The sequence below is a fragment of the Methylobacterium sp. 10 genome, assembly GCF_000519085.1.
GTDB lineage: Bacteria > Pseudomonadota > Alphaproteobacteria > Rhizobiales > Beijerinckiaceae > Methylobacterium.
Genome location: NZ_KI912577.1, coordinates 2,712,632 through 2,770,302, shown reverse-complemented (window position 1 = coordinate 2,770,302; position 57,671 = coordinate 2,712,632). Strand labels below are relative to the sequence as shown.

Sequence of the window (57,671 nt, the reverse complement as noted above, 5' to 3'; positions counted from 1 at the left end):
TCCGGTGAACATCGCGCAGAGCGGCCGACGCCTCGGGATCATCACCGATGCGCGCTACCGCTTCGAGCGCGGCGTCGATCCGCTCTTCGCCCTGCCGGGGCTCGATCTCGCCACCCGCCTGGTCGTCGACCTCTGCGGCGGTACGCCGAGCGAGGCGGTGATCGCCGGTGAGGTGCCCGAGACCGAGCGGGTGATCGATTTTCCCTGGACCGAGACGCGGCGCCTTGCCGGGATCGAGCTGTCCCGCGCCGAGATGAAGGTGACGCTGGAGACCCTCGGGTTCCACGTGGCCGGCTCAGGCGAGCGGGTGAAGGTCCTCACCCCGTCCTGGCGGCCGGATGTTGAAGGCAAGGCCGACCTCGTGGAGGAGATCATCCGCATCGCCGGCCTCGACCGGATCGAGCCGAAGCCGCTGTCGCGCGGCGATGCCTCCATCGGCAAGGCGAGGCTGACGCCCCTGCAGAAGCGCACGCGTCTCGCCAAGCGCGCACTGGCGACGCGCGGCCTCGTGGAGGCGGTGACGTGGTCGTTCATCCCGCATGACGATGCCGTCCTCTTCGGCGGCGGCAAGGCGGATCTGGCGCTCGCCAACCCCATCGCCGCCGATCTCTCCGACATGCGTCCGAGCCTGGTGCCGGGCCTGCTCCGGGCGGCCCAGCGCAACGCCGACCGCGGCTATGGCGACGTCGCCCTGTTCGAGGTGGGCCAGTGTTTCGAGACCGACCAGCCTGAGGGCCAGTCGATCCGCGCCACGGCCGTACGGCGGGGCACCGCACGCCACGAGGGCGCCGGCCGCCATTGGGCGGGTGCCGCCGCCACCGTCGATGCGTTCGAGGCCAAGGCCGACGCCCTGGCGCTCCTCTCCGCCCTCGGCGTGCCGACCGGTGGCCTCCAGATCGTTGCGGGCGGTCCCGGCTGGCTGCATCCCGGACGCTCCGGCACGATGCAGTTCGGGCCGAAGAACCAGGTCGGCTATTTCGGCGAGATCCACCCCCGCGTGATGAAGGCCCTGGACCTCAAGGGCACGCTCGTGGCCTTCGAGATCACCCTGGATGCGATCCCCCTGCCGAAATATCGCCCCACCAAGGTGAAGCCCGCGCTGGCCCTCTCCGATTTCCAGCCGATCTCGCGTGATTTCGCCTTCGTGGTGGGGCGCGACGTGGCGGCGGGCGACGTGGTGAAGGCGGCGCAAGGTGCCGAGCGCAAGCTCATCGCCGGGATCGACGTCTTCGACATCTACGAGGGGACGGGCATTCCCGAGGGCGCGAAATCCGTCGCCATCGCCGTGAGGCTCCAGCCGGTGGAACGCACCCTCACCGATGCGGAGATCGAGGCCGTGACGGCGAAGATCGTCGCGGAGGTCGCCCGCAAGACCGGCGCGACCCTGAGGGGTTGAGATCGGGTCACAGCACTTCAGGCAAGGAAGCCGATCACATGGCGAACCAGGAACTGATCGACGTCTTGTCGGCCGCCAAGCATCTGCCGAAGGAGGCGATGCTCCAGGCCCTGGCGACGCCCTCCGAGGTCGCCGAGCCCGTCCTGTCGGTCCTTGCCCTGGCGGCGGAGGGCAAGGACCTCGACGAGGCACAGGGCAACCTGCTGTTCTGGGGGCTGCACATCCTGGCGGCGGCCGGCGAGACGCGGGCCTTCGCTCCGCTCCTGGGCATCCTGCGGCGCCAGGATTCCGACGGCCTCGACGCGCTCCTCGGTGATGCGCTCACCACCACCATGGCCAAGGTGCTCACCAGCCTCTTCGATGGCGACGTCGCGCCGATGCACGCGTTGCTGCTCGATTCGACGGTGGATGGCTTTGCCCGCACCGAGGTCTTCGCAGCCCTCGCCTTCTTGACCCAGACCGGACGCATCGACCGGACCCGGACCCATGACCTCCTCGTCCGCTTCGACGACAAGCGCGCCGCCGTGGAGGGCGACGTCGCCTGGGTCGGTTGGGAGGAGACCATCGCTCTCCTCGGCTTCGCCGATCTCGCCCTGCGGAGCACGGCCGCCCGGGCCGATGGCCGCCTGACCAACGAGTTCAGCGACGCCCAATGGTTCCAAACCACCCTGCGTCGGGCGACCGCGAAGCCGGACGACATGCAGCTGTTCGACGGACAGAACTACGGCACGTTCGACGACCCGATCGGGGCCCTGGCCTGGACCGCCGAGGGGGCGGGCCTGCCGGTCCGCAATCCGGTGAAGATCGGCCGCAACGATCCCTGCCCGTGCGGAAGCGGGAAGAAGTACAAGAAGTGCTGCCTCAGCGCGGCCTGACGATGGGGCCGGGCGACCGATAGCGCGACCCGCCCGCCACCCGCGACAGCATCCGTCTCCGGCGATACGATGGACCGACAGTGTTCAACTCCGCCGGAGCAGCGCCATGTCCCTCGTGATCCCCGTCATCCTCGGTTCCGTCCGCAGCGAGCGGCAAGGCCTGCGCGGTGCGCGCTTCGTCATTCGGCTGCTGGAGGAACGCGGTATCGAGGCGCCGCTGGTGGACCCGGCGGAGTTGAAGCTGCCGCTCCTCGACAAGATGTACAAGGAATACCCCAGGGATGAGGCGCCCCCCGTGCTGGAAGAGCTCGCCACGCTCTACCGCCGGTCGGACGCCTTCGTGGTGGTATCGGCCGAGTACAACCATTCGATCCCGCCGGCCCTCTCGAACACCCTCGACCATTTCCTCGAAGAGTATTTCTGGCGGCCCTCGGCCATCGTCTGCTACTCGGCGGGGCAATATGGCGGCGTCCGCGCGGCGATGCAGTTGAGGGCGATGATGGCTGAGCTTGGCGCGCCGAGCATCGCCTCGCTCCTGCCGATTCCGCGCATCCACAAGGCGCTCGACGCGGAGGGCGTGCCGCAGGAGGAGTGGCTGTCGAAGGCCGCAAAGCGCTTCCTCGACGAACTCGTCTGGCATGCCGAGGCGCTGAAGGCGCAGCGCGCGAAGGGCACCCCCTACTGAGCACAAGCCCTCTGCGACGGGAGCCCGCCGATGCGCGGCCCGGCGCAGGTCTTGCGCGTTGACCCTCCATGATGCCGGAGGCCGCAACACCGATGACGATTCTTCAAACTCTTCTCGCCAGCCTCGTGAAGGCGGCTTTGATCTCGGACGATACGGAGAGCCTGCACTGGCGCGAGGAGGCGCGGCGCGCCCATGCCGCCCTGGTCGCCGACGCCGAGGCGGCCAGATCCCTCAAGATCGATGGCATCTGGATTCTGGCCGTGGGCGAGGCCGAGTCGCCCGAATTCCAGGATTCGGAGGGCCGGGTGTCGTTCGGCCTGCCCGTCGCCTGCCCGTTTACCTTCGCCGACCTGCTCGACCCCGGTTTCGACGTCGATCTCGCGGTGGAGCGGATCGCCGGATCGGCCTCCACCGGTTGATGACACGGGATCGTCCGCCGAACGGCGTTGCCGCGAGGCCCCGGCGGTCCCATGTTTGCAGGCAACGGAGAGTTCTCCCCCGAGACCTGTCCAATCCCGCGCCGGCCTTGGGGTTTCGGCGCGCCACACGACCCCGAGCCCAGAGACCTTTGGCCAGACGCATCAATCCGAACCCCGGGCAAAGCGCCCTGCCCTCCCGCGAGCAGATCGTCGCCTTCATCGAGCAGGCGACGGAGAAGGTGGGCAAGCGCGAGATCGCGGCGGCCTTCGACATCAAGGGCGCCGACCGCATCGGCCTGAAGCGTATCCTCAAGGAGATCGAGGTGGACGGCGAGATCGAGCGCGGCCGTGGTGGACTGGCCCAGGCCGGCCGGCTCCCGCCGGTGACGCTCGCTGACATCAAGTCGCGGGATCGCGACGGCGACTTCTTCGCCGTTCCCGTGGAATGGGACCACGCCAAGGGGCCGCCGCCGAAGATCCTGGTCTCCTCGCCGCGCAGCGGCAAGAAGCCGGGCCGTGCCGCGCCCGGCATCGGCGATCGCGCTTTGCTGCGGGTCGAACCGATCCCCGGCGAGAGCGGGCGCTATTCCGGCCGTGTCATCAAGGTCATCGGCAAGAACAAGGCGGAGATCATCGGCGTCTACCGCTCAGGCCCCGACGGCGGCCGCATCGTGCCCGTGGAGAAGCGGGCGCAGGGCCGCGAGATCGCGATTCCCGCCGGCGAGGAAGGTGAGGCGCGGGACGGCGACCTCGTCAGCGTCAGCCTTGTGAGCGAGAGCCGGTTCGGCCTGCCGCGCGGGCGCGTGACCGAGCGCCTCGGCTCGCTCGGCTCCGAGCGCGCCGTGAGCCTCATCGCCCTGCATCTCCATCACATCCCCCATGTCTTCGCCGCCGACACCCTGGCGGAGGCCGACGCGGTGGAGCCCGTGGGGATGAAGGGCCGCGAGGATTGGCGGGCCGAGCCGCTGCTGACCATCGACCCGCCCGACGCCAAGGACCATGACGACGCCGTCATGGCGGTGCCGGACCCGGACGAGGCCAATGCGGGTGGCTTCGTCGTCACCGTCGCCATCGCCGATGTGGCCGCCTATGTCCGCCCCGGCTCGGCCCTCGACCGCGAGGCGCTGTTGCGCGGCAACTCGGTCTACTTCCCCGACCGGGTCGTGCCGATGCTGCCGGAGCGCATCTCCAACGACCTCTGCTCGCTGAGGGAGAAGGAGGATCGCCCCGCCATCGCCGTGCGCATGGTGATCGGCGCCGATGGGGTGAAGAAGCGCCACAGCTTCCACCGGGTGATGATGCGCTCGCGGGCCAAGCTGTCCTACGCACAGGCACAGGCGGCCATCGACGGATTCGCCGACGAGACCACGGCGCCGCTATTGGAGCCGGTCCTGCGCCCGCTCTGGGTCGCCTACGCGGCCCTGACGGAGGCTCGCGAGGCGCGCGGCCCCCTCGCCCTCGACCTGCCCGAGCGGAAGGTGCTGCTGACGCCCGACGGCGCCGTCGACCGGGTGGTGGTGCCCGCCCGCCTCGATGCGCACCGCCTCATAGAAGAGTTCATGATCCAGGCCAACGTGGCCGCCGCCGAGACCCTGGAACAGGCCAAGCAGCCGCTGATCTACCGGGTCCACGACGAGCCGGCCCTGGAGAAGATGCGGGCGCTCGGCGAGGTACTGGCCTCCATCGGTATCAAGATCCCCAAGGAAGGGGCACTCCGCCCCGCTCTGTTCAACCGCATCCTCAGTTCCGTGGCCGAGACCGAGCACGCGATCTTCATCAACGAGGTCGTGCTGCGATCGCAGGCGCAGGCCGTCTATGCCGCGCAGAATCTCGGGCATTTCGGCCTGAATCTCAGGCGCTACGCCCATTTCACCTCGCCGATCCGGCGCTATGCCGATCTCATCGTCCACCGGGCGCTGATCGCCGCGTGCCGGCTCGGTCCGGACGGCCTGTCATCCGACGTGACGGTGGGGGCCCTCGATCAGATCGGGGAGCAGATCTCGGCCGCCGAGCGTCGCGCCATGGCGGCCGAGCGCGAGACCATCGACCGGCTCATCGCGCACCACCTCGCCGACAGGGTCGGAGCGAACTTCACCGGCCAGATCTCGGGCGTCACCCGCGCCGGGCTCTTCATCAAGCTGGACGAGACCGGTGCCGACGGCTTCGTGCCGATCTCCACCATCGGCAACGATTTCTACCATCACGACGAGGCGCGCCATGCCCTGGTGGGCTCGCGCAGCGGCGAGACCCATCGCCTCGGCGACCGGGTGGAGGTGAGGCTGGTGGAGGCGGCGGCCGTGGCCGGCGCCCTGCGTTTCGAACTGCTCTCCGAAGGCCAGACCAAGCCGCAGGCGGGCGGGGCGAGATCCCCGCGCTCGCCGAGCTTCCACAAGGCCGGGCCGCCCGGCCGGCCCGCGGGCATCCGCAACTCCGGGTCGCGCCATCGCGGGTCGCGCCGCTAGGGCGGCTGGTGTAGGATCTCGCCTCGTCGGAACGGTTCTTCCCAGCCGCCGACCTCATCCCGAGGTGCCGCGCCAGCGGCACGTCGGGACGAGGTCGCGGTGTTGAACATCCGAAACGGAAAATGGGATCGCCATGACAGCGAGCGTCGAGACCCTGCCCGGTGAGCGCGTCGGCCTCATCAAATCCATGGCTCGCGGCTTCGTGTGCCGCTGCCCGCATTGCGGCGAGGGCAAGCTCTTCGGCAAGTTCCTGAAGGTCCGCCCGATCTGCGAAGAGTGCGGGCTCGAATTCCATCACCACCGGGCCGACGACTTGCCGCCCTACGTGGTGATCTTCATCATCGGCCATATCGTCGGGTATTTCATCCTCGAACTCGAGACGAACTACGACGTGCCGTTGTGGTTTCAGCTGTCGTTCTGGCCGATCGTCACCCTCGGATCGGCCCTCGCCCTGCTCCAGCCGGTGAAGGGCGCGGTGGTCGGATTGCAGTACGCCCTTGGCATGGGGGGCTTTGCCACGCTACCGACGGGACCAAGCGTGGCAATTGCGCGCTCCGAGGAGGTTCAGCTTGGACCAAGCGACAATCCTACCCCCGGCCTCGGCCACGCCTGAATCCCCCAGGCGCCCCGCCACTCTGCGGCCCCGCAACGCGGCGACCCTCATCATCATCGACCGCACGGCGCGGCGTCCCAAGTTCCTGATGGGCAAGCGGCACGAGGGCCTCGCCTTCATGCCCGGCAAGTTCGTGTTTCCCGGCGGGCGGATCGAGCCCGGAGACCGCCGCATGAGCGTGGCGGGAGCGCTCTCGTCGCGGGCCGAGGATGCCTTGGCCAAGCGGGTGCCCCGCGCCTCGGACTCCCTGGGGCGGGCGCTCGCCCTCGCGGCGATCCGCGAGACCCACGAGGAGACCGGTCTCTTCCTCGGCACCACCGAATACGGCCCGCCCGAGACCGTGCCGGAGGGAAGCTGGCAGGCGTTCAAGCAGTTCGGCGTGATGCCCGACCTCGAAGCGCTCCACTTGGTGGCGCGGGCGATCACGCCGCCGGGCCGGCCGCGCCGGTTCGACACGCGCTTCTTCACCATCGACCGCAAGGCCGTGGCCGCCGAACAGCCGGGGATCGTCACGCCCACATCAGAACTGGTGGAACTCGCCTGGGTGAGCTTCGCCGAGGCGCGGGAGCTCGACCTGCCGCGAATCACCCGCGTGGTGCTCGACGAGCTGGAGCTGCAGATCGCCGGAGGGTTCGCGCCGTATCTGCCGATTCCGTTCTTCTACGAGCGCAGTGGCAGGAACGTCCGCGAGGTTCTGTAGACGTCATCAGGAACCGGACCCGCTCACATTCCGTTGAACAAACGAGGATAGAGTTGGAGTACGACCATGATGAAGGGCGGTTTGCTGTGGTTGATCGGTATCCCCTTGCCGATCATTCTGCTGATCTACTTCTTCACGTCCTGGCTGCACTGAGCTGCACTGGGACGGAATCATCCGCTGGCGCGGTGGCGTTGTAGCGGATGTGAAATAGAAAAGCCCTCTCTCCCTTGCCGGGAGAGAGGGCTTTTCTCATGTGCGTCGGTCCGACGTTACTCGGCGGCGTCGAGGCGCGGGCGGACGATCTCGGCGCGCTCGCGCTTGACCAGTTCCGCCGTGAGGAACGCGACTTCCAGGGCCTGCTCGGCATTGAGCCGGGGATCGCAATAGGTGTGGTAACGATCCTGCAGGTCGTCGGCCGTCAGCGCGCGGGCGCCTCCGGTGCATTCCGTCACGTTCTTGCCGGTCATCTCGAGATGGATGCCGCCGGCGATGGTCCCCTCCGCCCGGTGCACGCCGAAGAAGCCTTCGATCTCCGTCATCACCCGCTCGAACGGCCGGGTCTTGTAGCGGCCGGCCGAGATGGTGTTGCCGTGCATCGGATCGCAGACCCACACGACCTTGCGGCCTTCGCGCTCGACGGTGCGAATCAGCCCGGGCAGATGCTCGCCGACCTTGTCCGCGCCGAAGCGGCAGATCAGGGTCAGCCGGCCGGCCTCGTTCGCCGGGTTGAGCTGGTCGATCAGCGTGATCAGCCCCTCGGAGGTCATCGACGGCCCGCATTTCAGCCCGATCGGGTTCTTGATGCCGCGCGCATACTCGATATGCGCGTGGTCGGCCTGACGGGTGCGGTCGCCGACCCACAGCATGTGGCCGGATGTGGCGTACCAGTCGCCGCTGGTGGAATCGACGCGGGTGAGCGCTTCCTCGTAGCCCAGCAGCAGGGCCTCGTGGCTGGTGAAGAAATCCGTCGTGCGGACTTCCTGATGCGTCTCCGGATTGATGCCGATGGCGCGCATGAAATCGAGGGCGTCGCTCATCCGCTCCGCCACGTCCTGGTAGCGCGAGGATTGAGGGCTGTCCTTGACGAAGCCGAGCATCCAGCGATGCGCGTTCTCGAGGTTGGCATAGCCGCCCGAGGCGAAGGCGCGCAGCAGGTTGAGCGTCGCCGCCGACTGGCGGTACGCCTCCAGCTGCCGGCGCGGATCGGGGATGCGCGCCTCCTCGGTGAAGGTGATGCCGTTGACGATGTCGCCCCGGTAGCTCGGCAGGCTCACCCCGTCCATCGTCTCGGTGGGCGAGGAGCGCGGCTTGGCGAACTGCCCGGCGATGCGGCCCACCTTCACCACAGGCGACCCACCCGCGAAGGTGAGCACCAGGGCCATCTGCAGGAAGACGCGGAAGAAATCGCGGATGTTGTCGGCCGAATGCTCGTCGAAGCTCTCGGCGCAATCGCCGCCCTGGAGCAGGAAGGCTTCCCCGGTGGAGACGCGGGCCAGCGCGGATTTCAGCTTGCGCGCCTCACCTGCAAAAACCAGGGGCGGAAAGCTCGCGAGCTGGGTCTCGACCGTCTGGAGCGCAGCGGCATCCGGATAGGCCGGTACCTGCTGGATCGGCAGGTTGCGCCAAGATGTCGGCGTCCAACCGGTCTTCGATGTCCAACGCTCGCCCATGATGATCTCCCGTCCACCTCTCGGCCGGCTTCGCGACAAGGGAGAATCCCTTGCGAAGAGCGCGGCTTATAGAGCGGTTCTCGAAGAGAAGCGAGGGATACGCGCCGGCTGCGAGGTGGTCCCGCGCGATAAGGCCAAGGTTTATCCCGGAGATGGAGAGGGGCTTGCGTCCACTCGAGGCGATGCCGGATCTGTGCGCCGTCCGCGATAGTGGAGACGAGATACTATTCCCCCTCGCCGTCCTCCACGGCGATGCCGTGCTCCGACAAGATCCAGAAGATCGCTTCGAGATCCTCGGCCGTCACGTCGCGCGGAGGCAGGGCTTCCTCCAGATCCTCGTAGGTCAGGCGACGCGCCCGCTGCGCTTCGGCCTTGGCGAGGAGGCGATCCACCGTGTCGCGCATGTCCTCCGGCAGGGCGTCGTGGCTCGGCAGGCGACGATCGGCCTCCGGAAACAGAGACTGCTCCAGCATTCGGTCGATGATCGCCTGGCGCCGGTCATGCGCTTCGTCGTTCTTTGCCATACCCATGTTATGGGGCGCGAAAGCCGCTCGAAACAAGAGAGCCCCGCGTGGCTCGCACCAAAGATCCGGGCCCGGCTATGGGCCTCATCCGTGTAGCGGCAGGGTGGAACGCGCGATCCGCACCGGGATCGCCTTGGCGGCCGGAGTCTTGGATTGCTCGTCATGGTGCCAGAGCGGGATCAGGGGATTGAGCTCGGGGTAGTAGCCCGCGCAATTTCCCGCCGGGATGTTGTAGGCGACGATGCGGAGCCCTTTCACCGAACGGATCCTGTCCTCCGCTTCCGTCGTCACATCGACGATCTCGGCATCGGCGAAGCCCAGGCGGGCGATGTCCTCGGCATTCATGAACAGGATCGTCCGCGTACCCTTCACGCCGCGAAAGCGGTCGTCGTAGCCGTAGACCGTGGTGTTGAACTGGTCGTTCGAGCGCAGGGTGATGAGGTCGAGGGCGTCGGCGCTGCGCAGGGGCATGTCGGGATCGGCTTCGATGCCTTCCGGCACGGTGAAATTGGCCCGGCCCGTCTCCGTCTCCCAGCGGCGGTCGCGGGCGGCCAGGGGCTTGTGGATGCCGCCGGGCTCGAACATCCGACGGTCGAGGTCCTGGAACACCGCGGGGTAGGTCGCCTCCATGGCCCCGCGAATGCGGGAATAGTCGCCGACCCATGCGTCCCAGGGCACGTTCGGGTTCGGCGCGACGGTGGCCTTGGCGATCTCGGCGACGATCCAAGGCTCCGAGCGGACCTGGTCGCTCACCGGCTTCGTCTTGCCCCGCGAGCCGTGGAAGCACGAGGTCGAGCTCTCCATCGAGACCGCTTGCGGCCCGCTCGCCTGGGTGTCGATCTCGATCCGGCCGAGGCAGGGCAGGATATACGCGACCTCGCCGTTGACGAGGTGGGAGCGGTTGAGCTTGGTCGAGATCTGCACGGTGAGGCGCAGGGTCCGCCACGCTTCCTCCATCCGCACCGTCTCGGGAATGGCGCGGACGAAGTTGCCGCCGAGGCTGATGAAGGCCTTTACGTCGCCGGATACGATGCCCTCGCAGGCTTCCACCGTGTTGAGGCCCTTCTCGCGGGGCGGCTCGAAACCGTACTGCTCCTTCAGGACGTCGAGGGGGGCGAGTTCGGGCTTTTCGGTGATCCCCACCGTGCGCTGGCCCTGCACGTTGGAATGGCCGCGAACCGGACAAGGACCTGCGCCCTTCCGCCCGATATTCCCGCGCAGGAGCAGGAGGTTCACCAGCATCTGCACGGATTCCGTGCCCTTGCGATGCTGGGTCAATCCCATGCCGTAGACGCCGATGACGGCACGCGCGCGGGCGTAGACGGTGGCCGCCGCCTCGATGGCGGCGCGGCTCAGGCCCGACCGGCCTTCGAGGGCGGGCCAATCCTGGCTGTCGCAATAGGCGGCGAAGGCGTCGAATCCATGGGTGTGTTCGTCGATGAAGCTCCGGTCGAGGATGCCGGGACGCCCGACGCTCAGCGCCTCCCGGTGGGCGGCGATGAGCGCCTTGCACATCCCGGTGATCGCCGCGAGATCGCCGCCCGCCTTGACCTGATGATACTGGGTCGAGATCTCGGTGGCGTGGCGGGTCGCCATCTCCACCACGGATTGCGGGTTGGTGAAGCGCTCCAATCCGCGCTCGCGCAGGGGGTTGAAGGTGACGATCGGAACCCGGCGTTTACGCGCCTCCTGCAGCTGGTGGAGCATCCGGGGGGCGTTCGAGCCGACATTCTGGCCGAAGAACAGGATCAGGTCGGTGGTGTCGAAATCGTCCAGGACCACCGTTCCCACGGGGACGCCGATCGACGCCTTGAGGCCGACGGAGGTCGGCTCGTGGCACATGTTGGACGAGTCGGGCAGGTTGTTGTTGCCGTACATCCGGGCGAAGAGCCCATACATGTAGGACGTCTCCAGGGACGCACGACCCGACGCGTAGAACACCGCCGATTTCGGATCGAGGGCGCGCAATTCCCGGCCGATCGCCGCCGTCGCCTCGTCCCACGACACCGGGACGTAACGATCGCTGTCCGCGTCGTAGCGCATGGGATGCGTGAGCCGGCCCTGCTCCTCGAGGGCGTAATCGGTCCAGCCGCGGAGTTCCGTCACCGTGTGCCTGGCGAAGAAATCGGGCCCGCAGCGCTTGGCGGTCTGCTCCCAGGCCGTCGCCTTGGCGCCGTTCTCGCAATATTCGAAGGTGAGCGGCTTGGCTGGCTTGGCCCAGGCGCAGGACACGCACATGAAGCCGTCCGGCTTGTTCTGCTTCATCAGCAGCGCCGCACCGGTGACGGGGATCTCCTCGCGAAGCAGGATCTCGGTGAGGGATTGCGCCGAGCCCCAGCCGCCGGCCGGCCCGTCATAGGCCTCGATCTTCGGCTCCGCCATCTTGTCGGTCATTCACAGGGCCTCTGACGCTGGGTCGGTCCTCATGCCAACGGCAGCGCCGAGCCCCTGTTCCGGGGTGCGGCTCTAACCCACTCCCTCCGGCCGCTTGGTCACGGCGGGCACCCGCATGGTGACGAGTTCCTCGCCGGCGGTGGGATGCACCGCGATGGTCCGGTCGAAATCGGCCTTCGTCGCGCCCATCGTCACGGCGATGGCCACCGCCTGGATGATCTCGCCGGCATCGTGGCCGACCATGTGGACGCCGAGCACCCTGTCGCTGGCGCAATCCACGATGAGCTTCATCAGGACACGCTCGGCGCTGTTGGACAGCGTCGCCTTCATCGAGCGGAAGCTCGACTTGTAGATGTCGATGGCCTCGAACCGCTCGCGTGCCTGATCCTCGGTGAGCCCGATCGTGCCGATCTCCGGCGTCGAGAAGACCGCCGTGGCGATGAGTTCGTGGTTCACTGCCCAGGGTTTGCCGCCGAATACGGTATCGGCGAAGGCATGGCCCTCGCGGATGGCGATGGGCGTCAGGGCGGCGCGGTTGGTGACGTCGCCCACCGCGTAGATCGAGGGCACGCTGGTCTGCGAAAAGGCGTCCACCGGGATCGCGCCGCTCGCGTCGGTCTCGATGCCCACATTCTCCAGGCCGAGGCCGCTCACCGCCGGCTTGCGCCCCGTGGCGACGAGGACCTGATCGACCTCGATGACGCTGCCATCGCCCAGGGTGGCGGCGATGCCGCTCTCCCGCCGTTCCAGGCGCTCCACCGTCTGGTTGAGCCGGAGATCCAGGCGCTTGTCGAAGGCGAGGCCGAGGGCGTCGCGCACCTCGTCGTCGAACCCGCGCAGCAGGCGGTCGCCCCGGTGCAGCAGGGTCGTGCGCGATCCGAGATGCGCGAAGACGCTGGCGAACTCCACCGCGATGTAGCCACCCCCGATGACCAGGATACGCTCCGGCAAGGTCTCCAGCTCGAAGACCTCGTTGGAGGTGATGCCGAGATCGCCGCCGGGAATGACCGGGACCTTTACCGGATGCGCGCCCACCGCCACGAGGATGTGTTTCGCCCGAACGCGGCGCCCCGAGCCGGTGAGACGGACCGTATGGGCATCCTCGATGACGGCCCGCTCGGGAATGACGGTGACGCCCGCCCGTTCGAGATTGGTGTCGTAGATCGATTCGAGGCGCGAGACCTCGGCGTCGCGGCGGGTCTTGAGGACGCTCCAATCGAAACGCGGCTCGCCCACGGACCAGCCGAAGCCGGCGGCATCCTCGAACTCGTCGGCGAAGCGCCCGGCATAGACCATCAGCTTCTTCGGCACGCAGCCGCGAATCACGCAGGTGCCGCCGATCCGGTACTCTTCGGCAAGGCTGACCATCGCCCCGTAGCCGGCTGCGATGCGTGCCGCGCGCACGCCCCCCGAGCCGCCACCGATGACGAACAGATCGACGTCGAATTCGTCGGTCATGGCAGGCTCCTTCGCAGCGACAGGCTTGTGGGCGACGATCTTGGGGGACGGCAGAACCGACGCCGTCCGCTCTATCGCAGATCGGCGGCCTCCGTCATCGCCGCGACGCGAAAATCCGGAGGACCGATGTGGTTCCGCGATTGGAAGACGAAACGTCGTCATTGCGCGCGCAACGAGAGTCGGGAAGCGTGATCCGGCCCGCTCGATGGCGCTATCATGGGTTATTCGGCGAAGCTTGAAAATAAAGCCACGCTTTGAGGGCGCGCATTTACGGAACGCTTTGGCTCCCCTCCGAATTGAATGGGTCCGATAAGGGAGATTATTATGCGACATCAGCTGGCTACACTCGCCTTTGTGGCGATTCTTGGCTCGAGCGCGGCCTACGCGCAGACCACCGTGACCGGCAAGCCCGCCACCGACGCCGAGACGAGCGCCAAGTCAGGCGGTCAGGAATCCGTGACGCGTCCGAACACCGACAAGCCCGACGCCAACCGCCCCGCCACCACACAGGCGACAGCGGCCAACGCCAAGCTCGAGGAAGGCGCCAACAGCTTCACCGAAGGCCAGACCCGCAGCCGGCTGGAGCAGGCTGGCTACAAGGACGTCAAGGAACTCAAGAAGGACGACAAGGGCATCTGGCGCGGGGCGGCGACGCTCAACGGCAAGCCGGTCACCGTCGGCGTCGACTTCAAGGGCAACGTCGCGGCCAACTAGCCGCGTCCCTGAAGCCGCCGGCCTGTCGATACAGTGAGAGGAACGATCCCATGGCAAACCAGACCATTACCGCACTTTACGATTCGTATGACGACGCCGGCAAGGCCGTCGCCAAGCTCGAAGCGTCGGGCATCAGCCACAGCGACATCAGCATCGTCAGCAGCAACGAGAACGACCGGCATGCCGGACGCGTGACGACGGGCGATCATACCCGCACCGACACCGCCGAGACGGCGTCGACGGGTGCTGGCACCGGAGCCGGCGTCGGCACGCTGCTCGGCGGTGCGGCCGGCCTCCTGACCGGGCTCGGACTTCTTGCGATCCCCGGTGTCGGCCCCGTCGTCGCCGCCGGCTGGCTCGTGACCACCCTTGCGGGCGCCGGCATCGGTGCCGCGGCAGGCGGCCTTGTCGGCGGCCTGACCGGCGCGGGATTGAGCGAAGCCGATGCCCATACCTACAGCGAGGGCGTGCGCCGTGGCGGCACGCTCGTGACCGTCAAGGCCGACGATGTCCGCGCATCGCAGGTGATGGACGTTCTGGAAGAGCACGGTTCGGTGAACGTCACCGAGCGTGCCGAGGGCTGGAAGGCCGATGGCTGGACCGCGCCTACCACGACGCCCTCCGATGCCACGACGGTTCCCGGCGCCCGCCCGGGCGTGCGCTCCTACCCCACGGCATCGCTGTAACTCCGACGCCTGGCCTCAACGGAAAAAGCCGCCCGAAAGGGCGGCTTTTTTGTGCCGTCTCGACGAGGAGACGAGGCTTACTTGATCTTGGTTTCCTTGAAGTCGACATGCTTGCGCACGACGGGGTCGTACTTCTTCATGGACAGCTTCTCGGTCTGCGTCCGGGAGTTCTTCTTCGTGACGTAGAAGTAGCCGGTGTCGGCGGTCGAGATCAGCTTGACTTTAACGGTGACGGCCTTGGCCATGGCGCGGTGCTCCTGAAAGTGGCGGCATTCCGCCTGAGCGAAACGCAAAATGGCCGGCGCGGACCGGCTGAATTCCGCGCGGTCATTGCCTCATCGGGCTCACTTCGTCAAGGCCGACCCGGTTGTCCGAAGTCGCCAGAGGACGAGACAGGCATAGGCGACGAGCACGCCGCACATGGCATGGGCGAAGCCCTGGGGGGGCATCAGGTCCATGCCGCCGCCGATGATCGGAGGCCCGACCATCAGGCCGATATTGTAGAAGATCAGGAAGGCGGCATTCGCTCCGGCGAGTTCTGCCCCGCGCACGCTGGCCCCCAGATGGGCCAGCCCGACGGTGTAGAGCGTGCCGGTCAAGCCGCCCCAGATCAGCAGAAGGACGGCGAGCCATACCGGGGAGGCCGAGGCCGCCGGGATCAGCGCCGCGCCGATCGCACCGCCGAGGGCCGAGACGAGGAGGAGGTGGCGGCGGTCGAACCGGTCGGCCAGGAGTCCGAACGGGATCTGGAACAGGACGTGGCCGAGGGCGAGCATGCTGACGAGACCGGCGGCACCCTCGGCATCGAACCCGATCCGGAGGCCGTAGAGCGGCAGGATGGCGAATCCTCCGGTCTCGACGGCGCCGTAGACCAGGGCCGCGAAAATGGCGGCCGGTGCGAGGCGGACATAACCGAGGAAGCCGCGGCTGCTCTTGCCCTCGATCGACGGCGCCAGGCCGCGCGCCAGGGCGATGGGTACGGTGCCGAGCAGGAACAGGGCGGCGCCGGCGCAATACGGCGCATAGCCCTGGGTGCCGATGACGACGAGGAGCGTCGGTCCCACCGCGAAGCCCAGCGCCAGCACCGTGGCGTAGATGCCCATGACGAGGCCGCGCCGCGCCGGTGGCGCGACCTCGTTGATCCAGAACTCGGACAGCACGAAGAGCACGCCCAGCGTCGCCGAGAAGACGAAGCGGAGGGGGAACCACCAGCGGATATCGTGGAGCAGCTTGAACCCGACGAGGGAGGCCGCGCCGGTGCAGATCGCCAGGATGAGGACGCGCACGACGCCGATCCGGGCAGCGAGGCGTGGCACGAACGGTACGGTGATGATGCTGGCCAGACCCGCCAGCGCCGTGTTGACGCCGATGAGCGTGCTCGACACGCCCATGCGCTCCATCTCGAGGGAGAGGAGCGGGATCGACAGGCTGAGGCCGATGCCGACCACCGCCACGCAGGTGATCGCGGCACTCATCGCCACCACCTGGGCGCGATCGAGAATGTCCGAGGCGGGGCGGTCGAGCATGCGCGGAGGCGTTCCTGAAGTCGCGCCCTAATCCTGCGCGGGAACGCGTGTCTCTACCTCATCCACCGGCACGGATGGAACCGGCCGAACGGCTTGGCCGGGCTGCGCCCTCGTCCAGCCCGTATCATCGCGCGGCGGATTTCAGCGCCTTGCCGTCCTGCTTCGGCGGCTGGCGCTCCATCGTCTGCCCATCATGCAGGTCCACGGGCGGGCTCAGCACGATCTGCTCCCCGCCGTCCAATCCCTGATCGATCTCGATCGTGGTGCCGAGGTCGCGCTGGATGTGGACGCCGCGCCATTCCACCGTGCCGTCGTCGCGGGAAATCGCGACCTGCGTGCCGCGCTGGTTGAAGACCAGGGCCTCGGCCGGGATGACCGTGTTCCGTCCCGTCCGCGGCACCTTGAGCGTCACGTAGACGTAGAGGCCGGGCCGCAGGCTGCCGTCGCGGTTGGGGACGTCCACCTGGGTGGTCAGGGTGCGGGAGGAGGTCAGCAGGGCGACCGAGCTGCGCTCGACCTTGCCGGAGAAGGTACGGTCCGGGATCTGCGGCACCTTGATCGTGGCGGCGACGCCCGGATTCACCCCGACGGCGAGATTTTGGGGCACGTTGACGACCACGCGCAGGACGTCGTCCCGGTCCATGGACAGCAGGGCGGTGCCGGTGCCGTCGGCCTGGACGAGATCGCCGATATCGACGCTGCGGGCGGTCACGACGCCGTCGAAAGGGGCGATCACGTCCTTGAAGCCGGTCAGCGCCTTCAGCCGGTCCACGGTGGCGCGCTGCGCCTTGATGTTGGCCTCGGCCACCTTCACCCCCGCCTCCGCCGACGCGAGGCTCGCGCCCTGGCTCAGGACGCTGGCCTGGGAATTGTCGGCGTTCTGCTTCGAGGCCCAGCCCTGCACGGCGAGGGTCGAGGTGCGGCTGTTGGTGGCGGTGGCGAGATTCACGTTGGCCTTCGCCTGGTCGACCATGGCCCTGGCCTGGAGGAGCTGGGCTTCGAGCTGGCCCACCTGCGCCTGGGCCTGCGCCAGCTGCTGGTCGAGATCGGGGGCGGCGATGCGGATCAGGATGTCGCCCTGCTTGACCCTTGTGCCGATGTCGACCCGACGCTCGGCGATGTAGCCCGTGGCACGGGCGAACAGGGACGCCCTGGCGAAGGCATCGGTCTGTCCGGGCAGGGTGATGTCGATGGGCTGGTCGGCCCGCTCCACCGCGATGGTCCGCAGCTTCGGCACGAAATCCCTGGCCTTGCGCTGTGTCTCCTCGGCGGCGGCGCCCTTCTGCCAATGGCCGTAGCCGCCCCAGCCGAGCAGGCCGACGGCAATGAGCCCGGCGACGAGGAACGGTCCCTTCCCCGGCGGCGGCGGGATCTCCACGGGGCCTCGCCCGGATTCATGAGCCGTCACCGTGCCGGTCTCGCCATCGGTCGCGTCACCAGGGCTGTTCCCGCTCATGCGTAATCCTGAAGCGGCTTGACCTCGCCCCGCCGGAGGAGGGTGTAGAGGAAGGGCACGAAGAGCAAGGTCGATGGCGTACCGATGGCGATGCCGCCCATCACGGCGCGGGCGAGGGCCGCGTTCTGCTCCCCGCCCTCCCCGGTACCCAGCGCCATCGGGATCAGCCCCAGGAACATCGCGCCCGCCGTCATCAGTACGGGCCGCAGCCGCGTCTCGCCCGCGAGCAAGGCGGCCTCTGCCGCGCTGCAGCCCGTCGCCTCCCGGTGTTCCTTGGCGAAGGTGACGAGGAGGATCGAGTTCGCGGAGGCGATGCCCACGGACATGATCGCCCCGAACAGCGACGGAATCGAGAAGGTCGTACCCGTGATGAACAGGCTCGCCACGATCCCGCAGAAAGCGAGCGGGAGCGCCGCCAGCACCACGAGCGGGTCGCCCCAACTCTGGAAGTTCACCGCCATGAGCAGGTAGACCGCTACAAGGGCTATGGAGAGGCCGATTCCCATGCGGAAGAAGGCCGATTGCATGTTCTCGATCTGCCCGCGCACGGTGATCTTGTCCGGCGCCGGCAGGGCCTTCTGCTCTTCCTCGACGATCCGGCGGATGTCTTTCGCCACCGAACCGAGATCGGAATCCTGCACCGCCGCGTAGATGTTGAAAGTCGGCTGGGTGTTGACGTGGTTGATGACCGTCTGCGACCCCTCGCGGCGCATGGTCGAGACGCTGGAGAGCAGCGTCAGCACGCCCGGCGCGTCGGAATTGCCGCTGACGAGGAGCGGCGTGTTCTGGATCGCCGTGAGGCTGTCGTTGCGGTATTCCGGCGTCTGCACCCAGAGCTGGTAGGGAATGCCGGTCTTCGGGTCGGTCCAGAAGTTCGGCGTCACCTGGAAGGATCCCGACAGGGAGACGTTGAGCCCCTGCGCGATCTGCTGCTCGGTGAGGCCGAGTTCGGAGGCGAGGCGCCGATCCACGTCCACGAAGAATTGCGGCGTGCCGACGATCTGGTGGAGATGGACGTCCACCGCCCCGCGCGTCTCCTTGAGACGACGGACGATGTTCTGCGCGGCGGCGAGGTCCTTGGCGGTGTTGCGGCCGGAGACCTGGATGTCGATCTGCGCCAGCGTCCCGAAGTTCAGGATCTGCGTGATGATGTCGGAGGGCTGGAAATAGACGATCAGGTCGGGGAAACGCTCGCGCAGCACCTCGCGCAGGCGTTTGGTGTAGCCGGCGACCGAGCCATGGCCTTCCTTCAGGTTGATGAGCATCTGCCCGTCGTTGTTGGCGACGAACGACCCGTCCGAGAAGGCGAAATTGTAGTTGTTCGCGGGCAGGCCGAGATTGTCGAGGACCTGATCGATCTCTCCCTCGGGGATGACCTCGCGGATCACCGACTGGACGTCTGCGAAGGTCTGCAAGGCGGTCTCGATGCGCATGCCCGGCCGGGTGCGCAGGTGCAGCGTCATCTGGCTCGATTCGACCTGCGGGAAGTAATCCTGGCCCACGAAACCGAACAGGCCCGCCGTGCCCGCGAAGATCACCGCGACGGTGGCCAGCGTGACGACCCGGCGGCGCAGCACCACGTGCAGCAACCCGAGATAGCCGCGATGGAAGCGCGCGAAGCGCGACTCGAACCCCTGGCGGAACCGTCCGGCGAGGCGGAGGAGCGGCCCGAACAGCCACCCCAGCGCGCGGGCGATGCGGCCCCGTCTCGGAGCCTGCCCGCCCGTGCCATGATGCTCCTCGTATTCCCGCGCCACCAGCACGTCGATCAGCACCGGCACCAGGGTGCGCGACAGGACGTAGGAAGTCAGCATCGCGAAGACGACGGCGAGAGCCTGGGGGGTGAACAGGTATTTCGGCGTGTCCGTGAGCGCGAAGACCGAGACGAAGGCGGCGCAGATCGAGAGCGTCGAGATCAAGGCCGGCTTGGCGATGCCCGCCGCCCCCTCCACCACGGATTTGCGGAACGGCTCGCCCTGCTCGAACAGGCGATAGGTGTTCTCGATGGCCACCGTGGCGTCGTCCACGAGGATGCCCACCGCCAGGGCGAGACCGCCCAGCGTCATGACGTTGATGGTCTCGCCGAGCGCCGTGAGGATCGCGAGCGAAGTCAGGATCGAGAGCGGGATCGAGACGAGCACCACGATGGTGGAGCGCCATGAGCCGAGGAACAGCAGGATCGTGAGGCCGGTGAGCGCGGCGGCGATGACCGCCTCGTGGATCACGCCCTCGATGGCGGCGGAGACGAAGACCGACTGGTCGAACAATTCGCGCAGGGCCATGCCCTCGGGGGCGGCGGCACGGATGTCCGGCAGGGCCTTCTTCACGTTGTTGACGACGTCGAGGGTCGAGGCGGTGCCGTTCTTGAAGATCCGCATCAGCACCGAGTTCAGGCCGTCGGCCCGCACGATGTTCACCTGCGGCGGCCCGCCGTCGCGGACATTGGCGACGTCGCGCATCAGCACCGGCTGTCCGCCGACCACCCGGATCGGCACCTGGTTGAGCGCCTCGATGGCGTCCGGCGTGGCGTTCAACTGGATCGGGTATTGCTGCTCGCCGATCTTGGCGAGGCCGGAGGGCACGGTGAGGTTCTGCGCCGTCATGGCGTTGGTGACGTCCAGCGCCGTCAGGCCCAGAGCCCGCAGGGCCTGCAGGTCGAGATCGACCATGATCTGGCGCGGCGTGCCGCCGAAGGGCGAGGGCAGCGTCGAGCCCGGCACCTGGGTCAGGCGCTGGCGGATGCGGTACTGGGCGTAATCGTAGACCTTGGTCAGGCTCTCGCTGGTGGAGGAGAGGGAGAGCTGGATCACCGGGACGGAGGAAGCCGAGAACCGCAGGACGATGGGCGGCTGCACGCCCGGCGGCATGGTCGAACGGATCGAGTTCATCGCCGAGACGGTCTGGGCGATGGCGAGGTCGATGCTCACCGACTGATCGAAATACACCTTCTGGATCGCCGTGCCCTGCAGCGTCGTCGATTCCATCCGGGCGATGTTGTTGACGTTGTTGGAGAGCGAGAACTCGGCATAGGTCGTGATGCGCCGCTCCATCTCGGAGGTGGAGAGGCCGGTATAGGTCCACACCACCACGACCACCGGGATGTCCACGGTCGGGAGCACGTCCTTGGGCGCCACGATCACCGAGGCCGCGCCGCCGAGCATCATCAGCACGGCGAGGACGTAGATCGTGATGCGAAACTTCAAAGCATACTGGACGAGGCCCATACGGTATCCGCGCAAACCTGTTCGGGCTGGTGTACCACATTCGTCGCATGCCACGAGGTGATCTGTAGCCGTGACCCCGCGACGCAAGCGGCGGACCGGGACGGGATATTTGTTTCCGCCTGTAACCGGTGCACGAATACGCTCCGCCCAGGACCGCGCCTATGTCGCCGATTTGGCCGGTACGTTGCGGCAGATGCCCTTGAGCGTCGCCCATTCGGTCTCGTCGAGGATGCGCCGGCCGATTGTCTCCGTGCCCGCCATCGTGCGGATGCGGGTCGTGCGCTCCGCCGTGAAGGGATGGCTGCGGAGCAGGCCCGCGAACTCGCCCTTCTCGTCGTCCTTGGCGATGCGTTCGAGGATCGTCGCCAGCGCCGTGGCATCCCCGCCCGACCGCCGCATGACCTCCACCGAATAGGCATCGGCCGCGTTCTCGGCCTCACGCGAATAGCCGGCCGAGATGGCCGCCTGTCCCACCGCGATGACGATCGTGGAGCCGGTCAGGTCGCCGAGCACGAGGCTGAGGAGGAACGAACTCCCGCTCGCCGCCAGCAGCGCGCGCATGGGATCGTGCGCGGCCACATGGCCGAATTCGTGGGCCAGCACGCCGGCGAACTCGTCCGGCGTCCGGGACTGGTCGATGAGGTCCGACAGCACGACGACCCGCCCGCCGGGAAGGGTCAGGGCGTTGGCGATGGCGTGCCGGCGGACGGTGATCGCCGGACCGACCGGCAGGCCGGCATCCGTCGTCATCCGCTCGATCAGGCGGTCGAGGACGGCCCGCGCCGGGGCGTCGTCGCAGACCGGCGGGTCGCCCAGGATCTTGCCGATCTGCCCGTCCACCGCGCCGCCGAGCCGCGCTTCGATGGCTGCCGGAATCACGGGTGCCAGACGGACCGCGATGGCCGGGACACCGTAGATCGCCAGGCCGATCACCGAGATCCCGGCCGCGATCGACCACAGGACGAGACGCAGACGACCGCCCGAGGCGGAGGGATCGGTCCGGTGCAGGTCGGGGCAGCGATCCTGCAGCGCGGCGGCCAGGGCCTCGTCGGTGAACTCGACGCGGGCGGCACTGCCTACCGGGGCGATCCGCATGAACGGGCTCGCCGTATCGCCGGCCGCGAGGTCGGCGAGAGGCCAGGCGAGGCGCAGGTCATGCCCGGTGATCTCGAGATTGTCCTCGAGGACCAGGGTCACCGGATGGGCCCTGGCGCTCAAGCCATCGTAATACGTGCCCTGAACCCGAGATGCCGGCACTAGAACCCCACTTCGAGGGCGCCGCCGACATCCAGAGCGTCGGCGAGACCTTCGTTGAGGCCGCTGCCCACGCGGCGGCTCGACGCGAGAACGGCATCGAGCCCTCCGGCATTCTCGATGACCGTCGTTGTCGCGACCGCCGCCCAGAGCCGCGCCGTGATCACCCGGACGTAGAGCACCGCGAAGAACAGGGCGCCGCCGAGATAGCCGACCGTCATGCCGAGGAGGATCGCCCAGTGGAAACCGCTCGCCATGCCTTGCGCCTGCATCAGCAGACCGGCGCCGCCGACGACGAGGCCAAGGATCACGACGAAGCCGATCACCGACAGGAGATAGACGAGATAGGGCCAGTAGAACTGGCGAGCCCTCAGGGTGGAGGACAGGCGCACCGCGCCGAGGCTCGCCGCGTTCATGAAAACCCGCGTCTCGCGCGCCCGGTAGAACGGGATGAGCAGGAGCCCGAGGGGGAGCGTGATGCCGAGGGTGCCGAGCAGGAGCGCCCCGAAGGTGGCGATAGGCGTGTCCTCGTAATCGCTGTTGAATTCCGTCTCGCCGGGTTTGCCCCCCTCCTTGGGGATGAACAGGTCGTCGGGGATGGTGAAATCGGTAGCCACGAGGAAGGCGATCAGCGCGCCGGCGATGGGCAGGAGAACCACCACGTAGAACGTCAGCCAGGGCAGCAGGAGCGAGCGTCCGCGCGCGGTGGATTCCATCCGGCTCGATCCAATGAGGGTATGGTTGATCCGGTACCGCTCCAGACTCGCGCGCATGAAGGGGAAGGCGAGGCCTAGGGTCAGGAGCGTCAGCAGCGACCAGCCGATGGCCATCAGCGCATAGGTGATCGCCGATCCGTCCTGCCCGAGGCGGATGCCGCGCCACAGGGTGCGCGAGGCGCGGTAGCGCCGGCCGCGAAAGACCGCGAACTGGCCGAGGACGAAGAGGATGAGGAAGGACAGGACGCTGCCGAAGGCCGCGAGCCAGGGCACGGAGATCGTCGCGACGAAGATCAGGACGTAGACGGGGATCAGGATGGCGATGGCGACGAGGAAGCCGAGGAACAGTTCCTTGCCGGTCCCGGTGTATTCGGCCGGGCTGCCGTCGACGACGGTCCGGTTCCAGAAATAGCGCCGCAGCTCGGTGACTTACCAGAACCGGTAGATGCCGAAAGTGACGAGGGACAGGAGGAAGCCGCGGACGGCGATGCCGGTGAGGCCCTTGAGTGTCCTGTCGAAGGTGATCGCGCCGGAGCGGTCCATCCCGGAACGCGTCTCGGTCATTGGCGGCTGCGACATGATACCTCCTCTCTCGGGAGGCGACATATAAGCCTATCGTCTCAGACGAGGCTACCCGCCGACGAGACTTTCACCTCGCCTGCTCTCGTTTCGATGAAGTATGGGCTGCCGGCCTTGCCGAAGAGTCTTGGTCCGGTCTTCGAAGTCCTGCCCGGATGACAATATCCAGAACGTTTTCTGCGAGCGACCAAGGATGAAAGGATGATCTGTTTCGCTGGCTGCCGAGTTTATCGAAGGAGATCGCTCCGATCAGCAGCAGCGGAAACCATTCCGGTTACCGACGCCGAACCGGGCATTCTCCCGGTTGCGGTAGAATTCCCGCTCGGTCATCGGTTCCTGGTCGGCATGGGTCCGGCGGATATGGGCGGCATAGGCTTCGTAATCGCCCTGCCCCACCATGAGGCGGGCGCCGTCGCAGACGCATTTCGAGAAGGTCTTGAGCCGGTCCCGCAACTCCGTCGACGACAGCGCCATGGTGCTTACTCCGCCGGGACGGGGGACGGGCCGCCGCTCTCGAGCGCCGTCCAGCGGTCGGCCCTGTAGGCCTTCAGGCAGGCCTGGACGCCGAAGACGGCGATGGCCACGACGAGGCCGACGAACATGACGGCGAGCGCCGCGTCGATCCGGTCGTTGAAGACGATCTTGTGCATGTCGGCCATGTTCTTGGCCGGACCCAGCACCTTGCCCTCGGCGATCGCCGCCGAGAACCGGTCGGCATGGGACAGGAAGCCGATCTTGGGATCGGCCGAGAAGATCTTCTGCCAGCCCGCCGTCAGCGTGCAGATCAACAGCCAGACGGTGGGGATGATCGTGACGAAGGCGTAGCGCTCGCGCTTCATCTTGAAGATCACCACGGTGGCCAGCGTCAGCGCCACGGCCGCCAGCATCTGGTTCGAGATGCCGAACAGCGGCCACAGGGTGTAGATGCCGCCGAGCGGGTCGGTGACGCCCTGGTAGAGGAAGTAGCCCCAGGCCGAGACGCAGAGGGCGGTGGCCAGGATGCTGGGCGCCCAGGCCGAGGTGTCCTTGAAGGTCGGCGAGATCAGGCCGAGCAGATCCTGCAGCATGAAGCGTCCCGCCCGCGTGCCGGCATCCACCGCGGTCAGGATGAACAGGGCCTCGAACAGGATCGCGAAGTGGTACCAGAAGGCCATCATCGTCTTGCCGCCGATGGCCGACGAGATGATGTGGGCCATGCCGACGGCGAGCGTCGGGGCGCCGCCGGTGCGCGAGATGATCGAGTGCTCGCCGACATCCCTGGCGGTCTGGGTGATCAGATCGGCGGAGATCGGGAACCCGAGATTGGTCACGGCGGCGGCCGCGCTCTCGGCGGAGGTGCCGAGAAGGGCGCCCGGCGAGTTCATGGTGAAGTAGATGCCCGGATCGATCACGCTCGCGGCGACCAGCGCCATGATCGCGACGAAGCTCTCCATGAGCATGCCGCCGTAGCCGATGAAGCGGGTGTCGGCTTCGTTGTCGATGAGTTTCGGGGTCGTTCCCGACGAGATCAGCGCGTGGAAGCCCGAGACCGCGCCGCAGGCGATGGTGATGAACAGGAACGGGAACAGCGAGCCCGCCCAGACCGGGCCTGTGCCGTCGACGAATTTCGTCATGGCCGGCATCTGCAGATGCGGGGCGACCACGACGATGCCCAGCGCCAGGCCGATGATGGTGCCGATCTTGAGGAAGGTCGAGAGGTAGTCGCGCGGAGCGAGCAGGAGCCAGACCGGCAGGATCGAGGCGACGAAGCCGTAGCCGATCAGCATCCAGGTGAGCTGCGTGCCGGTGAAGGTGAAGGCCGGGCCCCAGACCGGGTGTTCGTTGATCTGGCCGCCGCCGACGATGGCGGCCATGAGCAGGACGAAGCCGAGGATCGAGACTTCGCCGATCTTGCCCGGCCGGATGAAGCGCGCGTAGAGGCCCATCAGGATCGCGATCGGGATCGTGGCCGCCACCGTGAAGGTACCCCAGGGGCTCTCGGCCAGCGCCTTGACCACGATCATCGCCAGCACGGCGAGCAGGATCACCATGATCATGAAGGTGCCGAACAGCGCGATCACGCCGGGGATCACGCCGAGCTCGGCCCGGATCAGCTCACCGAGAGAGCGCCCGTCGCGGCGCATGGAGATGAACAGGATCATGAAGTCCTGCACCGCGCCGGCGAGCACGACGCCCGCCAGGATCCAGAGCATGCCGGGAAGGTAGCCCATCTGAGCGGCCAGGACCGGGCCGACGAGGGGCCCCGCGCCGGCTATCGCCGCGAAATGGTGGCCGAACAGGACGGTCTTGTTGGTGGGGACGTAGTCGAGCCCGTCGTTGTGACGGTGGGCCGGGGTCTTGCGGCTCGGATCGAGCTGCATCACCTTGTCGGAGATGTAGAGCGAGTAATAGCGATAGGCGATGAGATAGACGCAGACCGCGGCCACGACGATCCACAAGGCGTTGATCGATTCGCCGCGGCTCGTGGCGACGATCGCCAGGGCCGCCGCGCCCAACGCACCGACAAGGGCCCAAGGCCCGTGCTTCTGTATCGCACTCATCGACGTCTCGCTCCCGCGACCCGTCCTTGATGGCGGATCGTCACGGTTCTTCTCGCTCAAAAATTCTTTCGGGGCCAGAGAGAAAAATACAAAGTCGCGGGCGATGTCAGTCCGTGACGATCACGCGGTTCGGCAACTCGTCGATATCCCCCGCCCGACGCGGCAAGTGCTGCGCGAGGACCGCGCCGATCCCCTCCACCGCGGAGACGAGACCGTCGGCCGCCGCGCCCCGACGAAGGGAAGACAGCAGCGCGTCGATGGCCGAGGACCAAGCCGCCGGGGAAATCCGGGAGGCGATGCCCGAATCGGCGACGATCTCCGCATGGCCCTCGGCGACGGCGAGGTAGATCAGGATGCCCGTGCGCCCGCGTGTTCGCGCCAATCCGCGGGCGGAGAATTCCCGCGATGCCGCCTCATGCGCCCTCGCCCGGCGGATCGCACGCGGAACCAGGAGGAGGCGGGCTCGCGGATGGGCGGCGGCGGCGAGGGCCGCGAGGACGATGGCGGCCTGCGCCAGAGCGATCGAGGCGGCGCTCCACGGAGTGAGCAGGATCAGCGGCCAGGGTGCCATGAGCCCGAGGGCCAGCGCCGGCACCAGCGCGGCCGACCGGTAGAGGCCGGCGCGGGCGGCCACGAGAACGACGATCTCCGCCGACGTCGCCGATTCCGCCGTCGCGATCGCCTGGGCGATCCGCGTCCTGTCGGTGTCGTTCAGCATCCTACCAATCCCCGGAGGCGCCGCCCCCTCCCGATGAGCCGCCGCCGCCCGAGAATCCGCCGCCGCCACCGAAGCCGCCGGAGACGCCACCGCTCCAGCCACCGGAGGATGGGCCGGGCAGGACGATGAAGCCACCGCCGCGGCGCCCCCGGTTCATCCGGTACACGACGAACAGGATCACCAGGAACAGGACGATGAAGCCGACGACGTGGGACGGCTCGGCCTCGTCGCTTCGCACCTTGCCCTTGCGCTGCCATTCCTCGGCGTCGCCGCTCAGGATCGACAGCATGGCGTCCACGCCGGCCTTGATGCCGCCGCCGTAATCGCCCGTCTTGAAGCGCGGCGTGATGGCCGTTGTGATGATGACTTTCGACAGGGCGTCGGTGAGCGCCCCTTCGAGGCCGTAGCCGACCTCGATCCTGACCTTGCGGTCGTTGGGCGCCACGAGGAGGAGCGCGCCGTTGTTGGTCTTCGCCTGGCCGATGGCCCATGAGCGGAACAGCCGGTTGCCGTAATCCTCGATGGTCAGGCCCTGCAGGTTCGGCACCGTCGCGACGACGACCTGGTCGGAAGTCTTCTCCTCGTAGGCCTTCAACTGCGCGTCGAGCGCCGACATTTCGTCCGGCTTGAGGATGCCGGCTGCATCCACGACGCGGCCGCTGAGAGCCGGGAAAGTCGGTTCCGCGGCCACGGCCTCGCCGCGAGCGAACAGGGCGAAAGCCGCGACGACGACGATGACGAGCGCCGCCAACGACGCGCGTGCACCCCCCCGGAGAACCGTGGCCCTCGTCACAGCCCTAGAACTTCACGGTCGGCGGCTTGTCCGAATTGGGCGTCGCCGCGAACGTCTCCATGGGCTTCGATTCCGGATAGAACCACGCCGCGATCCAGCGGCCCGGAATGGTACGGACCTCGGTGTTGTAGGCCTGGACGGCGCCGATATAGTCGCGGCGCGCCACCGCGATCCGGTTCTCGGTTCCCTCCAGCTGGGATTGCAGCGCCAGGAAGTTCTGGTTCGACTTGAGGTCGGGATAACGCTCCACGGTAACGAGGAGACGGCCCAGCGCTCCGGAGAGCTGGTTCTGAGCGTCCTGGAATTCCTTGAACTTCTGGGGATCGGAAACGGTGGAGGCATCGACCTTCACGCTCGACGCCTTGGCTCGCGCTTCCGTGACGCCGACGAGGACATCCTTCTCCTGCTGCGCGTAGCCCTTCACCGTCTCGACGAGGTTCGGGATCAGGTCGGCGCGACGCTGATACTGGTTCTGGACCTCGCTCCATGAGGATTTGGCGCCCTCCTCCAGTGTGGGGACCCGGTTGATCGCGCCACAGCCCGTAAGGGTCGTGGCCAACGCGACGACGACGAGCGCGGACCGCATCCGGCGGAGCAGCGAAGGGCGGGGCGAGCGCAGGAAGGGCGCGGCGGCGTCGGGACGCAGAACGGACGGCATCGGGGGCTCCTCGCGGACGGACTCGGCATGACGGATCCACGCCTCTGCCGCCCGGCTACGCTCGTGAAGATAGGGCGCGATGCCGCGGGTGAAAGGCCGGGCGGGTGCCTGCTCCCCTACCAAATGCCCTGCACATCCGACCGTCGAACCGTTCCGGCGACGGTCGAACTGTTCCGGTAGCAGGTTGACAAGGCACCGTGCATGGGTCGCTGTGCCGGCCATGGATGAAGCGCCACCTGCCCCACAGGTCGAGAAACCCAGGGTTTCCATCACCTACTGCACGCAGTGCCAGTGGCTCCTGCGGGCCGGCTGGATGGCGCAGGAGCTCCTCTCCACCTTCCGCGACGAGATCGGCGAGGTCGCCCTGATTCCGGGGAATGGCGGCTTGTTCCTGATCGTCTGCGGGTCGGAGACCATCTGGGACCGGACGCGGGACGGGGGATTTCCCGACGTGAAGACCTTGAAGCAGCGTGTCCGCGATCGGCTGGCGCCGTCCCGTGACCTCGGTCACATCGACAGGCCATGACCGCCGGGCCCGAGAACGAGATGGACCCCACGTTCGAGCGGAGGAGGAGCGGTGGGTGGCAGGCCACGGCCCCGGGCCGCCTGTTCACACGCATCCGCCAGCGCGGGTTCTCGACGCAGGTCTACCTGGTCGCCCTCGTGGTGGCGTTGATCGGGCCGGGACTGCTGTTCACGGCGATCCTCCTGTTCCGCTATGCCGGGACCGAGCGGGCGCGCTTCGAGCAGGACGCGCGCGAGAACGTCCGCGGGATCGCCCTGTCCATCGACCGCGATACGGCGGGGCTCGTCTCCGTACTCCAGACCCTGGCGACGTCGCCTCGCCTGAAGGACGCGGAGTTCGAGAATTTCGACGCGCAGGCACGGCTCGTCCGGGAAACCGTCGGGCTCGACATCCTGCTGCGCCGGCCGGACGGCCAGCAACTGGTGAACACCTCGGTCCCGCGCGGAGCGCCGCTGCCGAAGACCGCCCTGCCCTTCGACCGCGAGATCGCGTCCGGAACGCAGCGGGCCATGATCTCCGGCATCCTGTCGGGCAGCATGCCGGACCGTGCGACCTATGCCATCGCCGTCCCGGTCCAGAACGAGGGCGAGGTCGCCTATCTCCTCAGCTTCCTCGCGCCGGTGAGCCGGCTGCAGGGCATCCTCGGCCGGGAATACGTCCAGGGCTGGATGACGGGCGTGTCGGACCGGGATGGCATCGCCCTCGCCCGGATCCCCGATCCGGCATCGATCGTCGGGCGCCCGCGCCTCGCGACCCTTCGCCAGCGCCAGACCGAGACACCGGGGGTCTGGGAAGGCAAGGACTTCAACATGCGCCCCGTCACCGTCGTCGAGGCGCGCTCGCGCCTCACCGGCTGGACCGTGAGCGCGGTGATCCCGAAGGCTCTGGTGGATGCGCGGCTGCGCGGATGGATCTGGGCCTTCACCGGCTTCGGCTTCCTCGTCCTCGCGACCTCGTCGATCCTCGCCATCAATCTCTGGTCGAAGGTTTCGCAGCCCCTGCGTCGCCTGGTGGCGACGGGGCCGGCCCTCGCCCGAGGCGAGGCGATCCCGCGCATCACCTCGCCGATCCATGAGATCCGCCTGCTCGGCGACGTGCTGGCGGACGCCTCCCTGCGCCTGCGCACCCGGGGCGAGGAGCGCGACGCGGCGCTTGCCGAGACGGAACGCGGCCTCTCGGCCCTGCGCGAGAGCGAGGCGCGATTCCGGCACATGGCGGATTCGGCCCCCGCCCTGATCTGGATGACGGACGAGGTCGGGGAGATCAGCTTCGCCAACCTGCATTTCGACCATCTGTTCGGAAAGCCGGCCAGCGCCCTCGCGGCCGGCGGGTGGCAGACGATCATCCATCCGGACGACCTCCCGGTTTTCTCCGCCAAGTTCTCGGACGCTTTCGCCGGCCGCGTTCCGGTGCGGACCGAGGTCCGGGTCGTGGACCGTGACGGCGTGGTGCTCTGGCTGCGGTGCGAAGGCGTGCCGCGCCTCGACGATACCGGAACCTTCCTCGGCTATACCGGCTGCAACGTCGACATCACCGATGCCAAGCGTGCGGAAGAGCATCTGCTCTTGCTCATCCACGAACTCAACCATCGCGTGAAGAACACCCTCGCCACGGTCCAGTCCATCGCCATCCAGTCCCTGCGCGGCCTCGACACGCCGGAGGCGGCCGCAGCCAAGGCCGCGTTCGAAGCGAGGCTCCTGGCGCTCGCCCGGGTTCACGACGTGCTCACCCGCGAAAGCTGGGAGGGGGCGGAACTCGGAAACGTGGTGGCCGACGCCACCGCTCCCCTCGATTCCACCGAAGCGGGTCGATCCCGCTTCATCGTGTCGGGGCCGCATCTGCGCTTGCCACCCCGGCTCGCGCTCTCCATCGCCATGGCGCTGCACGAACTCGGCACCAATGCGGTCAAGTACGGCTCGCTCTCGCAGGAGGGAGGCACGGTGACGATCAGCTGGAGCGTGTTGAAGGAGCCGGAAACCCGCCTCCTCCTGCGCTGGAGCGAGAGCGGCGGGCCGCCGGTGACGCAGCCGACACGCACCGGGTTCGGCTCGCGCCTGATCGAGCGCAGCCTCGCCCGCGAGCTCGACGGAGAGGTCCAGCTCATGTTCGCGGCCAGCGGGGTGGTCTGCTCGATCGAAGCGCCCGTGCCTCCGCCGACCCTGCTGGAGCGCAAGGCGGGCCTCGTCCCCCTGCGGCCCGCGCCGCTTCTCCCCCATTCGGCCTGATCTCTTCAACGATCAGGACAAGTCATGATGCGCTCTCGGCCGAACACTTTCGGGACGTCGGTGGCCCACCGTACCATGCTGAGCTATCGTCCATGGTGCGTGTACGACGTTCGCGAGCATTTACTTGATGGAATACGCCATCACGTCAGTTGAGTTTCAACTATAATTTTATGGTTGTCCTGTCGCTGGTTTGAAGCAAATTCTTGTGGCCCGATTGTTAAATTGGCCAAAGAGCGCGGTGGCCGGTTTTGTCTATGCGTCATGCTAAGGCTGGGCCAGGAGCTCGATCGGCACTTCTGTCTTGGGGCTCTGGTGTTCGATACTGCCAGGGAAGAGCAATCGCCAGAAGCATGGCGCACGGTTACCATTGGTTGCTGGCGCCGGCATCCGGGAAATCGACAATTCACTCATTTCGGCCGGCGCGGAGGGGTGGCCTGCTAAGGCGCCATTAAACAATAGAGTTTATGATCTTGCCTTATCGATATCTTAGGGTTGTAGTTTTATGATTGGCTTCTCCCGCAAGCGTCCGGCCACCGACACGGTTGCGGTGCCCGCCGCGGCACAGCAGGCCGAGGCCGACGATCTTCGTCTCGGCGCAGCGGTGGACGCCCTGATGTCGAGCCAGGGTCTGTCGGCGGTCGACCTGCCTGACGGAAAGCTCAAATCCGCGATCGATCGCCTTCGCGGTCGTGGTGAGGACGACAACCAGCGCAATCTGTCCTCCATCGCTTCCATGTCGAAGGAGGCCTCCGAGGCGGCCATCAACATCGGCTGGATGACCTATGATGTCGGCGAAGTCGCCCGCGCCACGCAGACGATCGCCGGTGCCACGGAAGAGATGGCGGCGTCCATCGCCGAGGTCTCCCAGACATCCGACACGGTCGTCACCGTCGCTCAGAGCGCCCTGACCGCCATGAGCGCCTGCATCGGCGACGGCCGGGAGGCCAAGTCGGCGATGCAGGAGATCGACGTCCGCACGTCGCTCATCTCCGAGCGTGTCGTGGTGCTGGAGCGGGCCATCGCCCAGATCGAGATCATGGCGACCGCCATCGCGTCGATCTCCGCCCAGACCAACCTGCTCGCCCTGAACGCCACCATCGAGGCCGCGCGGGCCGGCGAGGCCGGTCGCGGCTTCTCCGTGGTCGCGGCCGAGGTGAAGTCGCTCTCCGCCCAGACCGCCAAGTCCACGGGGGAGATCCGGGGCCTTCTCAGCACTCTGACATCCGAAATGGCGGCCATTTCCGTCGCCGTCGGCGAGAGCCGGAATGCCGTGACATCCGGCCGTGCCATCGTCGATCAGCTGGAAACCCGCGTCGAGCAGACCAACGAGCGGATCTCCCAGGCGAGCGATCTGAATCAGGCGATCTCGCAGATGCTCTCCCAGCAGCGTTCGGCCACCGCCGAAATCTCCACCAGCGTCCAGAACATCGCCGGCAAGGCCGCCAAGACCCACGAGGAGATCGACAAGATCACGACGCGCCTCGTGAAGGCCGAGGATTTCGGCCGCACCGCCCTCGCGGCGGAAAGCGGACGCGTCAAGGCTCATGGCCTGGTCTGCCTGCCGGCGGATGTGGGCATGTGGAAGCGCAAGCTCGCCCGCATCCTCGTCGGACTCGCCCCGGCCGGGTCCTCCGATCCGACGATGCTGGGCATCGCAAACCACAGCGTCTGCACCGACCTGCGGAACGGCCCGTTGCACGACCATCCGGCGCTGGCCCGTCTCGCCGAGGCCGAGAGGACCGCTCTCGAAGAAGCCAAGACGATGACCGATGCCGTCGCCGCGAACAATTGGGACGTGGGCACGCCGGCCTATCAGGCCGCGTCCGCCGCCATGAAGGCGATGCTCGCCGCGGCCAACGAGTTGCTCGCCGTCAAGACGGCGTGATCGCCGCCCGACGCGAGCCCGCTGAGCGCGCGCTCGAACGATCCGAAGTCCCGCGGTCGGCCCTTGTTGCCGGCCGCGGGTTTCGTCATGGCTTGAGCGTGTTGCCACGTCGAGAACCCGAACCGTTTCCATGATCCGACCGGACGCTCCTCCACCGGCCCGTTTCAATGCCGCCCGTCATTGCCTCGCGGAGAATGCGCGCCTGCGGCCGGACAAGACCGCGCTGATCATGGCGGGCGCGGAGGGCGGGGCGTTCCACCTGACCTTCGGCGAGGCCGACCGGGCCGTACGCGGCATCGCCGCCGGTCTCCTGGCCCTCGGCCTACGGCGCGGCGACCGCGTGATGATCCGGATGGGCAACGAGGCGGATTACGTCCTCGTCTATTTCGGCGCCCTGGCCGCCGGCCTCGTGGCCCTCCCCTCCTCCCCCCAGCTGACGCCGGCGGAAGCTGCGTTCCTCATGGAGAATTCCGGTGCCGCTTCCGTGGTGACCGGAGCGGACCACCGCCTCGACCCGGCCGAGTCCGCAGGTCGGATCGTCCTCGGCCCCTCCGAGATCGCCGCGATGAAGCGTGCCGAGCCGGTCGCGGATTACGCCGACACCGCGGCGGACGATCCGGCGACCCTGGTCTATACCTCCGGCACCACCAGCCGGCCGAAGGGCGTACTCCACGCCCATCGGGCGATCTGGGGGCGCCGCCCGATGCATGCGCATTGGCTTGGGCTGACGGAGGCCGACGTCATGCTGCATGCCGGCACCATGAACTGGACCTATACCCTCGGCGTCGGCATCACCGATCCGTGGTCCTGCGGCGCCACGAGCGTCCTCTACGACGGGCCCCGCGATCCTGCCGTCTGGCCCGCCCTCATCGCCCGGCACGGCGCGACGCTGTTTGCCGCCGTGCCGAGCCTCTTCCGCCAGATCCTGAAATACGCCGACCTGTCCGCTCACGACCTCTCCCGGCTCCGCCACGGCTGCACCGCCGGCGAGGCCCTGCCCGCGGAACTGCTGGACGCCTGGACCGCCGCCACCGGCAAGCCCCTCTACGAGGCGCTCGGCATGAGCGAGATCTCGACCTACGTCTCCAGCGGCCCCACCATCCCGGTGAAGCCCGGCTCGCCCGGCAAGCCCCAGCCCGGGCGCCGCGTGGCGATCCTGCCGGTGGACGGGCCGGACGAGCCCCTGCCGGAGGGCGAGACCGGGCTCCTCGCGATCCACCGCACGGAGCCGGGCCTGATGCTCGGCTACTGGAACCGGCCCGAGGAGGAGGCCACGGTCCTGCGCGGCGAATGGTTCGCGGGCGGCGATCTCGCGAGCCTCGACGAGGACGGCTACCTCTGGTTCCACGGGCGCAACGACGACCTGATGAACGCCCTCGGCTACCGGGTCTCGCCCAACGAGGTCGAGGGCGTGGTCGGGGGTCATCCCTCCGTGGCCGAAATCGGCGTCGCCGAACTCGCCGTCCGGGCCGACCTCAAGGTCATCGCCGCCTTCGTCGTGTTGAAGCCGGGTGAAGAGCCTGACGGAGCCTCGATCCTGGCCTGGTGCGGCGAGAGGCTGGCCGCCTACAAGTGCCCGCGCGAGGTGCGCTTCCTCGATGCCCTGCCCCGCACCGCCAATGGCAAGGTCCAGCGCAAGCGGCTGGCCGACCAGCCGGTCGTGGCATGAGGTCGAGGTCGCTCTCGCGTCCCTGTCTGAGAAAGGGGTATCGGCCGGCCTGGCCGATATCGTAGAGCCCTGACCATGTCCGCGCCGCCGCTCTCGATCTTCCTCATCGCCTTCAACGAAGCCGACCGGATCGGCGCGACCATCCGCGCGGTCCGCGACCTGACCGACGACCTCGTGGTGGTCGATTCCGGCTCCACCGATGGAACGCAGGCCCTGGCGGTCTCCCTCGGCGCGCGGGTGATCCACAACGACTGGTCCGGCTACGGCCCGCAGAAGCGTTTCGCCGAAACCGTCTGCCGTCACGACTGGCTCCTGAACCTCGATGCGGACGAGGTGGTGCCTCCCGACCTGTCCGACGCCATCCGGGCCCTGTTCGTCGCCGGCGAGCCCGTCCATCCGGCCTACCGCATCGCTATCGCGGAGATCTTCCCCGGCGAGGTCAAGCCGCATCCCTGGGCCTATGCCCTTCATCCCGTCCGCCTCTACCGCAAGGATCGGGGCCGCTACTCGCCGTCCCCCGTCCATGACCGGGTGGAGCTCGATCCCGGCGCCAGCGTCGGACGAGTGACGGGGGTCATCCACCACTTTTCCGTGCGCTCGCTCGGCGATCAGCTCGACAAGCTCAACCGCTACTCCGATCAGCAGGCCCGGGACCTCGAAGCCCGCGGCGTCACGATTCCCACGTGGCGTATCTTCGTCGAACTGCCGCTGAATTTCCTCAAGGCCTATATCGGCCGTCGCCATTTCGTGAGGGGCGTCTACGGCTTCCTGACCGCCGCGAACTACGCGATCTCCCGCCATCTCAGGGTCGCCAAGCACTACGAACGGCGCAGCGCACTGATTTCCACCCCATTGCCGCCTATCGAACCCGCGAAGCGGGTTGACCCGTCCGACGCGAAATTCTAGAGCCACCCCTACGGAGACGTGGCCGAGCGGCTGAAGGCACTCGTTTGCTAAATGAGCATACCCCGAAAGGGGTATCGAGGGTTCGAATCCCTCCGTCTCCGCCATTACCCCATTCCAAGCCGTTCCATACGGTATCCGGGCCGTTGAAAGCATTGAGCTTTTCGCCCTGACGGGGTTGACCCTGTTCCAATCCAACCCACCTGATGCTCCGCTTCGTGCTGGGGTACATGCTGGGGGTTGGGCGGACACATGGCGAGAGAGGTCAACAAGCTCACCGTACGGACGGTGCAAACGGTACCGGGACCGGGCCGTTTCGGTGATGGCGCGGGTCTCTATCTCGTTGTCGATCCCACGGGAGCCCGCCGCTGGATCATGATCTATCGCTTCGGCGGCAAGCAGCGGGAGATGGGTCTTGGATCGGCCACGGTGGTCTCCCTGGCGGATGCACGCCGTCGCCGGGACGAAGCCCGCCGGTTGCTCGCGGATGGTATCGACCCCTTGGACACGCGGCGGAAGGCCAGCGCCAAGACTGCCGCCCCCGTCACGTTCGGTGCCTTCGCCGATGAACTGATCCCGGAGCTATGCAAGGGCTTCCGCAACGCGAAGCACGCGGCGCAGTGGTCATCCACACTCAAGACCTACGCGCCTGCGCTGCGAGCCAAGCCCGTCGCCGCTATCGAGACGAACGACATCATCGCCGTCCTGTCGCCGATATGGACCACCAAGCCGGAGACGGCATCGCGGGTCCGTGGCCGTATCGAGCGGGTGCTAGATGCCGCCAAGGCGAAGAACCTCCGCTCCGGCGAGAATCCCGCACGGTGGCGCTCACATCTCGACCAGCTTCTCCCCAAGCGTCAGCGGCTCACACGCGGCCATCATGCCGCCCTCCCCTATGCCGATGTTCCGGGTTTCGTGTCCGAACTGCGAACCCGCGAGGCTGTTTCCGCCCTGGCCCTGGAATTTCTCATCCTCACGGCTGGGCGTGTCAGCGAGATCACCGGATGCCGGTGGTCTGAGATAGATCGCGGAGCGAAGGTCTGGACGGTCCCGGCTGAGCGCATGAAGGCAGGCCGTATTCATCGTGTCCCATTGAGTGCTCGCGCCCGCGCCATCCTCGACACCGTTGAACCGTTGCGGCGGGGCGAGTTCGTCTTTCCTTCCTTCCGGGCAGACCGGCCATTCAGCAACGCCGCCTTTGACGCCCTGATGACCCGCATGGGTGTCAGCACGACCCCGCACGGTTTCCGCTCCAGCTTTCGGGACTGGACAGGCGAGGAAACGACTTTCCCGCGTGAGGTCGCCGAAGCGGCCTTGGCGCACTCTGTCGGCGATGCAACGGAGCTTGCTTATCGGCGAGGGGACGCCTTGGAGAAACGTCGCGTTCTGATGGACGCATGGGCCGATTTCGTGTCGTCTCGCGCCATGGTGGAGGCGTAGCCATGCTGATCCCGAAGGATGAAACCCAAGACGATTTTGAAGGTCGCCTTTTTGCCAAATACGGACCCGGCATTCCACCCGGCGACTGGAAGGCGTTGGCGCTTCGCTTGTTGCCGGATGCAGATTTGCCAACGGAGAAGTTGATGGGAAAGCCGGGACGGAAGCCGGTTTGGACGACTGACAAGCTCGTCATGCTTGCCTGCTCATTTCAAGGGATCATGAACGATCCATCATCTCCATCCCGCCGCCGGTCACCCTCTGGTGCAGCGGAGTACCTCGCCAAGAATCCTGATTTTTTTGAATGGCTTGGCGTGCCGCCAGTTTGCGCCAAAACGCTGAAGACAAGGCATAAGGCGGCTCAGGCCGCTTTCACTGCCGTTTTCGATCCCTGAAAATGCCAACGTAAAAACCGGGATCCCGGAAATAGACGGTGATCTATTACGCGGAAACCCAAAGGCCGATTTCGTCCCTGTGCATCCCATTCCGTTGCAGGGGACAATGATGAAGACAGAGACCGATACCGCTCTGGCAAAGCGATTTTACACCGTGGCCGAGTTCATGGCCGCTTACGGGATCAGCCGTACCCGAACCTATCGCGAGATTGGCGAGGGCCGCTTGATCGCCCGCCGCATCGGTGGCCGCACGATGATTACGCGGGACGATGCAGAGGCGTGGCTGTCCGCCATTCCCGTTCATCGCCCGCTGACGCTGGCCGAGACGATGAGGGCCGCGTGATGAACCGTCCGCATCTCAACATCGTCGGTGCCCTACGCTTGGTCGCGGAGGGTCGCCTAGTTCCAGGGCAGAAGTACACGGCCCTTCAGCGCGCCGGTTTGATTCGTGTGATCGGTCACGGCTCTGGTTCGAAGCCAGTCGTGACTGAGGCAGGCCGGGCCGCTCTGTCGCAAACGATGGAGGCCGCGTGATGGGGACGGACATCATCAACCTTCCCGCCGTCATCCGGGCCGAGCCCGCTGACTTCGCAGACATCGCGGAACGCATCCGTGGCCGTGAGTGGGCGATCAAGGATGGCTTTGTCGCCTACATCCACAACGGTCGCGACCTGCTTGCAGTAAAGGCCAAGCTGCATCACGGCCAGTTCGAAGCGTGGTGCGAGGCTGAATTCGGTTTGAGCCTGGGATGGTCCAAGCGTGCGATAGAGCGGTCCATGTCCGCCGCTGTTCACTTCGGCGACAAGATTGAAGCTTTGACGGCGCACCGTGTCCCGAAGACGGTGGTCTATGCGGTATCGGCCCGTACAGTGCCGGAGCCGGTTCGCGAGTCCCTCATCGCAAAGATCGTTGCAGGCGAAAGCGTCACGCTGACGGATATCAAATCCGTCACCGATTCAGCCAAGCGGGAATCTGCTCTTACACCCGAAGTCCAAGCCGCCGAGGAGAAAAAGCGCAAGGCTCGTGAAGCACGCGAAGCCAAGCGGAAACAAGACTACGCCGCTGAGGATGCCGCCCGCAAGGCTGAGTGGGAGCAAGCAGAGGGGATTGTCGTTCGGATGATCGTTGCCCGTTTAGGGGACGACGCGGAACGGTTCTGCGAAGCTATGGGGAAGGTCTACTCCTACAGCGACGTTGCGGAAAAGGTCCGCGCGGCCCTGGCACCACCGCCGCCGCCTGCGCCGCCGGAACTGGAACGGTCTCAGACTGTGCCGGAGGACGTTAGCAGCGTCGTCATGGATGACCGGGCGATGCGTAAGGCCGAATTCTTCGCGATGAAGCAGAATAAGAATCGACGCCACGCGGCCCGCTGACGGCCTAGCAATGATCCGGGCGCCGGCCTTGCGCCTGATCCACCCGTAGCCGTTCCTGAGGCATCCTAGGAGCCTGAGCGGCCATCCCAGCCCACACGACGATCAACCGCGCATTCGGCGCACCGGAGAAGCTATGTCTATTTTGAGTTCATATTACGGGTCAGACGCCAAAGGCATCGCAGAATTGAACAGTGATTTGTTCGTTGTCGAATTTCTGTTTGCTGCAATGATAGAGCGTGAACACTCAATCTTTGAAGGGCCTGACGACCTATATGCAGAGTACAAAGCCATCGAATCCTATCTTGAGCGTGACTTCCCCGAAGTAACGAAACACCTTCGCCTTCAGCACAACGCGAAGTCAGGCATCCCATTCTAAGGCCCGCTGACGGCCTCCGAACGATCCTGGCAGGGGGAATGCCGCCGATCTCTCCGACGGCCTTCCTGCGCCTTGCTGTGTGGCTCCTAGCGGGTCGAGATGCAGGCAGACCCCGATGCAGTCCACCCGTGAGGGCAAACCCCGCCCCTTGGCTTAGGGATGGCCGCTCTCGACCGGTCCGAGATCGGGGAACAGAAGCTCCCTGATCCGACGTACCCATGTGGGCACGGCCTGTTTCCATCACGGGGGATGGGCACCTGCCCCAAGGCTGGGACAGCGAGGATGACGAGACACCCGGCGGTTAGGATCGATCTCATGAGGGGGAAACGGACATGCCTCGCGGTGGTTCTCACGCCTGAGCGGAAAACCCCCCTTTGGAAATGCCCGAATAAATCCCGGAAAAATGGTCGGTAAATCGAATCAATTCGGTTTCGTGGTCGGATTAATCGAATTTCGGTGGTCTCGGATTGGAGCATGTGGAGGGTGACACAGCGTTCAAATGCGTCGGCTCCGTAGGGGGGATGGGGCTGTGTAAGTGTGGTGATGGAATGAAGGGGGATGGGGTTGGGCCTGTCGCATGCCTTCGCTGACCACCACAAAAGGAATGTAACATTATTACAGTGACCGGGCATGAAAAAACCCGGCATCCATGAAGGAGACCGGGGCACGTATATGCAAGCGCCTGCATATTGCAGACGGGACACAAGTCCTATAGAACGTTAACGTTTCGGAAATGGTTCCGACACGGAATTCTAATCACAAAGGGAGGGTAACGAATGGTCGATGCGGACGCAACAGAAAAGTTCAATCCTCCCCATAATCAAGGGGGCAACCACCACCGTAGCGCTTTCGATCTTGGCGGGTCAGCGAGCGCTACGGTGGCTGCAATGAGAATTGAACACCGTACAGAAATGTTATAACGATTCACATAGCGCTGCGCAAGCTCTTCATCCCTCGATTCGCCCCCCAAATCAGCGGGACCGCATCGAGCGGAAGAGCGCCAAGCGCATCACTTCGCGCACCATGGGCGACGACCCTAAGTCGCTCTCCCATGATGATGTACTAACGACGGTCTATGCCGCGTCCCTCAAGGGGGAGCGCACCTTCGTGGCCGGGTACGAGGTTCGCAACGGCGACCGGGCATGGCAAGGCATCTCGATTGCTCGCCGCCCGAAGGGTGCCAAGGCGGGAAAGCTGCTCAGCTTGTGCAACCTTCACATCAAAGACATCGAGCGGATGATCGAAGGGGAGCATAACGGCCCCTGCGACACGGACGACGGTATCGTTTACTTCGAACCGGCGCTCTTGCTCATGGCCGCACGCCGTGCCGCCAATGCCTCGACCGACAAGCCTATCAACTCAATCGAATGGGCGCGTCTATGGGTTCCCCGTCTTGTCGAGGAGCACGATGAAGCGTGGTTCCTCGCTCAAGAGGCCAGCGTCCTATCCGTTCGCGAGATTGCCGAAGGGGGTATCCCTACGTCGGACGAACTCGCCCGCCACTTCAGCCTGAAGAACGCCAAGCGTATTGCTTACGGGGTCAATTCGCTTTGCGCCGTTGACCGCAATTCGAAGCAGCTTGCCTCCGATCAAAAGGAACGCGACCGCCTTAGCAAGAAAGCGAAGCGGGCGGCACAAGGATCAACGTCGCGCGAGAATAGCGACAAGGCCCGGCATGCGAGAGGTGAGTTCATCGAAATGTTCGGGGACGTGTCTATGCGTACCGTCGAACGCCGCCTGGAGGAGTTGGCACAGGCTGCGATCCGTGCCGATCAAGAAGCCGTTCTCGTTTCGCCCCTGTCGGTTGTCGTGTTTTCGGCGGGACAGATTTATAGGGGAGAAAATCCATTTGGAACCGGACAGGCGACCTGCGAAACACCGATAGGTGGTTCGCTCGCTCTGGCCGGGGACAGCCTCTTAGGTTCCGAGTTTCATTCCTGGGAAGACCTACAGGAAGCCGCGTAGCCAATCCCGACCGGGATCGGCGAAGTGGGCGCGCAACCTAAGGCGTCCTGCCGGTTCGAAGGGTGAGAGATCGGCGGTGAAGAGTGCGGGGGCGGACGTTGTGTCAGACCATCGACCGTCGCGCCTGTCGCAACCGTTGAGAATTGGGACGTGGTGGAGCGTGTGAGGAAGGGCGGCGCACTACCTCCATCGTGGCGCGCGTCCCGGCGGTCCTGAGACGGCGTTTCCTAGCCAGGCGGAGCTAGACCCTCGCGGGTCTCGCGAGGCGGTTCCTGGCCCGTCCTGTCGCCACCCATGCTGACTTTTCAGCAAGGGGCCTCGACGTTGCGGCGATGATCCGGTTGAGGACGACCGCGCCGCCCCTCCCAACCTGACCCACCCGGCGATTGAACTGACGGACCCGCGAAACCGGGCGTACTTTGGCCTCAGTTTCGACCTGCCCGGAGGTTCGGATGTCTCGCGCCGCGATAGTCCCAAGGCTCCTCACCCGAGATCAAGCCGCCTCGTACCTTGGGTTCAGTCGCGCCGCCTTCGAGCGCCACTGTTCCGTCGTACCACTTCGCTTCGGGGACGACCGTCTTGTTCGTTGGGACAGACACGACCTCGACGCCTGGATTGATGCACTGAAACACCCGGTCGGATCGGCGGGGACGGTGATGACGCTCGAAGACATGGAAAGGGCGATGGAGGCGTTCGAGGGATGAAGATCGGTCTTGCTCCTCCTATCGATGCGAACCGGAAGTAACGAAGCGGACGGGAATGCTTCGTCCCACTGCAACGACCTTGCCCCTGTCGAGTCTGTCCCGGAACCCTGTCAAGCAAAATCGTATATCGATTTGCATAGTTCAACATGGCATGCTATAAGATTTACAAGTGAAGGGTCTCGGAAACGAGATACTTCCCGGATGGACTTCGGTCTGTCTGTCTTTGTTATCGTTCATGGGTCTCCCGGCACCCGAAGCCGGGACCGGACCGGGACCGCATTCCCGGCGCAGGGGCAAGCTGTGTCTACAATCCGCCGGGGAGCTTCCCATCCTCGGCACCAATCAGAAAAGGAACAAACAGTGAATACCCCTGCCGCCGATCCCCCGTCGAGGATGATCGGGCTATCGCTCGCAACCGATATGGTGCGGGCTCTCGATGACGCTGCTGCCCGCGAACACCTCACCCGATCAGCCTACGCCCGCCGCGCGATCCTGATGCGGCTTCAAGCCGATGCTGCCGCTTCGCTCGACAAACGGAGCGCCGCGAAGTGACCGCCGATACCACGCCCCACACCCTGACGATTGTCGTTCCCGCTTACGCTCACGCATTCCTTGCAAGGTATTCGGATGACCCCGCAAAGGCAGCGGCCAAGGTGATTGCCGATCTCGTTTTCTTTCGTCCCGCCTGGGTCGCAGGCTGCTTCAAAGAGCGAGGTGGTTCGAAGTGATCGCCACTCGCCTCCTGTCGATCACGCTACCGCTCAACGCCGCGAACGCCCTGGATGAAGCCGCTGGAAAGGCTGGCATGACCGCCTCATCATTCCTCGCCGAACAGGTCGCACACGCCTTTGGCACTGAAGCGTACCTCTCGAAGAGAGACCAGGGCCGCAAGCGCCGCCGAGCTACCCGCGCGCAACGAAAAGCGTTCGCCCTGGCCCGCCGCGCATCCCGTCAGCCCGCCGAACCGGAGCCCGTGCAATGACCGTCATCCTCCGATGGAGCGATCCTCAGTTCCTCGACCCCGCCGAACTCACTCGCCGGAATGAGCGCCGCGACCGCAACCGGGAACGACGCCGGGTGAAACGCGCTCTAGCCGCCCTCGAATCCTCCCGAACCTCAACGCCAACACGAACGCCGACTGAAGCAACCGATGTCTGAAGCCTACCTCGCGGCCCATGCCGCCGTCGCTGCCGAGATCAAGGCCGCCGATCCGCTCATCTCCCCCGCCGTCCATTCCGAGTTCTGCAAGCTGGTAGCCGATCACATTCAGATCGGTGCGGATGGTGATGTGAACATTCTGGATAGCGAAGGGCGCATCGCCCTCGATGACACTGCCGGATACCAAAACATGACGCTGCCCGGCTTCATGCGGCGATTAAAGGACACCCGCCCCTGGCTCTTTTCCGAAGGTGCCCGCCGTCCCGATAAGCCGCTGCCGCCCGTGTCCAAGCCGCCCAAGTCGCTGACTGACGCCATGATCGTCGCCAAGCGAGACCCGGATGCCCTCGCCGAATTCGAGCGCAGCAAATCCCCGTCGAGCAAGAGCAAGCCTGCCGCTGGCAAGGTGAACCTGACCGACCTCATGCGCCGCTATAAGCAGGGCGACCCTAGCGCAATCCAGTACATTCAGACTGTGAAGTAAGAACGATGACCATGATGCCCTACACCAAGCCCAAAAAGCCGTTGACTGATCTACAGCGCGAACGTTTCGCCAAAACGCAGAAGGAGGAACTGCAAGCGAAGCTCAACGATCCGGTATGGCAGGCCGTACAGAGCGTGCGAAGGTCGCAGAACGTTTTGGCTGATGCACGGATCGCGGCAGAGCGTGAGTTTCTGGCGCAGGGAACGCGAGACGCCAGCGTTGAGTGCCCCATCACTGGCCAGTTGCGAGCCATGCACCCGCAAAAGGCAGAACGAATCCGCGAGCTGATGGCGGAAGAAGGGTGGACCCGCAACCCGCATGAGCCGATCACCGGGCTTCGCACCCTGGAAGAGATCACTGCCGAACGGGAAGCCCCGCTTCTCGCAGAGCTTGGACGTGCTGAGGATAAGTATAAGGCGGCATGTGAGGCGGCTGGCGTAGCTGCCTAATCGAATTCACCGACCGGAGCGGCGCTGGCCCCGGCGGTGACGGCGGGCGGGGAAGTATCGGCTCCCGCCCGCCAACCTATCAAGCGGCCTTGCGCTCCCAGCGTGCCAGCGCGGCCTCTGCCTCTGCCTCGTCTTCAACGATCCGATAAACGGTCTGGCGAGACAGGGATGTTTCCTTCGCAATCACGGACACGCTGGTTCCGAGACCGTGCAGGTTGCGAACCTTGTCGAGTTGGTCACGGGTATAGGACGGCTTACGGCCCCGGTAGGCGGTCGCATCTGCCTTGGCCCGTGCCTCAGCAATACCGGCGCGCTGGGCTTCCTTGGTGGCCTCAGCCTGGGCTTGGCCCATCGCCGCCATGAAGCCGATCAGGGCATCTCTGACGGCGCACAGCATGGGGTCTGTCGTTGAGCCATCGAAGGTCATGCCGTTGATGACCGTGCGGACGATGACGCCCCGGCGCATGAACTCGCGCATCACGTTGCACACGTCCTTATAGTTGCGGCCGAGCCGATCAACCCAGCGGACAACCAGGGTGTCACCGGCTCGCAGCATATCGAACAGGCGTTTCCCCTCTGCCCGCTCAATCAGCCGTGTCGAGACGCCAGACACGCCATGGTCTGCCAGAACGTGATCGAATTGAAAGCCGCGTTCCTCGGCCATCGTCCGCTGATGCGAGAGCGTCTGTTCGCTGGTGCTTACGCGGGCATACAGGATCGTCGTCATTGGCCTCAATCCGTCCGTTGAGCTGTTGTCCGTATATAGTCGCGTCCGTTGACCGATAGCAACCCTAACGGACAGGTTTTCTCCGCTCTTTCTCGAGTCCGTACAGGCATGGCCTAGCGGACAACCGAAACCTAGGACTGACGCTGACTGAAATCCTATGCCTTCCGAACAGATAGAAAAGGGCTACGCCTTCGGCCCCTGGTCTCCCGACATCCCGGACGACGAAAGGCGCGCACGACTCCGGGCCATGCGCGCCATCGCCCGCCTGATATGCGGACCTCGTGCTGATGTTCTGTGCGCTGCTCTTCACATCGCGGAACACGATCCGGATTGGCTGGCCTTCACTGTGGCCTGCTTGAAGCGACTCGACCCGCTCGACCGAAGGAAGGTTCTCGCTAGCTACGGTGCCCTGGCCTGCTAGGCTTCGCTCAAGCTCGCTCGCTCCAAGGCGTAGAGATCGTCTAGCAGCTTGTGAATTGCGTCTCGCACCGCCCGTGCGCCCGCCTCCGCGAGGGGATGCCGGAACCTCTCTGCGCAGAGTGTTGCTACCGCAACCGCATCCTCAAGCGCATCGACCTCGCCAGCATCCATCGTCGTCGCCGTCATGTTTTCCTCCCTGGCAAGCTCGCCATGCGGAGAGAGAAACACGATGTTGATTGTATCCGCAAGTACAATCCGGCATTCCGGCATGTGTTTGAATTCAAGCAAACATGCAAACGCTAAGTCATTGATAGATCAAGTGATGACTGAGACCGTGCAAGACTTTGCTTGCATTTGAGCGAATCTTTTTGTGGTGGCTTGGCCCCTGCTTGACAGGACCGCCTCGGGTGCGCGGAAAACAAAAGGCCCCTTTCTTCCCGAACGCCTTAGTATCCAAAAATACAAAAGGCCCTTTTAGCAACCTGCTCCCGTCATCGGTAGAGCATTGAGACCACTATGTCCGACAACCTAACTCTATCAATGCGCGTAACAGCGCACGACGACGCATCTCCGGTGCTCAAAAAGATTGCAGGCGAGATCGATCGTCTGAACGATAAACTTCGGAAGACTGTAGGCGATGCGAAACGCGCTGCCTCCGGTTCCGTCGCTGGATCGCCGAATCAGACGAAGACGAAACCGCGCTCGACCTCGGAATTCGCTCGCGAGACCGCCGACGCCGCGAGGGACCTCAAGCTGAAGTTCACGGGACTGACGAAGGTCGCTGCCTTACAGCGCCGGGAAGCCGGATCGATCGCAAAGGCGCAGGCCACCGCCGACCGTGCCGCTACAGCCGCCCTCAAAGCGAAAATCCAAGGTACGGCCAAGGTCACAGCTCTCCGCGTCGGTGCGGAAAAGGCCGTCGCCGATGAAGCCGCCAAGGTCGAAAAGCAGGGCATCGCCACCCTACGGACCAAGCTCGGCACTCTGGCCCGAATGGCTCGCCAGCGGGTATCGGAGGAGCGCGCCGTCGCCGCCGAACAGGCTCGTACTGCCGCCGCCGACGAACGCGACCACGCTGCAAGCCTGCGCTCGAAAATCCAGGGGCAACGCTACCTTTTCCGCCTGAGACAAACCCACGAACGGGAGCTAGAGCGCGACCGCGAGACCAACCGCGCCGACCTGGGCCGCTACAGCCGCGCCGCTGGTGGTCATGCCCGCGATGCAGTTGGCCGCTTCGCCCGTACCACCACGGCTGTAGGCGCTGCCGGTGCCGCCGGAACCGGGGCTTTGGTCCGTCGATCCCTTGGTGCGGAGTCGGACATCGACTCGGCGGAAGTAAATGCCCAGATCTACGGGGGTCTGTCGAAGGATGCCGCCCGCAAGCTGCGCGACCAATGGGCCGCTCCCATGGCGGAAGCCCTTGGGACAGGAACAGACAGGCTCCTGACGGCGTGGGTTGACGCTACGAAGCTCGGGATCCCCGCCGCTGGTGCCAGTGCCTTCGCCGAACTTTCGACCAAGGTCTCGGAAGCATGGTCGGTTCCGTTTGAGACGGTCACGGACACGCTTGGCACGGTCAATACGATCTTGACCTCGCAGGGGGAAAAGTTTGACGCCAAGCGCCTCCAGTCGGTGGCGAACACCCTGCAACACCTCGCTGCCAAGCAATCGACGACTCCAGAAAAGCTGATCAGCTTCATGCAACGCGGCGCGGGCGCCTCACAGGTGCTCGGCATGAGCCAGGAAGCCGGTCTCGCTTTCGGTTCGGCCTCGACCTCGTTGGGCAACCAAGCAGGCCAGAGCGGACGCCTGTTCGATTACGTGGCCTCGCGCCTCATCGAAATGCCGCGCCTCGTGAAAAAGCACGGTGACGAGGGCAAGCAGGCACGCGACCTCGTTAAGCAGCTTGGCTTTGGCTCGGCAGATCAAATGGACCGCGCCCGCCGCGCCGATCCTGACGCCTTCCTGCCCGATCTTATGGACCGGTTCTCTAAGATCAAGAATCCGAAGGATCAGGAACGGGCCATCCGCTTCTTTACGGGCCGCGAATGGCTTGGCGAGTTCGGACGCATGGTCAAGGGTATCGAGACGTACAAGGAAGCTGCCAAGCTATCGCAGGAAGCAAAGGGCCTCGACGCCATCGGCAAGGTCTGGGATCTGCACAAGCTAAAGCTGGCCTTTGTATTCAAGCAGTTCAAGTCAGGATGGCTCAACATCCTGGGTGAATTCGGCAAGGTACTATCTCCCCTTGCCCGCCAAGCCGGTGACACGTTCCTGGCGTGGTCATCAAAGATCCGCGACGGTGGTTTGCAGGCGCGGTTCAAGGCCGGGCTGGAGGGCCTGATTAATGGCCTGGGCTTCAAAGACCTCCCCGCACTCTTGGAGGGTATTCTTGGCAAGCCCAACGAGGGTACGGCGGGTGCTATCGAGTCCTGGCGAGCGGCGGCTTTCGGGTTCGGTCAGGGCCTTAGAGACGTAGCCAACAGGATCAAGGCACTCTTCTCGGCCTTTACGGGTGGCGACGCCTCCCCGGAAACGATCGGGCGATGGACAGCGAAAATCCTGGGCTTCTCGGCCGCCCTGGTGATCCTATCCCCGGTGATTGGGATAATCGGTGCTCTGTCCTCCGGTATCATCGCCGTGGCGCTGGCAATCTCGACCGCACATCGCATCGTGAAGGGCCTTGGCACGCTTGGGAGCGGGTTAAAGCCGCCCTCGCCTGTCCGTCCTGTCGGACCCGCGACCGCAGCAAGCGGTGGCCTCATGAGCCGCATCATGGGCGGTCTCGGCAAGTTCTTCGTTCCTGCCGCTGTGGCGACCACTACCAGCATGGACAAGGCCGATAAGGACAAGCTGGCCTTGCGCCTCGGCCAGTACGCCAAGGATCATTTCCCGGTCGCTTCGGACCACGCCAAGCCTGTCGAGAAGAGCCTAACGGATCGAATACTTGGCCTGTTCGGACGCTCCCCAGCACCGGAGGAAGACACAAAACCCGCCACGCCGCCGACCGGACCGAAGGCGGTTGAGCGGGAAATCAGAGGCATCGTCCCCAAGATCGCCGCGCCCGTCGCGCCTTCCACGCCAGAGACCGGCAATCCTGCTGTCAAAGACGCCACCGTGGCGCTTTCCGGGGTTCGCGCGTGGTCCGATCCGCCTGCAAAGCTTAAACAGAGCGTGGAGGATACGAGAGCGACCGCACGCTCCGTTGTCCCGGCGATCCCCGCCAAGCCCGCCGCATCCGACGAAGCGCCGCGCGTTCCGGCAACGGTCACGCTTGTCCCTACGGACTGGCACGACCGGCTTCGTTCGATCTTGGACTCGTTCCTCGACCGTCTGGCGAATCTCCTCCCTGGCGTTCGCCTCGATACCAGCCCTATCCGTACCAGCACGACCGGTGATGTTGCGGAGGTAGCTCGCGCCATGGGTGCCCGCTTGCAACTGGCGGCTCTTGGTGCCGGTGGCAGCGCCGTATCTGGCCTTGGTTCGTCCCTGTCGAACATCGGCGGTGGTGGTGGCGGCGGTTCGTTGGCCTATGTCTCCGGCGGTGGTGCTGTAGCTGGTTCGCGTCTCTCCAACTTCGGCGGAAGGGTCTCAGGCAACGGCGTCACGGCTCCGATGTTAAAGGGCGAAGCGTCTGCCAACGCCAAGACGGCTTTCGAGTTCTTCAAGGGCAAGGGGCTGTCCACGGAAGCGGCATCCGGCATCCTCGCCTCGATGAAGCAGGAGTCAGGCTTCAATCCTCAGGCACGGGGCGACGGCGGACGGGCTCATGGGCTCTTCCAGCATCATCCCGACCGGCGAGCCGCAATCCAGCGCGCCACCGGCATCAATATGTCCACGGCTTCCGTTGCGAAGCAGTTGGAAGGCGCATGGTGGGAGATGCAGCACGGCGATGCCGGAGCCCAGCGTGCCCTTCGCATCCTCAAGCAGTCGGGTATCTCAGCCCGCGATGCGGGTGGTGCCTTCGTCCAGCATTTCGAGCGACCGGCGCGTGATGAGCGGGCCAGCCGTGGAGCCATGGCCGAAGGTTTTGCCCGTGAGTACGGCGCGGGCGGGTCACCCTCGACGGGGGAAACCAGCCCATCCGCTTCCGTTGCGGATGCCGCATCTCGCTACGTTGGAATGCATGAACTGCGCAATCGCGTGGAACTCTCAAGCTTCCTGGGACAAGACCCGGCTGGGAACGCCAACGCATGGTGCGCGAGCTTCGTCAACGCCTCGTTGAAGGCCGTGGGGCAAGCCGGAACCGGGTCTGGCATCGCCAATTCGTTCCTCCGTTGGGGGAAGGGCATCACTGCCGAGATGGCAGAACGCGGCGACGTGCTGGTGGAACATCGCGGGCGAGGCGTAGACGGACAGGGCGGTCACGTTGGCATCGCAACGGGAAACAAGCGGATTAACCCGAAGACGGGGAGACTCGAGCTTGAGGCAATCTCTGGCAATTCCAGCGACGCCGTTAAGGTCGAATGGGAAGACGCGGCCAAGCTGGCAGTGCGTCGCTCAACCCAAGCCGCGACCGGCATAAACCGCGCCGTGGACAAGGTTGGGAAGGCAGTGGAGACGGCCAAGACCATCGGCGACGGCATGACCTCTACCGAATGGCGGAAGGCTTCGGACGCTTCCCTTGTCGCCCCTGATGCGCAGCGTTCCACCGGCACTGACAACCCGGTTCGCACACTGACGGAAGGTGCCTTGAAGGATCGGGCTAAGGCCCTGGCCGCTGCGTCCCCGACGAATGCGGAAAGCCTCGCGAAGGCCGCTCCTAGCCCGGCGGCACGCGGCATAGTGCCGAACGCCCCGGCGAATGGTGGTGGAAACGGTGCCTCGATCACGGCACCCATCACGATCCACCATCACGGCGACTCGGCCCAACTCGCCAATCAGGTACAGAACCGCATCCAAGAGACCCGCAACTGGCAGTCCCGCGACCAGGACTTTCAATCGGTTTGACATCAAACGGCGCGGCGGCTTCATCGGCTGCCGCGCCTTGCTCGCTTGGCTATGACGCGCGTCGCGTCACCTTCCTTTGCAGCACGACCGCTTCACGCATCGCGGCGACAAGAGCCTTTCCCGGTATGCGGTAGTCCTGGGGCGGGCCACACTCCGTCTGTCCATAATCGTCTACAAGTCGAAAAGGCAGAACAGCGACCCTGATGTTACGGCGACCGTTGAGACTCATCCATCCACCTACGCGGATAAGATTGCCGTCATCAAAGAAACTCTCAACCGATCGCATCCTAGTGCGCTCAGCCTCGATTTGCTTCAGTAGGTCAACCATCCTAACAAGCGCCGCGCGAATTGCTCTGCTTTGTACCTCTGTCCCTCGCAGGGTTTCCATCACCGTTGAAAGTTCAACTTCGATCTCGCTGAGACGTTGGGACACTGCCGGACCTGTTCGGATTAGGTCCGCCCCCCTAACGGGTCCGGTATCGCCATCGACTGCATAGGCAATTGGCCTGCCTTGGAAAATTTCCGACCTCATCCGTCCCGTAATCATTTCGTCTTTGTCAGCCGCCCTTACGAGGCGATCCCAAAGGGGACTGCCAATGAAAGTCTTGAGGCGGGTCTTCGTGTCCGCGAATGCTTTCACGGCAGGGTCTGACTTCATAGCGCGAAGGAGACCAAGCAGGTCAACGTTTTGAGCGACTGCAAGCCTTTGTCGTTCAACGTAGTCTAATCGGGTGCGTGCTTCATCAAAGTCTTTGGTTAGGGCTTCAAACGCCACACCATAGTGATCTTGAGCGCAGTTCCGACCTACAAGGCGACGCTCGCCGGATCGAAACCTCATCACCACACCACGGAAGTGATTCGGGTACTGGCAAAATGCGCACTGTACCTTTCCCTTTTCACGTCCCGTTACATTGTAAGCCATCTCAACGATAGCATCATCATCGGGCGGGTACTCGGTGGACAGGTTCTCGACCGACTCGGGATCGTCAGTCGTCAGTTGCATACTTAGGAGTTCATCGTCCGTCCGGCGCGACCAGTAGGATGGGCCGGACTTATCAAACATCGAATCAAGATCGGGCAAACCGTGTCCTCTCACGTTGCTTCGAATCTCAACGTGAACACTTTCTGAACGATCCGCTACAACGCAGCATGAAGAAATGCGAATTGCCTGTGGACAACGAAAATTTGAGCTTGTGGCGCTGAGGCGGTCTCTTGGTTTCCGTGAAGGTTGTCCACGGCATGGCTCTCAGATCGCTTCCACCGAAGGGGTGCATAGCGCAGCATACAAACCATCTGTGAATGGCTTGGAATACACATGCGTTAGGTCAAGTTATCGCCGCAATCGAGGCTCGTACTGCCGTCTCGAATACATCAGAGGAGACTGCTATGACGGTAACGATCCTCGATCCAGTGTCAGGAAAGCTGGTGACGATAACGGTGCCGGAGCGAAAATAGCCCCGACCTCCCGCCTGCATTGTCGGGCACTCATACTGTCAATTAGATCGCTGGCAGCCGGATCAGCGGCGTTGTGTTCTCGCCTCATCAACCCGACGCCAACGCGTATGTCATTGCGACTGTGATTTATTCTTTCTTGCTCAAAAATTCCATTAATTCTGCTCGGGAGCGAATGCTGTCGCTAGTATCGCGCCCACTGTTATGCATGTACTCATAAGCCATATCGTACAGCGACAGTCCAGCTTTGCCTGCACCAGACCTGATGCAGGCCATGCGAATATTGTCGTTTTCAAATCTTTGCAGTGCGCCCAGCCTATCTATCCATTGATTGTAAGGCTGATTCTCCATAAAACCAACCGAATGGAAGTGGCGATTGTAACGAAATCCATCAAGCTCAGCGAGAAGAGTACGAGCTAACTCCCGCCTCTTCACAATTTCAGCTTTTATCTCCGGCGCGTCTAATGGGTCGGGCTTGATTAGGTCTGGTCGATCAAGAGACGTAGCCAATGCAAGCACGGGATTTATAGATCGGGGCGAGAATTTTCGTTGCGAATCAGAACCGGTCGGTGTGACGACTAGATTCAGATTGCCGTCGTCTTCAGTCAGTGTGTATTTTGCCTGCATACCCACGGACACGCCTTCAATCCTGCCCGATGAATAATAGTTCTCGCCAAGCTTTTCAAACACATCAGCGCGTTGATCGTCTGACAAATCAGGATCGAGCATCCGAGATATGGCATCTGCGACTATACTGAATACAAATATATTTGTAGCCTTTCCCTTATAGCCCTCGATCTGGTAGCTCAATTCAGCCTTGTTAGACGTCTTTCCACCCGATGGCTGAGATATAGACACATTAAAACCGGCGTCTTTTTCGTATATCGTACAATCAAGATAGCTTGAGCTCTCCTTTGTTGCATCCTGAAGATTGCAACTTGGATCGTCATCATCGAACAATATATCAGCATATAGTAGCGAGGATTTGAGGCCGCCTGCTATGTCAGACGCTTGTGCCGCAAAATGGCCATTTGGACCTACCCTGTAGATAGATATCCGATTCGACGGGCGACTTGAAATCCTCGGCAGTAATGCGTCGAATGCCGACGGCGACTTTACCGAGTTCTGCCCCATCGTTTGTACTGGTGATGCCAATGGTGTGCTACTTGTCGATGATGATGGGGTTGCTATAAAGCCATCATACTGTTTCTTGCACCAATCGATTCGGTTTGGATAAGCGTTCACACACCAATTGAGCATATCCTCTGATATTGCTCCATTGATCGATATTATTGCAAATACTCCACCGAGCAAAGCTGAACGTTTCATCACTAACAGTCTCTTCCCTTGCCCTACCCAACAGACACCGACGGTAGTCAAAAGGTTTTATGGCAGATTGATCCTGTACGATCTATGGCACAAGCAGTCGGCAACTCACTTACCTGTGTTGTGTAACGTGGACTCCGCATCTCGAATTTCGTTGACCAACTTCGCTTGGCCTCCAAACCCGCTCTCGCTGGCACCACGGCACCGCGTCCAAAGCGCCGATTGCATTCGTCCATAGCGGCCATAAGCGGTGCGCTCCGCTCCCGATCTAGTTGCCCGATCAAGGCACGCTGGCTGTCCGCTAGCGGCGCGAGATCGGTCGTGATGACGCCCGCCTTGCTGTAGCGCCACGGACGCTCACCGGGCGTCTCTCGCCACGTCCTGGCAATGCCCTCTCGTGCCGCCTTGATAAGCGCCAACGTGTCGTTTGTGGCTTCGGAGAGCGTAACGGTGGTTGAGACCGACCGCATGGGCTCCCCACGGTCATGCTCTGACGTGTGATAAAAGACCGAGACATGGTTCGTTCCAAGTCCGCTACGTCGAAGCTTCTCGCCCAAGCGGGTCGCGTGCGCAGATACGGCTTGCTCCATGGTCTCCCGGTCTTCGATCCGGCTAGAGAATGAGCGTGTGACGGCACATCCTTTCCGCTGCGCTGGCATCAGTTCCAGAGGCAGACAGACCATCCCGCGTAGCTCGTGGATGATCCTCTCGCCGACCACCGTCATGGCCTTCCGGACGGGTCTGGGATCAAGGTCGCGTAGGTCTGCAACGCTATCGACCCCCATAGCCTCCAACTTGGCGAGAGAGGCGCGGCCGATCCCCCAAACCTCGCCGATATGGATGCGGCAGAGCCATGCTGCCCGTTCGTCCTCATCCGACAGGTCGCAAACGCCCCCTAGCTCCGGGATCGACTTCGCGATGTGGTTCGCGAGCTTGGCGAGTGTTTTTGTCGGCCCGATCCCGACACACGTTGGAATGCCCGTCCAGGCTTTGACGGTGGAGCGCAGATCGCGGGCCAATTCGATGCGGCGATCCTCACGAACGTCGGAGAGATCAAGGAAGCTTTCGTCAATCGAATAGATTTCGACGGCGGGGGAGAAGTCGCGATAAACCGCGTTCGTGCGTGAACTCATATCCCCATAGAGGGTGTAATTCGACGAGAAGACGCGCACACCCTGTCGTTTGCAAGCGGCACTGATCTTGAACCAAGGATCACCCATCTTGATTCCTAGCGCCTTGGCCTCCGTTGTCCGGGCGATGGCACATCCATCGTTGTTGGACAGCACGATAACGGGCACCCGTGCCAGCTTCGGATCAAACACGCGCTCGCATGAGCAATAGAAGCTGTTGCCGTCGATCAAGGCGATGGCCCGTGTCACCGGACAAGCCCTGCCCTAGCGATGTGCCAGCGGATGGAGAACCGAACGACGCCCCATATCTCGGCCTCAGCGGCTTCCTCGACCGCAAAGGCGGGAAGGTCGGGATTCTCGAATGAGAGCCGCGCCACGCGATCCTCTACGAGCAGACGCTTGATCGACATTTCTCCGTCAACGGCGGCCACGACCACGCTACCGTGGATCGCCTTGAGGCTGCGATCTACAACGGCAAGATCGCGGTCAAAAATGCCAGCGCCGCGCATCGAATCGCCGGAGATGTTCCAGGCGAAGGTAGCGGGTGGGTTTGGGGCGAGCCAGCGCGGAAGCTCAAGGGCACCCTCTAGGAAGTCGTCAGCGGGCGAAGGGAAGCCAGCGCACAGCGTTGGCCCCATGATCGGGACGCGCACTACGTCCCTGCTATCTGACGTCAACGCCTCGATCCGATAGACGCCCAAAGCCTGAACCCTCCCCGTAAGAACAAAAAGGGAACAAGCAGCCATTCGGTTCCCGGTCAAGCTTGCTTGAAAGGGCTAGGATGAGCGTGGCTGCGAGGCGAAATAGGTTCGGGGCTCCAGCCGCCAAGTTTGGATCGCCCACCTGGGACGGCCAAACCTGCCATACTCCTCGTTGCTTATCGAAACTGTAGCCACCCGCCGGGGTTCAACGGTGGTGGCGATTCCACTGGCCGCTTGTCGGCTTTTGGGTTGGCCGTGATGTTTGTCCCGAATTCATCTTTTATGGTGTCGGCAACAACGCGTCTAAAAAGTGTGAGCAAGGCATATAGGTTTACGTTGTGATTGTATCCGATCCCAACTATCGGATAGTTTTTATCACCTCTTTCCGGCTGCCTTGATAGCTTTTTGTCTAATCTTCCATGCGCACACCGATCTCGAATAGCTGGAATTGCCTTTCGAAAAAGCGGAATGGCTCCCGTGTTTATTGTTACGAAGTCTTCTTGATATTTATCTAGTATTGCCTCCCTTAGCTTTATGTTCGGGGTAAGCAATTCCATGGCTCGATAGAGTGAAAGGAACTTGTAGTGATTTGGAACATTCGGAACTATTGACTCGGCGAGGAGCGCTAAAACGTCTGCTTGCTTCGGATCCACTGTCTCAGCAAATAGCATGTTGATGTTATTCAAATCAAACTCGTTGATAGGAGGTGGATTAACAGTTTTAAACGGATCAAACAATTGATTTTCATTGTCGGAGCGTGCTACCATTGACATAAATCCGTCGTCGCTCCACGCAACATCGGCATCGGGACTGTAGTCAAGTTTAAGAACTGTTAGCATATGTTCAATGGCGTGGTTTATGAATACAGATGTTTTTTCACGTTCTTCGTATAATCCAGTTGCTATAATCACGTCGATACGGTTCTTGCTTCCTTGAAGCTTAAGAGAAAACTTGCAGCCATTATCTGTATTGCATTCGATTGATGAAATTATGGTGCCCGCGGCATAATCTTCTGGTTGCTTTATTGGATTTAATGGAAGGTAATGATGAATATATTTCCAATTCATCTCGATAAATTCCTTTTAGCGAATTAAAACTTTCCGGCCGCATGTTGCGACAGACCAGTTCTCGTCAAGCGATTCGTAGCTTGTACACTGCCGGTTTCCCCTGCCTTGCCATGCTTTAAGCCTGCGACAAATGTGCATGTCGCGTTGCTAGGATTTGGACTAAGCCGCTAGGGTAAGTGCTGGGGTATTGCCTCGGAAGCTCATCAAATTTCATTATCGATCAAATACTTAATCCGATTATTGTTCGGACTCCGTCTCCGCCATTTGGCCCCTAAACCCTTGCGATAACGGTATCTTTATGATGCCGTAGGCTTCTGAGCGCGCTCCTGCTACGAAGTCATGAGGCAGATGGTGGGTCTGGTCCAGCGTCGGGGCATCCTCTATTTTCGTCGCACCATTCCGGAAGCGTTGCGCGCGAACATGCCGGCCGTGCTCGAAACGCAGGCCATGGAATTTTCGACGAGGGCGCTCCCGTCTCGCTAAAAGCGAGCAGAGCAGGCCGCGAGTTCTGGGTCAGCCTTGGGACCCGCGATGAGGATGAGGGTGAGGCTCGCCGCCGAGCGCGCCGTCTGGATGGTGAGGCAGACACTCTTATCAGCCTCGCCAAGCGTCGCCTTCTCCTAAGCTCACAGCCGTTGATCTCACAGCTCGACAACGAGACCATTCAGAAGCTGGTCGCCATCTTCCGCCACCGCAAACTCGCCAATGACGAAGCCCTGCGTCGTGGAGCCGTGCCGCTGAGCCCCGAAGCCTTCACTGCCCTCAGCCAGGAGATCGCTGCCAGGGAAGCTGAGCTGCGCGATGCCAACGCGCGCGGTGACTGCGCTGCAACTCACTTCAGCCACGATGCGATGATGACCGTCATCGATGCCGGATTGAACATCGCATACGGTTCTCCGGCGGATCGGCGCCTCTATATGGCGTTCGTCGAAGCAGAACTCGAGGTGATGACGATCCTCAGGGATCGACAAGGCGGTGCCACCCGGCCCACGCCTGCCCTGACGTCGGTCGCTCGTCTCGATGATCGGACGGAGCGCTTGATTCGGTCTCCCCGCGAGAAGGTGGGTGCACCAACCCCGGAAGAAACTTTGCAGGGTTGGAAACGTGAGCATAAGCCGGCCGAGAAGACCTTCTATACGTTCTCCAGCAAGGTCCACCGATGGACCTCCTTTCTCGCGGAACGAGGTTTGACATTCCACAACGCCAGCCTCTCGGACGCTTCTGTCCGGAAGAGCGCCTCTGCTGCCAAGCGGTCGGCACAAAGCGTTTCGAATGACCTCAACGCCATCAAAGCAATTTACAGCTGGGCCGTGGCGAATGGAAAATGCTCAGTTAATCCCTTCGCGGGCCTGAAGCAGCCTCGGGCCGGCATGAAAGGGCAACGGCGATCAGCAAAACGCGATTTCACCGACGTAGAAACCGTTCGCGTCCTCATGGCGGCACGTGACCGCAACGGCTATCGAAGGTGGTTTCCTGGATCGCCTGTTTCACGGGCGCACGCATTTCAGAGATCTGCCAGTTGGAAAAATCCGACGTCGCCTCGTCTATGGGAATTCACTATTTTCGGATGACGGTTGAATACGACAACGAAGGAGAAGGTGCAGCATCCAAAGAAATCAGAATTGCAAAGAAAAATCTCAAAAATTTTAGTTCGAAACGCCACATTCCAATCCATCCTCAGTTAATAGAGGAAGGATTTTTAATATTCGTTGCATCATGTAAAACAAGTGATCTATTTCCCGACGCTACGCCGGATCGACTTGGCAATCGTGGAGGAAACGCAACAAAGGTGATTAGTAGATGGGTAAGGGACAAAATTGGGATTATGGATCCCCGCATCAGCCCAAGCCATTCTTTTAGACACCGTTTCTCAACCCAATGCGAAAATTATGGAATTCCGCCAGAGATCAGGAACAGACTGATGGGCCATAGTGAAGGCGAATCGAGCGAGCTCTACGGCGATGATTATTCAGTCGAGATGCTGTTCGCCGGGATTAAGCAAATTCCTGTGCCGAGCGGGCTGAAAAAATAGTGTCGATCCCGCTGTTCATGCGGCGTTTGAATATTGGCTTAGCGTGACGTGAGCCGAGAAGCCGCCAGTAAATTGCGTCAGCTTAAAGAATATCGGAGGGTAGCAACGCGCCATAAGCGGAAGTTGGCCACCTGCCCGGAGGCGGACGTTCCGCATCCGACCCAACTGGCCTGCCCCCATTCGGTGGCCCAGGATCGAAGTTAGTGCATCGTGGGTCTCGTGACGATGGTGGGGTGAGCGAGCGGCGCTGATCCGGT

48 protein-coding genes and 1 tRNA gene (1 of these 49 cut by a window edge) are annotated in these 57,671 nt (G+C 64.2%); 26 read left to right on the top strand and 23 right to left on the bottom strand.

Translation table 11 applies throughout. The features are described from left to right. The 7 genes from pheT to K368_RS0112765 form a co-directional block, all read left to right on the top strand. Positions 1 to 1,396: the 3' portion of a phenylalanine--tRNA ligase subunit beta gene (pheT, locus tag K368_RS0112795; RefSeq protein ID WP_027172752.1), read on the top strand. 1,028 nt of this gene lie to the left of the window's left edge; only the last 1,396 of its 2,424 coding nucleotides appear in the window; the start codon falls outside the window, past its left edge; its stop codon occupies positions 1,394 to 1,396. Positions 1,397 to 1,434: 38 nt separating this feature from the next. Continuing rightward, entirely contained in the window at positions 1,435 to 2,271 is an 837-nt protein-coding gene (locus tag K368_RS0112790) for a DUF1186 domain-containing protein (RefSeq protein ID WP_027172751.1), read from the top strand. Positions 2,272 to 2,377: 106 nt separating this feature from the next. Next, positions 2,378 to 2,956 (top strand): NADPH-dependent FMN reductase, encoded by a 579-nt coding sequence (locus tag K368_RS0112785; RefSeq protein WP_027172750.1) that lies wholly within the window; start codon positions 2,378 to 2,380, stop codon positions 2,954 to 2,956. Positions 2,957 to 3,048: 92 nt separating this feature from the next. Next, the gene (locus tag K368_RS0112780; RefSeq protein ID WP_027172749.1) at positions 3,049 to 3,375 is read left to right on the top strand and encodes a hypothetical protein; all 327 of its coding nucleotides are present in this window, start codon (positions 3,049 to 3,051) and stop codon (positions 3,373 to 3,375) included. 149 nt (positions 3,376 to 3,524) lie between these two features. Then, a complete protein-coding gene (rnr, locus tag K368_RS0112775) occupies positions 3,525 to 5,837 on the top strand; it encodes a ribonuclease R (protein WP_027172748.1) in 2,313 nt (770 codons plus the stop codon). 133 nt (positions 5,838 to 5,970) lie between these two features. After that, on the top strand, positions 5,971 to 6,450 hold the full coding sequence (locus K368_RS0112770) for a DUF983 domain-containing protein (protein WP_027172747.1): 480 nt from the start codon (positions 5,971 to 5,973) through the stop codon (positions 6,448 to 6,450). Further along, positions 6,407 to 7,150, top strand: a complete 744-nt coding sequence (locus tag K368_RS0112765; protein ID WP_027172746.1) for an NUDIX hydrolase — start codon at positions 6,407 to 6,409, stop codon at positions 7,148 to 7,150. The genes K368_RS0112770 and K368_RS0112765 overlap by 44 nt, the downstream gene beginning before the upstream one ends. Before the next feature lie 269 nt (positions 7,151 to 7,419). Here K368_RS0112765 and K368_RS0112755 read toward each other — a convergent pair whose 3' ends face one another. The 4 genes from K368_RS0112755 to gor all read right to left on the bottom strand — a co-directional run bounded on the left by K368_RS0112755 (position 7,420) and on the right by gor (position 13,196). Continuing rightward, positions 7,420 to 8,820: a 3-deoxy-7-phosphoheptulonate synthase class II gene (locus K368_RS0112755; RefSeq protein ID WP_027172745.1), complete on the bottom strand. Its 1,401-nt coding sequence runs from the start codon at positions 8,818 to 8,820 to the stop codon at positions 7,420 to 7,422. A gap of 224 nt (positions 8,821 to 9,044) precedes the next feature. Beyond that, positions 9,045 to 9,344, bottom strand: coding sequence for an RNA polymerase sigma factor region1.1 domain-containing protein (locus K368_RS0112750; RefSeq protein ID WP_027172744.1), 300 nt, complete (start codon positions 9,342 to 9,344; stop codon positions 9,045 to 9,047). Between the two features lie 84 nt (positions 9,345 to 9,428). Next, the gene (locus K368_RS0112745) at positions 9,429 to 11,726 is read right to left on the bottom strand and encodes an FdhF/YdeP family oxidoreductase (protein WP_027172743.1); all 2,298 of its coding nucleotides are present in this window, start codon (positions 11,724 to 11,726) and stop codon (positions 9,429 to 9,431) included. A gap of 84 nt (positions 11,727 to 11,810) precedes the next feature. After that, entirely contained in the window at positions 11,811 to 13,196 is a 1,386-nt protein-coding gene (gor, locus tag K368_RS0112740) for a glutathione-disulfide reductase (RefSeq protein ID WP_027172742.1), read from the bottom strand. Between the two features lie 324 nt (positions 13,197 to 13,520). Here gor and K368_RS0112735 point away from each other — a divergent pair, with 324 nt between their 5' ends. Further along, complete coding sequence (locus tag K368_RS0112735; RefSeq protein WP_018044573.1) at positions 13,521 to 13,910, top strand: hypothetical protein; 390 nt, start codon at positions 13,521 to 13,523, stop codon at positions 13,908 to 13,910. 50 nt (positions 13,911 to 13,960) lie between these two features. Next, a complete protein-coding gene (locus tag K368_RS0112730; protein ID WP_027172741.1) occupies positions 13,961 to 14,596 on the top strand; it encodes a general stress protein in 636 nt (211 codons plus the stop codon). A gap of 77 nt (positions 14,597 to 14,673) precedes the next feature. Here K368_RS0112730 and rpmG read toward each other — a convergent pair whose 3' ends face one another. The 12 genes from rpmG to K368_RS0112675 form a co-directional block, all read right to left on the bottom strand. After that, positions 14,674 to 14,841, bottom strand: coding sequence for a 50S ribosomal protein L33 (gene rpmG, locus K368_RS0112725; protein ID WP_018044575.1), 168 nt, complete (start codon positions 14,839 to 14,841; stop codon positions 14,674 to 14,676). A 99-nt stretch (positions 14,842 to 14,940) separates the two neighbouring features. Beyond that, complete coding sequence (locus K368_RS0112720; RefSeq protein WP_027172740.1) at positions 14,941 to 16,122, bottom strand: MFS transporter; 1,182 nt, start codon at positions 16,120 to 16,122, stop codon at positions 14,941 to 14,943. 124 nt (positions 16,123 to 16,246) lie between these two features. Next, positions 16,247 to 17,578 carry an efflux RND transporter periplasmic adaptor subunit gene (locus K368_RS0112715; protein ID WP_036266269.1) on the bottom strand — a complete coding sequence of 444 codons (1,332 nt, stop codon included), beginning with the start codon at positions 17,576 to 17,578 and terminating at the stop codon, positions 16,247 to 16,249. Further along, a complete protein-coding gene (locus K368_RS0112710; protein ID WP_027172738.1) occupies positions 17,575 to 20,802 on the bottom strand; it encodes an efflux RND transporter permease subunit in 3,228 nt (1,075 codons plus the stop codon). Before K368_RS0112710 ends, K368_RS0112715 begins: the two co-directional genes overlap by 4 nt. A gap of 159 nt (positions 20,803 to 20,961) precedes the next feature. Beyond that, a complete protein-coding gene (locus tag K368_RS0112705; RefSeq protein WP_027172737.1) occupies positions 20,962 to 22,059 on the bottom strand; it encodes a M48 family metallopeptidase in 1,098 nt (365 codons plus the stop codon). Next, positions 22,059 to 23,192 (bottom strand): DUF898 family protein, encoded by a 1,134-nt coding sequence (locus tag K368_RS24605; protein WP_245259683.1) that lies wholly within the window; start codon positions 23,190 to 23,192, stop codon positions 22,059 to 22,061. The genes K368_RS0112705 and K368_RS24605 overlap by 1 nt, the downstream gene beginning before the upstream one ends. Positions 23,193 to 23,201: 9 nt before the next feature. After that, positions 23,202 to 23,351 carry a YjgN family protein gene (locus K368_RS27340; RefSeq protein WP_245259571.1) on the bottom strand — a complete coding sequence of 50 codons (150 nt, stop codon included), beginning with the start codon at positions 23,349 to 23,351 and terminating at the stop codon, positions 23,202 to 23,204. Between the two features lie 249 nt (positions 23,352 to 23,600). Next, entirely contained in the window at positions 23,601 to 23,825 is a 225-nt protein-coding gene (locus K368_RS0112695) for a YbdD/YjiX family protein (protein WP_027172736.1), read from the bottom strand. 5 nt (positions 23,826 to 23,830) lie between these two features. Beyond that, on the bottom strand, positions 23,831 to 25,891 hold the full coding sequence (locus K368_RS0112690; protein WP_027172735.1) for a carbon starvation CstA family protein: 2,061 nt from the start codon (positions 25,889 to 25,891) through the stop codon (positions 23,831 to 23,833). Positions 25,892 to 25,997: 106 nt separating this feature from the next. Then, a complete protein-coding gene (locus K368_RS0112685; protein ID WP_027172734.1) occupies positions 25,998 to 26,609 on the bottom strand; it encodes a TPM domain-containing protein in 612 nt (203 codons plus the stop codon). A gap of 1 nt (position 26,610) precedes the next feature. Continuing rightward, entirely contained in the window at positions 26,611 to 27,360 is a 750-nt protein-coding gene (locus K368_RS0112680; RefSeq protein ID WP_027172733.1) for a TPM domain-containing protein, read from the bottom strand. Between the two features lie 46 nt (positions 27,361 to 27,406). Beyond that, positions 27,407 to 28,060, bottom strand: a complete 654-nt coding sequence (locus tag K368_RS0112675; RefSeq protein ID WP_155935122.1) for a LemA family protein — start codon at positions 28,058 to 28,060, stop codon at positions 27,407 to 27,409. A gap of 220 nt (positions 28,061 to 28,280) precedes the next feature. On the opposite strand from K368_RS0112675, the gene K368_RS0112670 reads away from it, so the two are divergent. The 14 genes from K368_RS0112670 (at position 28,281) to K368_RS0112595 (ending at position 43,609) form a co-directional block, all read left to right on the top strand. Continuing rightward, complete coding sequence (locus K368_RS0112670; protein ID WP_027172731.1) at positions 28,281 to 28,586, top strand: SelT/SelW/SelH family protein; 306 nt, start codon at positions 28,281 to 28,283, stop codon at positions 28,584 to 28,586. An 80-nt stretch (positions 28,587 to 28,666) separates the two neighbouring features. Then, positions 28,667 to 30,811: an HWE histidine kinase domain-containing protein gene (locus K368_RS0112665; protein WP_027172730.1), complete on the top strand. Its 2,145-nt coding sequence runs from the start codon at positions 28,667 to 28,669 to the stop codon at positions 30,809 to 30,811. A 502-nt stretch (positions 30,812 to 31,313) separates the two neighbouring features. After that, positions 31,314 to 32,696, top strand: coding sequence for a methyl-accepting chemotaxis protein (locus K368_RS0112660; RefSeq protein ID WP_027172729.1), 1,383 nt, complete (start codon positions 31,314 to 31,316; stop codon positions 32,694 to 32,696). Positions 32,697 to 32,826: 130 nt separating this feature from the next. Continuing rightward, positions 32,827 to 34,365, top strand: a complete 1,539-nt coding sequence (locus K368_RS0112655) for an AMP-binding protein (protein ID WP_027172728.1) — start codon at positions 32,827 to 32,829, stop codon at positions 34,363 to 34,365. A gap of 75 nt (positions 34,366 to 34,440) precedes the next feature. Beyond that, on the top strand, positions 34,441 to 35,271 hold the full coding sequence (locus K368_RS0112650; protein ID WP_027172727.1) for a glycosyltransferase family 2 protein: 831 nt from the start codon (positions 34,441 to 34,443) through the stop codon (positions 35,269 to 35,271). Between the two features lie 12 nt (positions 35,272 to 35,283). Beyond that, positions 35,284 to 35,375, top strand: a tRNA-Ser gene (locus tag K368_RS0112645). Between the two features lie 145 nt (positions 35,376 to 35,520). Then, a complete protein-coding gene (locus tag K368_RS0112640; RefSeq protein WP_027172726.1) occupies positions 35,521 to 36,708 on the top strand; it encodes a site-specific integrase in 1,188 nt (395 codons plus the stop codon). A gap of 2 nt (positions 36,709 to 36,710) precedes the next feature. Further along, positions 36,711 to 37,100 (top strand): hypothetical protein, encoded by a 390-nt coding sequence (locus K368_RS26655; RefSeq protein WP_155935120.1) that lies wholly within the window; start codon positions 36,711 to 36,713, stop codon positions 37,098 to 37,100. A gap of 109 nt (positions 37,101 to 37,209) precedes the next feature. Next, positions 37,210 to 37,443, top strand: coding sequence for a helix-turn-helix domain-containing protein (locus tag K368_RS24600; protein ID WP_155935352.1), 234 nt, complete (start codon positions 37,210 to 37,212; stop codon positions 37,441 to 37,443). A 190-nt stretch (positions 37,444 to 37,633) separates the two neighbouring features. Further along, positions 37,634 to 38,473 carry a hypothetical protein gene (locus K368_RS0112625; RefSeq protein ID WP_027172724.1) on the top strand — a complete coding sequence of 280 codons (840 nt, stop codon included), beginning with the start codon at positions 37,634 to 37,636 and terminating at the stop codon, positions 38,471 to 38,473. 1,270 nt (positions 38,474 to 39,743) lie between these two features. After that, positions 39,744 to 40,814, top strand: a complete 1,071-nt coding sequence (locus K368_RS0112615; RefSeq protein ID WP_155935119.1) for a hypothetical protein — start codon at positions 39,744 to 39,746, stop codon at positions 40,812 to 40,814. 1,428 nt (positions 40,815 to 42,242) lie between these two features. Beyond that, positions 42,243 to 42,500, top strand: a complete 258-nt coding sequence (locus K368_RS26650; protein WP_155935118.1) for a hypothetical protein — start codon at positions 42,243 to 42,245, stop codon at positions 42,498 to 42,500. A 168-nt stretch (positions 42,501 to 42,668) separates the two neighbouring features. After that, positions 42,669 to 43,160, top strand: coding sequence for a hypothetical protein (locus K368_RS0112600; RefSeq protein ID WP_027172720.1), 492 nt, complete (start codon positions 42,669 to 42,671; stop codon positions 43,158 to 43,160). Between the two features lie 11 nt (positions 43,161 to 43,171). After that, positions 43,172 to 43,609, top strand: a complete 438-nt coding sequence (locus tag K368_RS0112595; protein WP_155935117.1) for a hypothetical protein — start codon at positions 43,172 to 43,174, stop codon at positions 43,607 to 43,609. A gap of 79 nt (positions 43,610 to 43,688) precedes the next feature. On the opposite strand, the gene K368_RS0112590 is transcribed toward K368_RS0112595, so the two are convergent. Together K368_RS0112590 and K368_RS0112580 are read right to left on the bottom strand one after the other, a co-directional pair. Next, complete coding sequence (locus K368_RS0112590) at positions 43,689 to 44,336, bottom strand: recombinase family protein (protein ID WP_027172718.1); 648 nt, start codon at positions 44,334 to 44,336, stop codon at positions 43,689 to 43,691. A gap of 417 nt (positions 44,337 to 44,753) precedes the next feature. Continuing rightward, complete coding sequence (locus K368_RS0112580) at positions 44,754 to 44,942, bottom strand: hypothetical protein (RefSeq protein WP_155935116.1); 189 nt, start codon at positions 44,940 to 44,942, stop codon at positions 44,754 to 44,756. 330 nt (positions 44,943 to 45,272) lie between these two features. On the opposite strand from K368_RS0112580, the gene K368_RS0112575 reads away from it, so the two are divergent. Then, positions 45,273 to 49,706 carry a phage tail tape measure protein gene (locus tag K368_RS0112575; protein ID WP_081739570.1) on the top strand — a complete coding sequence of 1,478 codons (4,434 nt, stop codon included), beginning with the start codon at positions 45,273 to 45,275 and terminating at the stop codon, positions 49,704 to 49,706. A gap of 49 nt (positions 49,707 to 49,755) precedes the next feature. Here K368_RS0112575 and K368_RS26645 read toward each other — a convergent pair whose 3' ends face one another. From K368_RS26645 to K368_RS26635, 5 genes are all read right to left on the bottom strand, one after another. Next, the gene (locus K368_RS26645; protein WP_155935115.1) at positions 49,756 to 50,787 is read right to left on the bottom strand and encodes a hypothetical protein; all 1,032 of its coding nucleotides are present in this window, start codon (positions 50,785 to 50,787) and stop codon (positions 49,756 to 49,758) included. A 500-nt stretch (positions 50,788 to 51,287) separates the two neighbouring features. After that, positions 51,288 to 52,487 (bottom strand): hypothetical protein, encoded by a 1,200-nt coding sequence (locus K368_RS26640; RefSeq protein ID WP_155935114.1) that lies wholly within the window; start codon positions 52,485 to 52,487, stop codon positions 51,288 to 51,290. Positions 52,488 to 52,534: 47 nt separating this feature from the next. Beyond that, the gene (locus K368_RS24595) at positions 52,535 to 53,851 is read right to left on the bottom strand and encodes a Y-family DNA polymerase (protein WP_245259682.1); all 1,317 of its coding nucleotides are present in this window, start codon (positions 53,849 to 53,851) and stop codon (positions 52,535 to 52,537) included. Positions 53,852 to 53,859: 8 nt separating this feature from the next. Beyond that, positions 53,860 to 54,315: a translesion error-prone DNA polymerase V autoproteolytic subunit gene (gene umuD, locus K368_RS0112565; RefSeq protein ID WP_027172714.1), complete on the bottom strand. Its 456-nt coding sequence runs from the start codon at positions 54,313 to 54,315 to the stop codon at positions 53,860 to 53,862. A 176-nt stretch (positions 54,316 to 54,491) separates the two neighbouring features. Further along, the gene (locus K368_RS26635; protein ID WP_155935113.1) at positions 54,492 to 55,382 is read right to left on the bottom strand and encodes a hypothetical protein; all 891 of its coding nucleotides are present in this window, start codon (positions 55,380 to 55,382) and stop codon (positions 54,492 to 54,494) included. A gap of 635 nt (positions 55,383 to 56,017) precedes the next feature. Here K368_RS26635 and K368_RS26630 point away from each other — a divergent pair. Together K368_RS26630 and K368_RS26015 are read left to right on the top strand one after the other, a co-directional pair. Beyond that, positions 56,018 to 56,953: a hypothetical protein gene (locus K368_RS26630; RefSeq protein WP_155935112.1), complete on the top strand. Its 936-nt coding sequence runs from the start codon at positions 56,018 to 56,020 to the stop codon at positions 56,951 to 56,953. After that, the gene (locus tag K368_RS26015; RefSeq protein ID WP_081739569.1) at positions 56,848 to 57,414 is read left to right on the top strand and encodes a site-specific integrase; all 567 of its coding nucleotides are present in this window, start codon (positions 56,848 to 56,850) and stop codon (positions 57,412 to 57,414) included. The genes K368_RS26630 and K368_RS26015 overlap by 106 nt, the downstream gene beginning before the upstream one ends. Positions 57,415 to 57,671 lie beyond the last annotated feature (257 nt).

What these genes read in the sequence shown, in the direction of transcription:
- K368_RS0112790 (WP_027172751.1), top strand. Translation starts at nt 1,435, where the DNA reads ATGGCGAACCAGGAACTGATCGACGTCTTGTCGGCCGCCAAGCATCTG.
- K368_RS0112785 (WP_027172750.1), top strand. Translation starts at nt 2,378, where the DNA reads ATGTCCCTCGTGATCCCCGTCATCCTCGGTTCCGTCCGCAGCGAGCGG.
- K368_RS0112780 (WP_027172749.1), top strand. Translation starts at nt 3,049, where the DNA reads ATGACGATTCTTCAAACTCTTCTCGCCAGCCTCGTGAAGGCGGCTTTG.
- K368_RS0112770 (WP_027172747.1), top strand. Translation starts at nt 5,971, where the DNA reads ATGACAGCGAGCGTCGAGACCCTGCCCGGTGAGCGCGTCGGCCTCATC.
- K368_RS0112755 (WP_027172745.1), bottom strand. Translation starts at nt 8,820, where the DNA reads ATGGGCGAGCGTTGGACATCGAAGACCGGTTGGACGCCGACATCTTGG.
- K368_RS0112750 (WP_027172744.1), bottom strand. Translation starts at nt 9,344, where the DNA reads ATGGCAAAGAACGACGAAGCGCATGACCGGCGCCAGGCGATCATCGAC.
- K368_RS0112745 (WP_027172743.1), bottom strand. Translation starts at nt 11,726, where the DNA reads ATGGCGGAGCCGAAGATCGAGGCCTATGACGGGCCGGCCGGCGGCTGG.
- gor (WP_027172742.1), bottom strand. Translation starts at nt 13,196, where the DNA reads ATGACCGACGAATTCGACGTCGATCTGTTCGTCATCGGTGGCGGCTCG.
- K368_RS0112735 (WP_018044573.1), top strand. Translation starts at nt 13,521, where the DNA reads ATGCGACATCAGCTGGCTACACTCGCCTTTGTGGCGATTCTTGGCTCG.
- K368_RS0112730 (WP_027172741.1), top strand. Translation starts at nt 13,961, where the DNA reads ATGGCAAACCAGACCATTACCGCACTTTACGATTCGTATGACGACGCC.
- rpmG (WP_018044575.1), bottom strand. Translation starts at nt 14,841, where the DNA reads ATGGCCAAGGCCGTCACCGTTAAAGTCAAGCTGATCTCGACCGCCGAC.
- K368_RS0112720 (WP_027172740.1), bottom strand. Translation starts at nt 16,122, where the DNA reads ATGCTCGACCGCCCCGCCTCGGACATTCTCGATCGCGCCCAGGTGGTG.
- K368_RS0112715 (WP_036266269.1), bottom strand. Translation starts at nt 17,578, where the DNA reads ATGAGCGGGAACAGCCCTGGTGACGCGACCGATGGCGAGACCGGCACG.
- K368_RS0112710 (WP_027172738.1), bottom strand. Translation starts at nt 20,802, where the DNA reads ATGGGCCTCGTCCAGTATGCTTTGAAGTTTCGCATCACGATCTACGTC.
- K368_RS27340 (WP_245259571.1), bottom strand. Translation starts at nt 23,351, where the DNA reads ATGTCGCAGCCGCCAATGACCGAGACGCGTTCCGGGATGGACCGCTCC.
- K368_RS0112695 (WP_027172736.1), bottom strand. Translation starts at nt 23,825, where the DNA reads ATGGCGCTGTCGTCGACGGAGTTGCGGGACCGGCTCAAGACCTTCTCG.
- K368_RS0112690 (WP_027172735.1), bottom strand. Translation starts at nt 25,891, where the DNA reads ATGAGTGCGATACAGAAGCACGGGCCTTGGGCCCTTGTCGGTGCGTTG.
- K368_RS0112685 (WP_027172734.1), bottom strand. Translation starts at nt 26,609, where the DNA reads ATGCTGAACGACACCGACAGGACGCGGATCGCCCAGGCGATCGCGACG.
- K368_RS0112675 (WP_155935122.1), bottom strand. Translation starts at nt 28,060, where the DNA reads ATGCCGTCCGTTCTGCGTCCCGACGCCGCCGCGCCCTTCCTGCGCTCG.
- K368_RS0112670 (WP_027172731.1), top strand. Translation starts at nt 28,281, where the DNA reads ATGGATGAAGCGCCACCTGCCCCACAGGTCGAGAAACCCAGGGTTTCC.
- K368_RS0112660 (WP_027172729.1), top strand. Translation starts at nt 31,314, where the DNA reads ATGATTGGCTTCTCCCGCAAGCGTCCGGCCACCGACACGGTTGCGGTG.
- K368_RS0112655 (WP_027172728.1), top strand. Translation starts at nt 32,827, where the DNA reads ATGATCCGACCGGACGCTCCTCCACCGGCCCGTTTCAATGCCGCCCGT.
- K368_RS0112650 (WP_027172727.1), top strand. Translation starts at nt 34,441, where the DNA reads ATGTCCGCGCCGCCGCTCTCGATCTTCCTCATCGCCTTCAACGAAGCC.
- K368_RS0112640 (WP_027172726.1), top strand. Translation starts at nt 35,521, where the DNA reads ATGGCGAGAGAGGTCAACAAGCTCACCGTACGGACGGTGCAAACGGTA.
- K368_RS26655 (WP_155935120.1), top strand. Translation starts at nt 36,711, where the DNA reads ATGCTGATCCCGAAGGATGAAACCCAAGACGATTTTGAAGGTCGCCTT.
- K368_RS24600 (WP_155935352.1), top strand. Translation starts at nt 37,210, where the DNA reads ATGAAGACAGAGACCGATACCGCTCTGGCAAAGCGATTTTACACCGTG.
- K368_RS0112625 (WP_027172724.1), top strand. Translation starts at nt 37,634, where the DNA reads ATGGGGACGGACATCATCAACCTTCCCGCCGTCATCCGGGCCGAGCCC.
- K368_RS0112600 (WP_027172720.1), top strand. Translation starts at nt 42,669, where the DNA reads ATGTCTGAAGCCTACCTCGCGGCCCATGCCGCCGTCGCTGCCGAGATC.
- K368_RS0112595 (WP_155935117.1), top strand. Translation starts at nt 43,172, where the DNA reads ATGATGCCCTACACCAAGCCCAAAAAGCCGTTGACTGATCTACAGCGC.
- K368_RS0112590 (WP_027172718.1), bottom strand. Translation starts at nt 44,336, where the DNA reads ATGACGACGATCCTGTATGCCCGCGTAAGCACCAGCGAACAGACGCTC.
- K368_RS0112580 (WP_155935116.1), bottom strand. Translation starts at nt 44,942, where the DNA reads ATGACGGCGACGACGATGGATGCTGGCGAGGTCGATGCGCTTGAGGAT.
- K368_RS0112575 (WP_081739570.1), top strand. Translation starts at nt 45,273, where the DNA reads ATGTCCGACAACCTAACTCTATCAATGCGCGTAACAGCGCACGACGAC.
- K368_RS26640 (WP_155935114.1), bottom strand. Translation starts at nt 52,487, where the DNA reads ATGAAACGTTCAGCTTTGCTCGGTGGAGTATTTGCAATAATATCGATC.
- K368_RS26635 (WP_155935113.1), bottom strand. Translation starts at nt 55,382, where the DNA reads ATGAATTGGAAATATATTCATCATTACCTTCCATTAAATCCAATAAAG.